The sequence below is a fragment of the Enterococcus mundtii genome (assembly GCF_003957375.1).
In the GTDB taxonomy this organism is placed as follows: Bacteria; Bacillota; Bacilli; order Lactobacillales; family Enterococcaceae; genus Enterococcus_B; species Enterococcus_B spodopteracolus.
This window is the reverse complement of record NZ_CP025473.1, coordinates 1,630,242-1,687,912: the sequence shown is the minus strand read 5'-3', so window position 1 is coordinate 1,687,912 and position 57,671 is coordinate 1,630,242. Positions and strand designations below refer to the sequence as shown.

The following is a 57,671-nucleotide window of genomic DNA, read 5'->3' as shown; positions in this document are numbered from 1 at the left end:
CACCGTCGCTGTTACTGGTATCGGTCAACTTTTCTTTGCCCATCAAGCCAATGGCAGTCAGAGAGTTGTTTCAGGGAAGATGGTCGGCTCTTCGTTGATTGGACAATCCTTTCAACAGGCAGCTTATTTTAATGGAAGAGGGCAAGACGTGACCCAACTTTCACCAACCTCATTGGAGCAAAAGAAATTAGTAGAAAATAAAACAAAATTGGCCCAACAAAACGATCAAACTATGGAGATCCCAATCGATCTAGTCACAAACTCTGCAAGCGGTGTTGATCCGCATATCAGTGTGGCAGCCGCAGAAAGTCAAGTGTCTCGTATCGCTAAAGAGCGGGGAGAAGACGTTACTAAGATTCGTGCTATAATACAGGAAAAAGCACAGAAGGATTGGTTTTCAGATCGAATGTTTGTCAACGTGCTTGAATTGAATCTGTCACTTGATAACATGTAGGTGGCAGAGGGGTTAGGAGAAACAAAGATGGAAAGACAGGATGTTTCAGAAATGTTACACCAGCGTGAAAAAAGCCGAGGACGTCTACGCGTGTATTTTGGTTTCGCGGCGGGAGTCGGCAAGACTTATGCGATGCTGGCGGAAGCACAAGAGCTTAGCTTACTAGGTAAAGACATTGTGGTAGGCTACATCGAACCGCATGATCGCCCGGATACGAATCAATTATTAGAAGGGTTACCACAGATCCCTTTAAAAGAAGTGACGTATAAGGGGCTGACTTTGAGTGAACCTAATATTGATGCCATTATCAAACGTCAGCCAGAAATCGTTTTGATCGATGAATTAGCCCATAGTAATGCGCCAGGATCAAGAAATCGCAAGCGATATCAAGATATTGAAGAATTATTGAACGCGGGAATCAATGTCCATACAACGATCAACGTCCAACATATTGAAAGCTTGAATGATATCGTTGAAGAAGTGACTGGAATCGAAGTAAAAGAAACGGTTCCGGATACGTTTTTCCAACAGGCGACATTGAAGGTGATCGATGTGGAACCAGATGAATTGATCGATCGTTTAGCGCAAGGGAAAATCTATGCTAATGAAAATGCAAAACGCGCCTTGCAGCACTTCTTTATTCCTAAAAAATTGGAGCAGTTACGTGGTCTAGCGATCCAACGGGCTTCGGATCATATCAATCGTGTGATCGGTAAAACAAATGGTGTCCAAAGTAAATTGATCACAATCGTTCAAGATGCTTTCCCTAAAATGGCTGAGAAAAGTATTCGGTGGACTGCTCGGTTAGCGCAAGGCTTGGGGGCAGAATGGATCGTGCTATACATTCGTTCCGATGATCGTTTACAAGGGACGAATGACTTAGCGGAGAAACTTGGCGCAGAAGTCGTGGTGATCGAGGAGGATCATTCATTTGAAACGATCGTCGAGTATGCTAAACTGGTTGGCGCAACCGATTTGATCATCGGTAAAAATTTGGCGAAACCGTGGACGGAGCGATTATTTTCAGAAGAGCTGGATGTTCGACTGCTCAAACGATTGCCAGAAACTGAACTTCACTTGATTCCTTATAAAGAAAAACGTTCAACCCTCCTTTCCCATTCCAAGAAACTAGTGGAAGGGGGAGGAAAAGATTTTGCAATTTCATTGATTTGTGTATTCGTAGCAACGCTTTTGACTGAGGTGATGCAATATCTTCACTTCGGAGATCAAAACTTGATGTTAGTGTACATTTTCTTTATTTTACTCGTTGCTCGTCTGACCTCCGGCTATTTTTGGAGCGCGTTATCTTCAATTTTAAGTGTCTTGGCTTTCAACTGGTTTTTTGTCGAGCCGCTGTATTCCTTGACTGTATACAAACAAGGCTATCCGATTACTTTAGTCATCATGCTGATTGTTGCACTGATGATCAGTAATTTGATGGTTCGTTTGAAAAAACAGGCTGTCCATGCCAGAGAAAAAGAACAACAGATGGAAATTCTGTATGAACTGAACAAGCAGTTTGTTTTAGCAGAAGACCAGCAACAAATCGTTGAATTATCTGCCACTTATTTAGGCAGACTATTGGATCGGGAAGTGATTTTCTTTGATAAACATGCCATCAAGCTAAGTCAATATACACCAAAAGATTCCCTATTTTTACTCGATCATCCAGAAGAAGCAGCAGTGGCTTATTGGACGGCTAAAAATCAAAAAGATTCTGGTTATGGAACGGATACATTAAGTGGTGCAAAAGGTTTTTATTTACCGATTGTCGCAAATGGTAAGACGCTAGCCGTGTTAGGGATTCGTCGCAGTCGCGGGCTTCCGATCGAGGATAGTCAATTGAACTACTTACGGTTAGTGTTGACCCAGCTTGCTGTTATCTTAGAACAAACAGAGCTCAAGAATGAAAAAGAACAAATTGAGTTAGAAAATGAACGTGAAAAAGTTCGCAGTAATTTATTACGTGCGATCTCCCATGATTTGCGTACGCCATTGACTGCGATTTCTGGGATTGCAGAAACACTCTTTCAAACAGATGAAGAGCTGAAACAAGCAACGCGCCAAAAATTGCTGACTGATATCCAGACAGAATCCCAATGGTTGATTCGAATGGTGGAGAATCTGTTGTCGATCACACGGATCAATATGGACACGATGCAAGTGAAAAAAACAACAGAGCCGATTGAGGAAATCATTGAAGCAGTCTATGAACATGTCACAAAAGTTTATCCTGACAAGGAATTATTGGTCCATTTACCGACAGCGGTTTTATTTGTCGAAGTTGACCCTATCTTGATTGAGCAAGCCATGTTCAATCTGGTGGAAAATGCGTTTCGTCATGGAGCAACACAAGGGCAAGTAGAAGTCAGCGTGTTTCAAGAGGGCCAACAGGTCATTTGTGAAGTGAAGAATGAGGGTGAAATCTCATTGAAGCAATATGAAAAAATCCAGATGAATCTATCCAATGAAGAAGAAGTACCAATCGATTCAAAAAATGGGCTTGGCATTGGATTAAGTATTGTAAAAACCATTATCCATGCCCATAATGGGAAATTAGAGATGGCTGTATCAGAAGGGAAAACAGTGGTTCGCATCGATTTGAACAAGAGTGAGGAGGTGGGGTTACATGAGGAAAGTACTATTGATTGAAGATGATCCAACGATCACTGATTTTATGGAGGTCGTGTTGGCAAAAGAACATTATCACGTTACGATTGCCATAACTGGCATGGAAGCTTTGCATGTGTTCCAAGAAGATTCCTTTGACTTGATTTTGCTCGATTTAGGTTTGCCAGATATTGATGGCATCGAATTATTGAAAATCATTCGTAAACGACTGGCTACGCCGTTGATCGTGATCTCTGCGCGAAACAACGAGCATGAAAAAGTCAAAGCGCTTGATCTTGGTGCGGATGATTACGTCACTAAGCCTTTTGGGATGAATGAATTACTTGCTAGGATCAGAACCGCTTTTCGTCATCGTAAACAAGAGGAGTTACCTTCAGTCATCACGAATGGGGAATTGTCTTTGGATACAGAAAGCCAGCTGTTAACCAAAGCAGGAGAACCGATCCATCTCACTAAGAATGAATATCGCATTTTGCTCGTATTATTCCAACACCTTGGGAAGGTCGTTACTTATCGCGTATTAACATCAGAAGTTTGGGGGCCTTATGGAACAGATTCCCAAGTGTTGCGAGTGAATATGTCAAACATTCGGAAAAAAATCGAGAAAAATACCATTCGTCCAGAATATTTGATCACTGAGATCGGCGTTGGCTATCGGTTACGTGATTACCGAAATTCTTAGTAATCGACAAACAAATTGAACATCGAAAAAAACGATCATCACCGAAGAATTTTACCTCTTGGTGATGGTCGTTTTTTGATGTGCTGTTTACCAGCTAGCATACTGAACACTTCTTTTTATTTACAGCACAAGTCAAAATGTGATTTTCACGCTTTTACTTTAGCTCGCCTTTGATATCATCGATCATTTGACGACTAGCGATTGGTCCATTATATAACCAGCTAGAAGTTGGACCAAATTCGAATACTTGCCCCGCTTTGACTGCTTTCAGATTTTGCCAAGTGGGTTCGTTGAACATCGCAGCTTGTTCGTCACTATTGACTAAGATGATATAGTCTGCGTCTAATTCAGCTAATTTTTCTGATGAAACAGCTGACCAATCAGAGGTTGCCTCTTTTGATACTTCTTCTACTAAAGATGGCACACCGAATTGTAGATCTTCATAAACGATGCGACCGCTTGAACGATTCTGGCTGACCATAAAGGCAGAGTTGTTCGTGACCCATAAGACAGCAGCTGTTTTCCCATCGATCTGATCACTCAATTCTTCTCGTGTTTCTTTCGCGTAATCTTGATAATCTTGAATGATTTCCTCTGCTTTATTCTCTTTATTCAATACTTTGCCAATGTCTTGCAACTGTTCTTCCCATGTGACATCGGTACCATTTTTAACAACATAGGTTGGAGCAATTTTATTATATTGCTCGTATTTGCCACCTTCGACAGTGGCTGAAGAAGAAATCAATAATAAATCAGGTTCAAAACTTAACACATTTTCATAGGGTAGATCATAGGAGATAGTTGGGACATCTTTCAGATCATCTTGTAAATAATCTTGGATCGAACCACTGCCGACTGTCCATTGAGCAACCGGGGTTTCACCTAACGCAACAAGATAATCCTCTAAGTAACTGCCGATGATCCGTTTTGGTTGGTTAGGTATTTCAACTGAATGCCCTAATGTATCTGTCAAGGTATGCGTACCGTTATCAGCAGTAGTCGATGATGCGGTTGTCTCTTCGGTTGTGGATGAGCCTGGCGAGCAAGCACTCAGTAATCCCACCAAAAGTAATGCGCTAGAGATTGTGAATAGTTTATTTTTAAGTCTCATGTCTTTCCTCCAAACGTAATTGAGAATGTTTCTCAATTGCTATTATTCCCCAAGAAAAGTGCGCTGTCAACTCTTTTTACTAGCGTATACGACGAAATTTGTGCTTGACGAATTTGTGAAGTACCGTCATAATTGAGAATGATTTTCAATGAGAGGGGAAGTATATGTCTAGATTAAATGCAGTTGAAATTACTACCGGTTACCCCAACAAAACGATAATTGAAAATTTGTCTGTCGCTATACCAGAAGGGAAAATCACCAGTTTGATTGGTCCGAACGGCAGTGGTAAGTCTACATTATTAAAAAGCTTTACCCGCATACTTCCTGTAAAAAATGGCAAAATATTAGTCAACGATCGTGACTTGACGACCTATCATTCGAAAGAACTAGCTCGGAAACTTGCCTTACTAGCCCAAACGAGTGAATACCCATTAGGAATGACAGTCGAAGAAGTCGTTTCTTACGGTAGATATCCCTATCAAAAACTATTCAGTGGCATGGATGATCAAGATCTACAGGCCATTGAATGGGCATTGACAGCGACGGATCTGATCTCGCTAAAAGATCGAGATTTAGCAAGTTTATCCGGAGGTCAAGCCCAACGAGTCTGGATCGCGATGGCGTTAGCTCAAGAAGCAGATATCTTGATCCTTGATGAACCAACAACTTTTTTAGATCCGGCGCATCAACTGGAGATCTTAGATTTGCTGAAAGAAATCAACCGAATGAAAAAAACAACGATTTTGATGTCGATCCATGACATCAATCATGCCTCCCGATTTTCCGATTATTTAATCGCAATGAAAGAAGGTCGATTGATCGTCAATGGGACTCCAGAACAAGTCATCACGAAAGAATGGATGAGAGAGATTTTTGAGATCGAAGCACAAATCGTCCAGTTACCAGAAACAAATAAACCTGTCTTTTTAACATATGATCTCATCAAGAAACCGGAGGGAAAATGATGAGGAAAGGGAAAAAAATAAATATCCTATGGTTGCTTCTGTTATTGGCAATCATTGTCTTCTTTTTTGCTTTGTATAATGGTGCTTCTACAGTTAAAGGCAATGAAGTTTGGCAGGCGTTGTTCCAGTTCGATCCGACTGATCAAGCCCAGCAGATCATTCGTAATATCCGTCTGCCTCGGGTCATCGGAGCATTTATTGTGGGAAGCTGTTTCGCCCTCAGTGGTGCTTTGATGCAAGGGGTAACGCGAAACAACTTGGCAGATTCAGGACTGTTAGGGATCAATGCTGGTGCGTCGTTAGCCATGGCATTTAGCTTTGCTTTTTTACCTAAAGCTTCGCCGTTTTCAATTTTTCTGCTTTCATTACTTGGTTCGTTGATCGTGACGATACTCGTTCTAGGTTTTTTCAGTTTTTCAAAAATAGGACGCAGTACTATGCAGATGATTTTAGCCGGTGTGGCAATCAGTTCTTTTTTTACCGCAATCAGCCAAGCACTGACCCAGTTATTTAATCTACAACAAGATTTGACTTTTTGGTTTGTTGGCGGTGCGGCGAATATTACTTGGCAACAGTTGCTCGTTCTTTCACCTATCTATCTAGTGGCGGTTATTTGCTCTTTTCTATTAGGGAAGTCGATCTCCCTGATCCATTTGAGTGAATCACATGCGGTCGCCTTAGGAGGACATCCACAGCGCACACGGGTATTGGTTTTCATCTTTGTTTCGATCTTAGCAGCGTTAGCTGTTTCTTTAGTTGGGCCCGTCTCTTTTATTGGTTTGATGGTTCCACCTGTTGTTCGTGGCTTTGTAGGTACGGATTATCGGTATGTCTTGCCAGCATCATTTATCGCTGGGGGAATCTTAGTCATGCTAGCAGATTTTGTAGCACGCATGGTCAATCCACCGTTCGAAACACCTTTTGGCTTAGTCATTTCCTTGATTGGGGTTCCTTTTTTATTGGTACAAGTTAGGAGGGAACGCGTGTGAAAAAAATATATTGGGGGATTGGCTTGTTACTATTTTTATGGCTTGTGACTGCCGGAATCAGTTTAATGATTGGTACACCGTTTCTTTATATTGACCAATTGATCGATGTCGCAGTTGGTAGAGGAACACAGGTCCAACAATTGGTTCTGAAAGAATTTCGCTTGCCACGCCTATTGATCAGTTTATTCGCAGGTTCCTGTCTAGGAATTGCTGGCTATCTTTTGCAAGGAGTAACTAGAAACCCATTAGCCGATTCAAGTATTTTAGGCATCAATTCCGGTGCAGGCTTTTTTGTTATGCTATATTTAGGCTTTTTTACTAGCCATGCATCACCTTTCTTGTTGCTTTTTGTTGCTTTTCTAGGCGGCACACTTGCTGCATGTCTAGTCTATTTTGTTGCTTATCAGCGTTCTGGACAAGTAGCGATGAATCGTTTGCTCCTTTCAGGTATCGCTGTGAATGCGGGCTTCTCTGCGGCAATGTTATTAAGTACGATAAAGATATCAAAAGAAAATTATGGTTTTGTAAACGCTTGGTTAGCAGGTTCGATCTGGGGTGCTAGTTGGCCTTACGTCACTGCATTTTTGCCATGGGTACTTATTCTGATCCCTTTAGCGTTTTTCTATAGTCGTAGGATTGGTCTTTTATCCTTTGGGCCAGATCGAGCGCAAAGCTTAGGGGTGAATGTGTCACGAAGTCAGTCGATTTTACTACTGCTTGCTGTTGGTTTAGCCTGTGGCAGTGTGGCTGTGGCAGGCAGCTTGTCCTTTGTGGGTTTACTCGCACCGCATGCTGCCAAAATCATTGTACGTAAAGAAAATCAATGGGCACTCCTATTCAGTGGTTTGTTCGGAGGATTATTTGTCAACATTGCTGATATTCTTGCACGCGTCATTTTGACAGATGGAGAAGTACCTACAGGAATTCTGATTGCTGTCTTGGGTGCGCCGTATTTTCTTTATTTATTATTTTATATTCAAAAGAAACAACTATCTGTATAAAATAAGACCAGAATGTTGGTATAGGGAAACACTGAAGGCAATTTTGTCTTCAGTGTTTTTTAGTACATTGAGAAATACCTTCAACAACCAGATAAGAAATAAAGTAACAAGACCTATCTAATACAATTCTTATCAACCAAAAGGTGATGTATTGTTATAATGGATATGTAAGCGTTCTATACAGCCTATATAAATCGAGGAGGAGATCTATGGTCACATTCAGCAGTAATTCTCAACAAGCCCAACAGTCCACTTCAAGAATCACCAGTGCAACCACCCCTTTAAACCAAGCATCATCGCTTCAAAATGATACACGTACCACGCTAATTGGTAATCAAGACATTCAAAGTAGCATAACATCCGCCAAAAACTCAGCCAATCAAATCGCCTCAGCCATTGCAGGCGCAGCTAGTCAATTGCAAACTGTTGCTCAAGGTTTTTCTACACTAGACACTCAATTAAGTCGAGATCTTTTTAAGGAGAGACACTAATGGATCGAATGACCGATCTACATACAGAAGAAACATGTTTGCTCGTAAAAAGAGAAGAACATGAAAGAAAAATGAAACAACTTGATGCCTGCCGTTCAGATTACCAAGATCATTTAAAAGAAGTGGGGAACTTCTTATTTCTATTACACATATCCTACCAGAAGTCGAATACCTCTACATCTATCGAAACATTCGCCACAGAATTTTCACATCAAAGTAGGCGATTGATGAATGGCTTTGATGAATGCCAACATCACGAAATGATCCACCAACAAAAAATCACGAATAAACTCGAAGAAATTGCTTTTGAGAAAAGAAAAAACATGTCGGAGGAACAAAACCTATGAGTATCGACATGTACCTAAATGACTCATTGACACAAGCTACGAGCGCCCGTCACTTCTGCCAAAAACAAGTCACTGATTACCAAAATCTCCAACAAGCCATCACTCAATTTACTTTACAAACGCCCAATCTCCAAGGGAAAACCTACGACGCTGCGAAAGCCTATTTTTCCCAAGTACTTTACCCACTTGTGCAAGGAGGAATCTTACTCTCCAAAGCGGTTGAAAAAGCAGCAAAACGATTTCCACAACAGTACATAGAACAAGTCGACTCCATTAGCTTGAAACAATCCGAATTAGAAGCACAGATTCGCCAAATGAATCAGTATATCACTCAAGCCGAAGGGATACGGCAGTTGCTTCTTTCACCTCATATGCCAGAAGAACATCAAAGCTTTCAACTCAATCAAAATACGTTATTACTCACGATGTATCATGACTTGAAACATAAACTGGAAGAAAAACTCCAAAAACTCTTAGCCTACAACCAAAGCTCCGCGCTATTTTTTACAGAAATCAAAAGTCTCGAACAAGCAGTCAATCAAGGACTTGCTCAAACAAAAACTGCTTGGAATAGCCAAACGAAGACATTCTCTATACCAAAAGATTTGTCCTGGATAACTACGATCCAAGACAAATGGCAGCAAGCAGAAAACGAGAAAAAAGGCATCGATCCAACTAAAAACAAAGAACTAGAAAAGTACAACGTCTATACCCTCATTATTCACGATAGCGATGGGAATCCACTTGTCTTTTGGAAAATCGAAGACAAGCAATCAGGCTACGGCATCGTGAACCCTGAGTTGTATCAATATGTCACGAAAGTAGGTCACTATTTAGAACCTGAACTGATCCAATTCATGACGTACGATACTTACCAAGAAAAAGTCAATGTGGCTTGGCGCCAAGGTGTTAATTATGAAACTGGTGAAAAACTAGACCCACTCTTAGGCAGTCTCGTCTCTACCTCACAATACGTCAAAGACGGCTACACATGGATCAATGAATCTGAACTCGGTCAAGCCCTGATGATCTTAGCATTTACGTATGCGTCTTACAAAGTCTTGACGACCACTGGTGTGAAACAGGTGGAGAATGATAAGATTGAGGATGTGAGTGGAATTGAATTTAATAGTAAAACTAAATTAGAAGTTCACTTTTCAAAACATGGTTCAGAAATACAACAAGCTTTAAATAAAAATCACTATTCAATAGTTGAGTATTTAAGAGATGCAAATCATGTGATTAAAGAGGGACAATTTGTTCCTGAAATGAACGGATATATCAAACTGGTTGGTGGAGAAGGAAGTGCAAAGTATGCATTTGTAGGATTAGACAGAACAACTGGGAACATAACAACCTTGCACTTAAAATCTGTAAAAGAACTTATAAAAAAAGCACCTAGTTTAGGTTTAAAATAATGGGAGATGTTATAAAATGATTAATATAAGAAAAGTAAACTGGATAGATGAAGACTCAGGAGAAGCTGATATTTTACTTTCAGATGGCTTATATTCCATTGAATGTTTTTGTAGTGATTGTGATGTATCAGAAGGTGATATGTTCACAGATATAATTTATGGATTTAACATCAAACACATTGTTAAAAGTTTAAATGAAGAATATATAATAGATAAAAAAAATGATTACTATCATGTTCAGGGAGAGCTTATAGATTTGAAAAACGAAATTCTTCAAATAGGAGAATTTAAAATAGATTTGTCAGATGGAGATATTCCAAAGGATATAAAACAACATGAATATTTAGAAGCTGATATTGCAAGAATTGATATTTACTAAGAAATCTATTGAACCAATGAAGATATAAATTGAAAAACTTAATAAACATGGTAATTGAAATAAAATCATTCATATACTAGATTTATCTAGTTTGTGAATGATTTTTGTACTTGGGGCTTTGAGTTATACATAGAAAAGCCAATACGTGAGTAAATTTTAAGCATGGATCTAGAATATGCATCCAACTTATACAAAGTATTAACGACCACTGGTGTGAAGCAAGTGGAGAATGGTAAGATTAAAGGGCGGGAAGGAAATAAATTGTTAGAACCTAGTTTATTAGAAGAACTTTCGAAAAGCGATGTATAGTATAACCCCGATCATGTAATTATGATTGGAAAAGATTCTTCAAATAAATTATTTTGGTTTGAAAAAGGAAAAGAAAAAGCAGTATTAAAGCATATTGTCAATGGACATATAGAGGATTTCAATGCTAAAGGTGTTCAAGATATTCCTAGTTTTCTACATGATACATTGAAAATAAAACCAATAAAACAAGGAATCGGACCTAAAAGACCATTTTCGGTTTAAAGTATAGATGGACAAAAATATACTTTGGTATATGAAAGTAATGGTTTTGTAGTTTCTTTTTATCCAAGCATATAACTAAAAAGGAGGAAGTGTATGTATAAACTACTTTCCATAGAAGAATCAGTAGCAACACGAAACTTAGAATTGGAAAGTTTAGATACAGCTACTATTGATGTATGCTTTGATGATTCTGCTGTTACTAGTTTTAAAAATTTTGATTTTATGAAAATCAATGAAGAATATAATTGTAAAATTTATCTTTTTGGTGAACTAGATGATAGTGGTGAAAAATTTCAATATATTAGAGATGTTACAGTTGGGCGAAAAGTTTTATCAGAAGTTATAAACAAAAAAGGAGATTGGTATTATGTGAATAAAATTTCTGCAAGTGAGTCTCTTAGTAAACAAAAAATGTTAAGTTACAAGTACACTAGAAAAGATCTTGTCCAAGTGAATAATATTGTTCATACAGACTTTGAATAGCGATTTTTAAATATTAAATTAGGCGTTGTCATAGAAGAATTAGATTTATTGAAGAGCTGGGCAATAGCAAATCTTCAGGGAGAAGAGAAAGAATACATGACCGCTAGGAATGAGAATTTAGAAGAAGTCATTCCCAAATCTTTCATTAAAAAAAAAGATATATTATATATTTTTATAAAATGAAGAAAGTGAACTAAGAGTTAATAGAAATCGAGTTGCTAAGATTAAACACTTTTAAATACTTGAAAATATTCAATTCATAAATAATGAATTTGAAACTGAATAGCAAACATAGTTAATAAAAAACATTCACGGTATTAGTCAAACTAATTTGTGAATGTTTTTTGTAGAATCTGATGGCAATAACTACATGACGTAGCGGTGGGCTGCCCATGGTTCAATAAATGTAAAACCAGTAAAGCTATAATTGATCGATGTTCTAAGTAAAATAAGATAGAATAAATATAAAAATCTAAAAAGTTAAATTGCTATTTTTATCATTTTCCGCTACCATTTTAACAAAAGGTAGGCAGGTGATTATTTGGGGGACGAAAAGCAGAAAAAAGAACAGCTCCGTCAATTTGGCATTAATGAACTTAAAAAAATTGCTGCAAGTGGCTATAAAAAAGAAAAAGAACAAAAAATCTATAAGCAATTGTTTGCAACCGAGTATTGGAAACAGGCGAAAGTCATCGGTATAACTCTTTCAAATGAAATTGAAATAGATACACGACCGTTGATCGAACAAGCAAGAGCCGAAGGGAAAATCGTTGTGATTCCCAAAACATTGCCAAAACGTCAAATGGCATTTTATGAGTTCTCCGAGAACACAGTATTGGAACGTTCAAGTTTTGGTGTGTTAGAACCTGTTTCAACGCACCCTTATGAGGCAACGATGATCGATTTATTGATCGTTCCAGGAATCATCTTTCATCCAGAGGGGTACAGAATCGGCTTTGGTGGAGGGTATTATGATCGCTATCTGGAAGAGTATCCGCATCAAACGTGCAGCTTGACTTTCAAAGAGATGATTCATAATGATTGGGAACCAGAAGACTTTGATAAGAGAATCCAACATTTATTGAATGACTAAAAAATAAGGGGGTATATATGAAAGTAAAACAGCAGCAACAATTCAAATTAAAATCTTGGCTCGATGGGCCATTTTTAACACGGATTTTTTTAGTGATCCAAACAATCATCTTTTTCGCAATGGAGGTATTACCTGGTAATAGCGTGGCTTTTAAACTAGGCATGTCTGGCCAGCATATTGCCTACCTACATGAATGGTGGCGTTTGATCACACCAATATTTATCCATTTTGGGATGATGCATTTTGTACTGAACTCTGTCGTTTTGTATTTTATGGGTTCACAAATCGAAACGGTATACGGTCATTGGCGCTTTTTCTTGATTTATTTACTTAGTGGTATCATGGGAAATTTGACCAGTTTCGCCTTCAATGAAATGAACGTATTATCTGGTGGGGCAAGTACATCGCTTTTTGGTTTATTTGGTGCGTTATTTGTTCTAGGTATTCATTACAAAAATGATTATGTGGTGAAACAGCTTGTACGCCGTTACATGATATTCATTGTTTTTTCTTTTATATTCGGTATATCAGATACCTCAGTAGATATCTGGGGACATGTTGGTGGCTTGATCGGAGGTTTCCTGATAGGGAATCTATTAGGATTACCAAATCGATCCAATGATTACTCGATCCATCATCGTATTATATCGTCGATCGTTTTTCTCTTTCTTTTTATAATATGTGTTTTAGTGGGTTTAAAAAATTATGGAATACTTGTATAATGTGAAGGAAGTGCTTTAAATGGAAAGCTTATACGACGTACAACAGCTATTCAAGAGATTTGGTATCTTTATTTATGTGGGAGCACGGATTTATGATATTGAATTGATGACGATCGAATTACGTAAGCTTTATGATAATCATTTGATCGATCACGAAACATATATGACTGCGTGGCACATCTTAAAAAGAGAACACCGAATCGAAGAGAGCAGAAAGAAAGGAATTTGATCATGGACAAAAAAATTATTGGGATTGATTTAGGTGGAACAACAGCAAAATTTGCGATCTTGACACCTGACGGAGAAATTCAACAGAAATGGAGTATCGATACCAATATTTTGGATGATGGCAAACACATTATTCCTGAAATCATTGAGTCTATCAACCATCGTTTAAATCTATACCATATGAAAGCGGAAGATTTCATTGGTATCGGCATGGGAACACCAGGAACAGTCGACAGCGAAGCTGGTACAGTGATTGGTGCTTACAATTTAAATTGGCGTGAGCTTCAATTTGTCAAAAAAATGATTGAAGAAGGAACGGGCATCAAATTTGCCATCGATAATGACGCCAATGTCGCAGCACTAGGCGAACGTTGGAAAGGTGCAGGCGAAAATGATCCTGATGTCGTATTCATCACTCTAGGGACAGGTGTTGGTGGCGGTATCGTGGCAGATGGTCATTTACTTCATGGGGTGACTGGAGCCGCTGGAGAAATTGGACACATTACGATCGATCCAAATGGATTCGAATGTACTTGTGGCAAACGTGGCTGTTTAGAAACTGTCTCAAGTGCGACAGGAGTCGTTCGAGTGGCCCGTCATTTGGCAGAAGAATATGCCGGTGATTCACGCTTGAAAGCGATGCTTGATAATGGTGAAGAAGTAACAAGTAAAGATGTTTTTGAATTAGCAGAAGCAGATGATCCATTTGGTTTGATGGTGGTCGATCGTGTCTGTCTATATCTAGGACTAGCTTGCGGGAATTTAGGAAACACGTTGAATCCATCAAGTATTGTCATCGGTGGAGGCGTATCTGCTGCGGGAGAATTTTTACGCAGTCGTGTGGAGAAATATTTCAAAGAATTTACCTTCCCACAAGTAAGAGAATCAACAAAAATCAAATTAGCTGAATTAGGAAATGAAGCAGGCGTCATTGGTGCTGCCTCATTAGCCTTGAAATATGCTGAATAAAGTGGAGGCACGACATGGTTTTATGGATTATTAATATCATTTTATTACTGATCATCTTAGCTATCGTATTTTGGGAAGTTTACTTACGAGTAATGGCTAAACGTTCTGCAACAATGCTTGAAGAAGAAGAATTTCGTGAAGGAATGCGTCGTGCACAAGTCATCGATGTTCGTGAAAAAGATGTCTTTGATGCGGGTCATATTTTAGGCGCTAGAAATATTCCTTATACAGTGCTAAAAAATTCACTTGGTTCGATTCGTAAAGACCAACCGGTTTATATTTATGATCAAAAGAAAAGTTTGAGTATTCGTACAGCTAACCAACTGCGTAAAGCAGGCTACCAAGATATCTATATCTTAAAAGGCGGCTATGATGGTTGGTCAGGTAAAATCAAAAGTAAAAAAATCTAACGAAGAGTCTTGTACTTCTTATGTTACCTTAGTAGCAACAAGAATAAGAGCGGTTATTCGCTCTTTTTTCTTGTTGTTTTTTCTTATTGCAGAAAAATTATGCTATGATGGAATGAGAGGATAGGATAGGACAAAGGTAGTCAGCACCAAGTTTTTTCCTGAATTCGTTTTTTTTATTACGGATGTTATTAGGAAATCAGTTGTTCACAAAACGAAAAACATGAAGAACTTTTGCTCCTCAATGAGTTAGCCAAGTAAATCATTGTAGCGCGTATTGAGTGAATTCAAGAGAAAAGATGCGTGACAACCAAGCAAATACATATAAGTAGGTGGATAGATGAGAATTGCGATCATCGGGGCAGGACCTCGTGGACTTAGCATGTTAGAGCGTTTACTCTATAATCAACAACAAGAAGATATTGAGATCCTCCTTTTTGATCCAAGTGGAATCGGTGGCAAGGTTTGGCGAGTCGATCAGCCAAAAGAAGTACTGATGAATTCATTGGCGTCACAAGTGACGATGTTTACGGATGAGACATTAAGTAGTGGAGGCGTGGTCGCTAACGGAGTGAATCTTTATCGGTGGGCGAAAGAAATTGCTCCTTCTTATCTTAGTAAGACAACGATCAAAGAACAAGAAGCGTTTTTGTGTGAAGCAGCTAATTTATTAGAAAACCAACCAACAAGTCGTCGCTTCTTCGGCGTCTATCTAAAATGGTTTTACGCGCGACTACAAGAACGATTTTCTGATCGTTTCGATTATATACAAGAATTAGTCCTCGAAGCCACCAAGAAAGAGAAACAATTCATTCTACAAACAAAAGACGAAGCCTATGTGGTGGATCAACTGATCCTAGCAACAGGTCATTGGGAACATGAGCAATCGACAGAAGAAAGCCGATTGAGTGAATATGCTGCTGAACATCACTTATTTTACCAAGGGCCTGCTAATCCAGCCGATGTTGATTTATCGATGATCCCTGCCCAAGAACCGGTGTTTATTCGGGGGTTAGGACTTTGTTTTTTTGATTATATCGGTTTGTTGACACAACAACGAGGCGGTCGCTTTGAAGAATTGGCAGGTCGATTGGTTTATCGTCCGTCGGGAGAAGAGCCAGTCGTCTATTGCAGCTCTCGGCGAGGCTTACCTTACTATCCCCACGGACGCAACCAGAAAAAAGTTGGCGAAGTGGCACAACCAGTTATTCTGACGCAAGAACGATTAAATATGTACTATCGTACTAAAAAACTGACTGGGCAGGATTTTTTTGCTAATTTAAAAAAAGATCTCGAATTGTTTTATTACAAAAAAGTGATCGAGGAACAGGGGTTGTCGATTGCTCTCAGCGAATTTCAAGAAGTCTTTCTTGGGGCGACAGAAAAGAAATGGCTGCAAAAATATCCTGAATTATCAAGCCACTTGTGGTCATGGGACTTACTAGATCACTTGACCGACCATACGTTGCCGTATCAACAAATGAGTCGGAGGTATATCGAAGATCAAATCAATGAAGCGTTAAAAGGCAATGTGAGCGGTCCATTGATTGCGACGCTGGATGCATTGAAAGATTGGCGAAATATCGTGCATCAAGTGATGCTATGGGAAGTTTTTTCTGCAAAAGAGTATAAAGAGGTTTTGTGGCAATGGTTCAATACGTTTGATGCGTTTTTTACTATTGGTCCGCCTTTGCGAAGAACCCAGGAATTAGCAGCATTGATCGATGCAGGAATTTTCCATTTGGTGGAACCTCCTTTTACTGTTGTAGGAAAGGACAAGAGATTTCAACTTGAACCAGAAGGGCTTACAAGTAGCTATCTAATTGAGGCACGATTACCCAAAAATGACTTACGAACAACAAGAAATCCAGCCTTGATCAGTCTACGTGATGCCCAGATCCTTCAGCCATTCCAATTGCATGATCCAAGTGGCGATTTCGTTTCTGGTGCGGTAACGATCGAACGAGAAAGTTCACGTGTGATCGATGCCCATGGAGAAGTACAAAACAATTTGTATTGTATCGGCATCCCAACTGAAGGGGTAGAATGGTTAACAGCCTCCGTTCCGAGACCCCATGTCGATTTTTGGAATCTTAGACAAATTGATCGTATCGCACAACTGATTTTAGCAGAAACATCATAAAAAGAACGTCCCTTCAGGAGAGTGGGACATTAGTTCTCTCCCACCACCTAAAACTGAATAAACGGCGGGAACAGAAGTAACCTCTTCGGAAATAAGGCTAAATACTTCTGTCCCGACACTTGTAGGAACGTTCTTTTTGGATAGCATGAGGGAGATAGAGGAAACACAACTGTGCTATTCGTCCGCTTCCATTTCTATCGTAACTTAAAAATGTGAGTTTAAAAAAAAACTCGGTAGAAACAAAAAAACCCAAAAAATTGAAGAACAATTTTGGGTTTTTTGTTTTTGAAGCTGAATGCTTCAATCACTAGCTCTTAACGTGATACACGTTTTCTCATTGCTTTTTTACGATTTTCTTCAATCATTGCTTCTTTTTCGTCGATTGGGTCGATGACTGTTTTCTTCACAGAAGTTACTAAACCAGCCACAGCTGCTACAGTAGCCAAGCTACCTACTAAGATACCTGATACAAATTTTTTCATAATGATTCACCTCGTTTATCTATTTGACACTTCTATTATGAAGCAAAACAAGGAAAAACGCTAGTCTTTCGTTTTTTTATTTGAAACCCTTTACAATAAAATCTTGAAAAAATTTACTAAATGTTTTATTATAAATTTACTAAATAAAATGAAAGAAGGTTTTGTCAAAAAAAGTCCCTGTTTTCTGGTCATCACTTTTGTTAAAATAAATAACGAATATAATTATATGGATAAAGGAGTCTTAACATGACAATTTTAGTATTAGGCGGAGCAGGCTATATTGGTTCCCATGCCGTCGATCAATTAATTGAAAAGGGCTATGATGTAGCAGTCGTGGATAATCTTTTGACGGGCCATCGTCAAGCAGTTCATACTGATGCACGTTTTTATGAAGGAGATATTCGTGACAAAGAATTTTTACGCGGAGTTTTCCAAAAAGAAACGATTGACGGCGTCTTGCACTTTGCAGCGAGTTCGTTAGTCGGTGAATCAGTTGAAAAACCTTTAGTCTACTTCAATAATAACGTTTATGGCATGCAAGTATTATTAGAAGTAATGCACGAGTTTGATGTGAAACGGATTGTCTTTTCTTCAACAGCTGCGACGTACGGTGAGCCAAAAGAATCGCCAATCACAGAGGAGTCACCAACGAATCCGAAAAATCCTTATGGCGAAAGCAAGTTGATGATGGAAAAAATGATGAAGTGGTGTGACGAAGCATATGGGATGCGTTATGTGGCTTTACGCTATTTTAATGTAGCAGGGGCTAAGAATGATGCGTCAATCGGCGAAGATCATACACCTGAAACTCATTTAGTGCCGATCATTTTACAAGTAGCTTTAGGCCAACGAGAGTCATTAGCGATCTATGGGGATGATTATGATACGCCAGACGGAACATGTATCAGAGATTATGTACAAGTGGAAGATCTGATTGCTGCGCATATTTTAGCTTTAGAATATTTAAAAGCCGGAAATGAAAGCAACTTCTTCAACTTAGGAAGTAACAAAGGTTATTCAGTCACAGAGATGCTAGAAGCAGCACGAGAAGTGACAGGCCGTGATATCCCTGCGAAAATCGCACCACGAAGAGCGGGTGATCCAAGTCGTTTAGTAGCTTCAAGTGAAAAAGCGAGCGCCGTTCTTGGCTGGACACCTGAATATACAGATGTGAAAGAAATCATCAAAACTGCTTGGGCATGGCATGAAAGCCATCCTAACGGGTATGAAAAGTAGGTGGAAAAAAATGACGATTAGTCAAACAATTGCAGATTTTGTCACACTAGCAATCGCTACTGGTGGTTGGATGGAAATGGACCGTATCTACTTACAAAATCGTATTTTAGGCCTTATTGGTGAAGAAGCCGGCGACTCGTTTGAAGTACGTCCAGTGCAAGAAGAATCGGTCGATCTATTGAATCGTTTAGTTGAACAAGCAAAAGAAAATGGTTTGGTGACGGATGTAACAGCTGACCGAGAAATGTTTGAGTCACAATTGATGGATTTCTTGACGCCACCACCTTCTGTTGTCAATGCTTTTTTTGCTCAACATTATTCAAAAAGTCCAGAAGAAGCAACCGATTATTTTTATCAGTTGAGCCGCAACAATGACTATATCAAAACGCGAGCCATCGCTAAAAATATCGTGTACACTTATCCGTCTGAATATGGGGACTTGGAAATCACGATCAATCTATCTAAACCTGAAAAAGAGCCAAAACAAATTGCTGCAGAAAGAAAAGCGGTGCAAGTCAATTACCCATCGTGTATGTTATGTATGGAAAATGAAGGGTACAAAGGAAGATTGAATTACCCAGCACGAACCAATCATCGGATCATTCGAATGAACTTAGACGGAGAAAGTTGGGGATTTCAGTATTCGCCTTATGCTTACTACAATGAACACTCAATCATTTTATCAGAAGAACATCGACCAATGCGCATCACAAAAGATACATTCGCTCGTTTGTTGAAGATCACTGAAGTCTTACCACACTATTTCGTCGGTTCAAATGCTGACTTGCCGATCGTTGGTGGATCGATCCTTTCACATGACCATTATCAAGCTGGACGCCATGAATTTCCGATGGCAAAAGCACCGATGGAAAAATTGATCAAGCTAAGTGAATACCCACAAGTGATTGCGGGAATCGTCAAATGGCCAATGTCAGTGATCCGCTTACAGTCGCCCGATAAAGAGCTATTAATAGAAGCAGCGGATTCGGTCTTAAACAAATGGCAGAACTATTCAGATGAATCCGTATCAGTCATCGCCTATTCAGCAGATGGTACGCCACACCACACGATCACGCCGATTGCTCGTCGAAGAGATGATTACTTTGAAATCGACTTAGTATTGCGCGACAACAATGTGTCCGAAGAATATCCTGAAGGGATTTTCCATCCTCATCGTGATATCCAACATATCAAAAAAGAAAACATTGGCTTGATCGAAGTTATGGGGTTAGCTGTGTTGCCGCCACGCTTAAAACCAGAATTGGAAGAAGTGAAGCAATACCTACTGGGTGAAGAAAATCAAGTCGCGGACTACCATCGTGAATGGGCAGAACAGCTAAAACAAGCAAATCCTGATTTGACTGAAGAGGCTGCGACAGTTGTTATCCAAAATGCTGTTGGGCAAGTCTTCGCCAGAGTTTTAGAAGATGCCGGTGTCTTCAAACGGGACGAACAAGGAAGAGCTGCGTTCTTGCGCTTTACTGAAACATTATAAGCATCGGTCACTTACAGGAGGGGAAACGAATGGCCACAATCAAAGATATTGCTCAGTTGGCGGGAGTTTCTCCTGCCACTGTCTCAAGAGTGCTGAATTATGATGAGAAATTGTCAGTAGGAATGGAAACGAAACAAAAAATTTTTGAAGTAGCTGAACACTTGAATTATAAAAAACATCATAAGAATCTAGCCTCTGAAAAACAAACGATCAAATTGATCCAATGGTATGATACACAAGAAGAATTAGAAGATCTTTATTATCTTTCTATACGCTTAGGAATCGAAAAAAAAGCGGAAGAAGCGAATATTCGCCTGATCAAGGAAACATGGGATGCCATCAGTGAGCAATCTGCAGATGGAACGATTGCTTTAGGAAAGTTTGACGAAGAGCAATTGAAAGAATTGAAACGTACGCAAGAGAACCTTTTACTTGTCGATTCAGATGGCACAAGATTTGGCATCGATTCATTAGTCGTTGATTTTGAGTCGAGTCTTCGCTTAGTGATGAATCATTTCTTACAAGAAGAAGTCAAACAACTCGTGATGTTAGCCGGAAAAGAGTACACGAAGCAACACCGAACACCGGTGACTGATCCTAGGACGGCAATTTTTCAAAAAATGATCAGTGAAGAAAAGAACCTCTCAGGAAAGATCATTGAAGCGAATTTTTCAGTGGAGGCAGGATATCAAGCTGTTCATGATTTTTTATTGCAAGAAAAGGAATTACCTGATGCGTTGTTTGCTGCGAATGATGCGTTAGCAATTGGTGCATTGAAGGCAATCAAAGAAGCAGGACTGACTATCCCACAAGATATCTCAGTGATAGGCTTCAACGATATCAGTGTGGCAAAGTATGTCTCACCCCCCTATCTACAGTCAAGGTGTACACCGAATGGATGGGGGAGTTGGCAGTTGAGACATTGAGCCAGTTAATCCATAGTACTGCACCGGTTGCAAGAAAAATCACGATCGCGACAGAACTAATTTTACGAGAATCAACAAAACAAAATACGATCAAATAGACGATTATCAACCTAAGTAAAGGGGTGGGAATTTCAACAGCGGTGAGAGCCAAACTTGATTTTTCCTCCCCTTTTTTACCTCGAAGTATGCTACAATGATAAACGACATTAGAGTAGTAGAAGGGAACGGTCAAATGATTACATTAGGGATCGATACAGCAAATCAAACCTTAGCTGTTGGCGTATTGGAAGACGAAACAGTGTTAGGTCAAATCCAAATCAATAGAAAGAAAAATCATAGTCTGACGTTGATGCCAGCGTTGGATCAATTGATCTCAGATTGCCAACTCACACCAGAACAAATCGATCGAATTGCTGTGTCAAGTGGTCCAGGCTCTTATACAGGATTGAGAATCGGTGTCACAACTGCCAAGACATTAGCATATACTTTAAATAAAGAATTGGTTGGTGTTTCCAGTCTTGCTGTACTTGCAGCAAATTGCGTAGGAATCGAAGGAATCATTGTACCGATGTTTGATGCGAGAAGAAAAAATGTTTATGCTGGTGCCTATCGCTGGCATCATGGAACATTAGAAAACGTTCTAGAGGACAGACATATTGCTTTCGTAGAATTAACCGAAAAATTAAAACAAATGGATGGATCGATCACTTTTGTCGGTAACGATTGCCACAAATTCAACTCAGAAATCGCTGAATCAATACCTGATGCTAAGCGTAACTCCTTGCCACTTTGGGATATTCCTAGTGGAGTTGTCGTCGCGCAATTAGGGGCTTCAAGTAATCCGGTTAACGATATCCAAGCCTTTTTACCACGTTACTTAAAACGAGTGGAAGCAGAAGAAAAATGGTTGGAGACACATACGCCAGGAGAAGAAAGCTATGTTGAAAAAATTTAAAGCCTATCTACGGACCATGCTTCAAGAAAAAGCAGATTATCCAGAGAAAACGGTCACTGTAGGCGAAAAGCAATTTCAAATACGGGAACTGACAGTTGATGATGTCAAGTCGTTGTTAAGTATCGAACGGGAAGTTTATTTGGGGGAATTACCTTGGACAAAAAGTGCGTTCATCTCAGAGCTGACTTCCCCATTCATGACTTTATATTTAGGGATATTCGATCGAGAAGAATTATTCGGCTTTGTTGGATCCAGAGTATTAGGACTCGATTGCCATCTCACAAACATTGCGGTCAGTCCGAGTTACCAACGGCAGCGTGTCGGTACCTATTTAATCAACGAGATCGAGACATTCGCACGGATGAATCAATGCGAGACCATGTCATTAGAAGTACGGATCAGTAATCAGAATGCCCAACGCTTATACAGAAAACTAGGCTTCCAATCGAGAAAAGTAAAAAAAGGGTATTATACAGAAACGAATGAAGATGCCTTAGATATGGTAAAATTATTAAAAGAAGAGTGAAATAAAGTGATTGAAGAAAAAACAGCTTTCAATGATACAAAATTAGCCCAAGCGCTTTGGCAAGTCAGTGACGATGCTTTTTTAAATGGGTCACCTTGGACAAAAGAGCAATTTTTGTCTGATATCCAACAACCACAAACCAATTATTTAGTCATTCATCAAGCAGAGGAAATCATTGGCTTTATTGGATATGCCAAAGTACTTGATGAAGTAGAAGTGACGAATCTTGCAGTTCTGACTGCTGAACAACACAAAGGTGTAGCAAGACAATTATTACAAGAGATGCTGCAACGAGAAAAAGCTAACCAAGCGCATAGTGTTTTTTTAGAAGTACGACAGTCAAATATTGCTGCCCAACACCTTTACGAATCAGAAAAATTCCGCCAAGTAGGTAAACGAAAAGCCTACTATCATGATCCGGTCGAAGATGCGGTCATCATGTGTACAAAGCTAAAAACAGAGGTGATGAAACCATGAATGAAAAACAAACAGAATTGATTTTAGCAATCGAGTCAAGCTGTGATGAAACAAGCGTTGCGGTCGTGAAAGATGGACAAGAAATCTTATCGAATATCGTTGCCTCTCAAATCAACAGCCATAAACGCTTTGGCGGGATCGTACCTGAAGTGGCCAGTCGCCATCATGTAGAGCAAATTACTTTATGTCTTGAAGAAGCGTTGGTGGAAGCAGGCGTGACCGCCGAACAACTTACCGCGGTTGCTGTCACAGAAGGACCAGGTCTTGTGGGGGCATTACTCATCGGTATTTCAGCAGCAAAGGCTTTTGCTTGGGCAAATCATCTGCCATTGATCCCAGTCAATCATATGGCAGGACATATTTACTCCGCCCGCTTCGAAAAAGCGTATGAATTTCCATTGATGGCGTTGTTGGTCAGTGGAGGGCACACGGAGTTAGTTTATATGGAAGAAGATGGCGCTTATGAGATCATCGGTGAAACAAGAGACGATGCCGCTGGAGAAGCCTACGACAAAGTAGGACGTGTTTTAGGATTGAGCTATCCAAGTGGAAAAGAAATCGATGAATTAGCCCATCAAGGGAAAGATGCCTACCACTTTCCTCGGGCAATGCTTCGCGAAGATAACTATGATTTTAGTTTCAGTGGCTTAAAAAGTGCATTTATCAATTTAGTCCACAACGCGGAGCAACGAGGGGAAGAATTAGATCGAGCAGACCTTGCTGCGAGTTTTCAAGCCAGTGTTGTCGAAGTCTTGGTAACAAAAACGATACGTGCTTGCAAAAGTTATCCGGTGAAGCAATTGATCCTTGCAGGCGGTGTTGCTGCTAATCAAGGACTAAGAGAAAGTTTGAGAAAAAATTTAGCCACAGAATTACCTGAATTGGAACTGATCGTACCACCATTACGTCTTTGTGGGGACAATGCGGCAATGATCGGAGCCGCTGCATCTGTCGAATGGCGAAAAGGGCATCTTGCTGATTATCGACTGAATGCAGAACCAGGTTTAGTGTTAGGTGAGCCCTTGGAAAATGTCAGGTAAATCACCTGACATTTAACCTAGATATTCGCAAACAAAAAGATTATATGAATATAATCTATGCTGTGATAAAAATTGCTAGGGAATGGGAATCTTATCCTTTTTTATACACTTAATATCAACATGGCTGATAGGCCCAAAAAAACATAAATTTACTTAGGTTATATAAATTGTGTCAGCTAACTCTATGTGATAGTATAAGAAATGTAGAAAATAAAATGAATAATGTTATTTTCTATAATGTTTTATCTGAAGGCTGAAAGCCTTCACAATAAAATGCAAAGGAGGTCGAATGGATGAAAAAGTTTGTCGGATATTTAGTTGTATTTTTCACTGCATTATTGTTCACTGTTCCTGTAGATGCCGCTGGCGCGATTTCTGCGAATGAGCAACAGATCCTAGACTTGTTAAAAGCACCAGTAAGTATTCAAGGAAAAGAATTCACTGTCCCTGATACTTACATTACACAAGCCGAAAACCATTTGAAACAAAATGATTTAACGGATGCACAAGTAGAAACTGCCGTTACAGGTATTCAAAATGTGCGTAATCTGTTAGGTTCAGTAACAATCGATATGACAGGAATCAACACGCTTGATGATTTGATTCGTGCTTTACCGCGGGATATCATCATGCAAATCCAACAAGAGGTAACGAGAGTTGCTGACGCGTTGGGATTAGTTGTACTAAGTTGGAATGGTAGCGATATCCAAATCGGTGCAAAAAATGCTGATGGAACAACTTCACCAGCTTTTAGCACTAGTTCTCCAATTAAACAAACAGGTGGTAATTATACCGCTAGTGCAATGGCAATTGCTTCATTACTATTAGTCGCAGCAGGTGCGGTTGTAGTAGGAAGAAAGACAAAGGTTGCGTAAAAAGCGCAAGCTGCTTAAGAGACTAGGGGCAATGCTTTTTGTCCCTGTCTTTTTTTTGGCAGCTGGTTATTCTCTAATGTACGTCATAGGAAGACCTGTCATTCATTTTGCCACTTCTTCTTTAAATTTGTTTTTACTTTCAGATGTCCCAACATTCGAAACACAAGAACAAAGCTTTGAAGCTGTAAAAGAAGAAGATGTCGCTAAAGATGAGAACAATGAACTGGCATCTAGCAGTATCGCTTACCCTAGAGGTGGCGAACGCTATGGTGACATCATGGTGGATTCTTTAGATCTGAATGTGCCTTTGTATTTTGGAGATACCGATGAGATATTAAGAAAAGGTGCCGGACAATATATGGGTTCTGTCTACATAGGTGAGACTGGAACGTCACTTGTCGGTGGGCACAATGTTGATGGGTTTGGTAAGCTAAGCGGTATTCAAACAAATGATATCGTGACAGCTAAGACGACCTATGCGAATTACCGCTATCAAGTAAAAGAAATGGTGATTCGTCATAAAGATGATCCGGAAATCAATGAATTGATCAGTCAAAAAGATAAACCAATACTGCTTCTTTATACATGCTATCCTGTTGATAGTTTAGGCATGACGGATGAACGACTTTTTGTTATCTGTGAGTTAGTTGAAGGTCCGTTGATCAATCCTAATAAATAGGAGGAAATCATGAGTACGCAAAAATTCATGCAAAAAGGGTCCCGTTGGCTACTTACATTTATTTGTTCTGTGAGTTTGTTTGCCGGCATGACGTTAGTCGTATTAAGACTAACGTTGTTCAACCAACAGTTTATGGAAAAAGCCATGGAAGAAGCCAATTATTCAGAAACGATCACCTCTGAGATCAATCAAAGAATCAGCGATCTAGGTCGAGGAAGCAATATTCCTGCAGATGTTTTGGCAGACACTGTTCCTCAAGCTTATGTACGATCGAATGTTGAACACTATATTCGCACCATTTATACAGACATTCCTTTTTTGATTGAACGGACAGAGGATGTAGACAAAATCATCCAGAAAAAAATCGAAGACTATGCGAAAGAAAATAATTATGAAATCAATGCAGAAACACAACAATCGATTGATAATCTAAAAAAATCTGCCATCGAAACCTATACTGAATATATTGAGATCCCTTATCTTTTGACTTATGGGAAGCAAGTGATGGGGTACAAAAGAACACTGACCTTATTGATTTTCTTTACAATGACAGTTTCTGCATTATTAGTGATTGCGATCATTGCAATCGACACACGTTTTTTCCATCGTGCATTACGCTATTTAAGTTATGCAGTGGGTGGCGCTGGTCTAATGCTTTTAGCGTTACCTCTTTTTGTGTACCTTTCAAAAATGGTCGAGCGTATCGGCATCAATTCAAAGTCGCTCTATCATTTTTTAACTACGTATCTAAGCAATTTTATTGTAACATTTATCCAATGGGGAATCGTGCTCATTATTTGTAGTTTCATCATCTGGATGTTGAGCGAACTATTAAGAAGACGAAAAGTTAAGAAAAGATATTAACGATAGAAAGTGGAGAAAACATGGAAGAAACGATTAGTCTAGGAGAATTATTTGAGATTTTAAGAAAGCGTTGGTTGCTGATTCTTGCGACCACGCTAGCCGGATTTGCTTTAGCTGCTGGAGTTACGTTCTTTTTGATCACACCAAAATACAGTTCATCAGCTGAGATGATCGTTCAGTCAAAAGCAGAGAATACGAATACGAATCTACAAGATGTCAACGCGAATGTTATGCTGATCAATACCTACAAAGATATGATATTAGGTGATGTTGTCATCAATGATGTTCAACGAGAACTTGAACAAAATTATGGACAAAGTCTTACAAAGGGTGAGTTGAAATCGGCAATCAGTGTCAATCAATCACAAAACTCACAAATGTTCCAAATCGTTGCAACTGTCGATAACCCAGATCATGCGACAGATATCGCCAACGTCACAGCACAAGTATTCCAATCGAAAGCAACGGACGTATTGAATGTCAATAAAGTGACGATCACTTCTGCAGCACAAAGCAATCCTACACCTGTTTCACCAAATAACATGTTGAACGTAGTTATCGGTGGGTTGCTTGGCTTGATGATTGGAGTCGGATTAGCCTTTCTTCTAGAATTGTTAGATAAAACAGTCAAAGATGAACGTTTTGTCACAGAAGAATTAGGATTGCCGATTCTTGGAGACGTCAATGAAATGACGAAGAAAGAACTAGAAAACGGCCGTATGTTTCAACCAGCAGAAGTCGAAACGATTGAAACGACTGAGCAGAGAGAAAGCCGTCGTTCACGAAAACGTGTATAAGGAGAAGTATTTATGAAGAAGAACACTATTTTACCTGTTTCACTCCTCAGCATTACCGATAAAAATGCCATGGTTTCCGAACAATATCGGGCAATTCGTTCAAATATCCAATTTGCTTCTGTCGATCGTGAATTGAAGACGATGGTCGTGACTTCATCTGGACCAGGTGAAGGAAAATCAACAACTGCTGCTAACTTAGCTGTCGTATTCGCAAATAGTGGCAAAAGAGTTTTGCTGGTTGATGCTGATTTGAGAAAACCAAGTGTAGCATTGACTTTTCAATTGCCAAATGTCAATGGATTAAGTAATTTCTTAGGCGATCGTGAAGGAAGACCGGAATCATATTATCATACCAGTTCCGTCGAAAATCTTTGGATCATGACAAGTGGACCGAAGCCACCTAATCCATCCGAACTACTTGATTCGAAACGAATGGAAGAAGTGATCGAACAACTAAAAGCATCATTCGATCTGGTCATTTTTGATTTACCACCCATTGCAACAGTCACTGATGCTCAGATCTTAGCCGCAAAAACAGATGGGACACTTTTAGTCGTCCGAGAACGTAAAACAATGAAACAAGAATTAGTCAAAGCAAAAGAACTGCTAGCCATTGCACAAGCAACGATTTTAGGTGTTGTTTACAACGGTGCGAAGAAGAATGCAGATTTTAATTATTATTACTATTGATGAGGAAGTGAGCAAAATTGATTGATTTACATTGTCATATTTTACCAGGTATAGATGACGGACCAAAAACGGTCAAAGAATCGATTGCCATGGCAGAAGAAGCTGTTCGACAAGGAATCACCCACATTTTATGCACTCCTCATCACAATCAACGTTTCACGAATGAAAAAGCAGATGTATTACTAGCTGTCGAAGACTTGCAAAAAGAACTCGATCGACAGTCCATCCCCCTAACTTTATTTGAAGGACAAGAAGTTCGAATAAAAAGTAATTTGATCGATGAAATTAAAAGTGACAAGATTCTTTTTGCAGATGTCACCGATCGCTATTTGTTAGCTGAGCTACCAACAAACAGCATTCCCGAATACACAGAAAGTTTGTTTTATGAATTACGTCAGATGGGGATCGTACCAATCATTGTCCATCCTGAGCGGAACCGCGGGTTCCAAGAAAGTCCTAATCTATTATTACCCTACTTGAATATGGGCTGTTTGGCGCAGTTGACTGCACCAAGTATTGCAGGTGTGTATGGCAAACAGATCAAGAAGTTAAGTGAAGAACTGGTTCAACATCGGCTTGTCCAGATGATCGCCTCAGATGCCCATAGTCGAAAAGATCGGGATTTTTATATGGAAAAAGCATATAGTATCGTAGAGAAAAAATTTGGATCGACCGTTATCGAAGAAATGGATCAAGTAACAAGAGACATCATCAATGGGGAGCAAGTGCACGCAAAGGATTTTCGACCTATTGTATAAAAGTTTTAGGGGGCGCAAGGGTTGTTTGAACTTACTAGAAAAAGAAAAGTAATCATTTTAGTTTTGGTTGATAGTTTATTATTAGGCGTCTCTATTTTATCAAGCTATTATTTTATGACACCATTTGTTGGTATCGATCAAGATTATTTAGCCGTTAATTTAGGCGTATCACTCATGTTTTACATTGGATATGGTATGTTGTTCAAAACATTCACACGAATCAATCGATATACCAATTTAAATGAGATGGCAGCCATTTTTTCAGCCATTACTTGTACCGTTATTTCATCATTTATCATCCAATATTTGTTTATGCGAAAAATCAGTCTTAGATTACAAGTATTAACTTACATCTTATCCATGTTTCTTATCATCAGCAGTCGTTTATTCTGGCGTATATATATCGAACATAAAACACAGCGTCAAGAATCGCCACTAAACAAACACAGAACACTGATCATCGGAGCTGGCGAAGGCGGACGTATTCTATGTAATAGTATTCTTAGTTCAAAAGCAATCAACGATTTGGAAGTGATTGGCTTTGTGGATGATGATCCGAACAAATATAAAACATATTTGTCTGGGATAAAAGTCGTAGGGAATACCAAGGACTTACCAAGATTGATCGACGAATTGTCGATCGATATGGTAACGATCGCGATACCTTCTTTGCCACGAAAAAGAATTCGTGAAATTTTCCATCTTATCGAATCAAAAGAAGTCAAGATGAATACCATGCCTTCGATTGAAGAAATCGCATCAGGGAAAATCAATGTTTCTCGCCTGAAAGAAATCGACGTGGTCGACTTGTTAGGACGAGAAGAAGTCAAATTAGATCTAGACAAACTAAAATCACACATCTCAGAAAAAGTCATACTTGTTACCGGAGCTGGAGGCTCTATTGGTTCAGAGATTTGTCGTCAAGTACTTGCTTTTTCGCCAAAAAAATTACTCTTATTAGGACATGGTGAAAACTCGATCTATTTGATTCATCGCGAACTATCAGGAGATCCCTCTTATAATAAAACAGAAATCATTCCAATTATTGCAGATATCCAAGACCGTGAAAAGATCTTCCACATCATGAAAGAACATCAGCCAGATATCGTCTATCATGCAGCAGCACATAAACATGTGCCCTTGATGGAATATAACCCAAGAGAAGCAGTAAAAAACAATATCAAAGGAACAAAAAATGTAGCAGAAGCTGCCAAAGAAGCCAATGTCAAGAACTTTGTCATGGTGTCCACCGATAAAGCCAATAACCCACCAAATGTGATGGGAGCCACGAAGCGAATCGCAGAAATGATCGTCACAGGCTTAAATGAAGAAAACAATACCAAGTTTTCGGCCGTAAGATTTGGGAATGTGTTGGGCTCTCGCGGAAGCGTAATCCCTGTTTTTCGAGAACAGATCGCAAAAGGCGGACCCATCACGATCACCGATTTTCGGATGACTCGTTACTTTATGACGATCCCAGAAGCAAGCCGTTTAGTCATCCAATCGGGTGCATTAGCCAAAGGTGGCGAAATCTTTGTCTTAGATATGAGTGAACCAGTCAAAATTTTAGATCTTGCACGAAACATGATCCGCTTGAGTGGTTACACCGAAGAAGAAATCGAAATCGTCGAAACAGGCATCCGACCGGGCGAAAAATTGTATGAAGAACTGTTGTTGGACAAAGAACGAAATGATGAACAGGTGTATGAAAAGATTTTTGTTGGGAATATCAAAGGGTACCCGATCCAAGAAGTCATGGAATTCGTAACAGGTTTATCCGAGGATGACAAACAACTAGCAAAAGAAGTCGTAGCATTTGCAAAGGCTTCGAGTAAATAGTGGGGGAGTATCATGAGAGCAATAATTATTGGTGCAGGAGGATTCGGTAAAGAACTCGCCTTTTTATTAAGTAGACAATCCGTATATGACTTAGTTGGATTTGTTGATGATGCGAAGATGAAAGATGAGAAGATTGTTGGCATACCAGTACTAGGGAAAATAGACATATTAAAAAAAATGAAACTAAAGACTGCTGTATTCATAGGAATTGCTTCTCCGCGTATGAGGGAAAAAATTTTTTTGGAATTGAAAGCTAATAATCATTTGACATTCCCAAATCTGATTGATGCTACTGCTATAGTAGGGTTGAATGTGCGAATAGGCGTAGGGAATATTTTGATGCCTTACACAACTTATACAGCCGATATAACAATAGGTGATTTCAATATGTTCAATATCCATTCAACCATCGGGCATGATTCAAAGATAGGAAACTATAACTCAATCTATCCAAATGTAAATCTGTCTGGTTACACAGTAATGGGGAATCGAAATGAAATTGGTGTCGGAACAAAAGTGATACCAGAGGTATCAATTGGCCAGGGGAATATTATAGGCGCAGGAAGTGTGATTGTTAAAGATATTCAAAACAACACAAAAAGTGTGGGGGTACCTGCAAAAATAATAGAAAGTTGGGACTATGATGAAAAATGAACGGATTCTATTAGCATCACCTCATATGAGTGATGAAGGATATGAACAGGAATATGTAAAAGAAGCATTCGACACCAACTGGGTTGCTCCGCTTGGTGCGAATGTGAATAACTTTGAAAAAGAATTGGCTGAGTATGTTGGAATTGACCATGCGGCTGCATTGACTTCAGGCACAGCCGCCATCCATCTAGCATTAAAAGCAGCTGGTGTAGGGAAAGATGATATTGTGATTTGTCAATCATTAACATTTTCAGCTACTGTAAACCCCATCATCTATCAAGGTGCAAAACCAGTATTTGTAGATAGTGATAATGAAACTTGGAATATGGACCCTGAACAACTTAGACTCGCGTTAGCGAAATATCCTGAAGCAAAAGCAGTCGTTGTCGTTCATTTGTACGGTTTATCTGCAAATTTAGATGAAATCATCAAGATATGTAAAGAATATCAAGTGACATTGATCGAAGATGCAGCAGAGTCACTAGGTACAACATATAAAGGTCAATATACTGGCACATTTGGGGAATATGGTATCTATTCTTTTAATGGAAATAAAATAATCACTACATCTGGTGGAGGAATGGCTGTTTCAAATAATCCAGAACGAATTGAAAAAATTCGATTTTGGTCAACACAATCTCGGGAACAAGCACGTCATTATCAACATAATGAAATAGGCTATAATTATCGTATGAGCAATATTGTAGCAGGGATTGGCAGAGGACAGCTAAAAGTCTTGTCAGACCGAATCAACAAGAAACGATATATTTTTAATTACTATAAACGTGAACTATCTGACATTCCTTCCATTTCCTTCATGCCTGAAAATGAATGGAATCAACCGAATTTTTGGCTAAGTGTAATTTTGCTTTCAGATGTGGATACGAATAAGCTTATGGATGAATTGGATAAAGCAAATATCGAAGCACGTCCTGTCTGGAAACCAATGCATCTACAACCAATTTTTGCAGAATATGATTATGTTGGAAATAACGTTGCTGAAACATTATTTAATACTGGTGTGTGTTTGCCATCAGATACGAAAATGACAGATGAAGATTTGTCTCGAGTCGTGAAAACAATCAAGCGAGTGTTGCAACATGAATAATAAAAACGTATATCAGAAATGGGGAAAAAGAGCATTAGATATATGTTTCTCAGCTCTTGCTCTTGTCGTCTTCTCACCTGTTCTTTTAATCGTAGCGCTTTTAGTAAAAATTAAATTGGGTTCTCCAATCATATTTAAGCAAGATCGACCTGGAAAAGATGAAGTCATTTTTTCCATGTATAAATTTCGTACAATGAGGGATGCAAAAGATGCAAATGGAAATGACTTACCTGATAATGTTCGGTTAACGAAATTTGGACAATTACTACGAGCAACTAGTTTGGATGAACTCCCTGAACTTTGGAATATCTTAAAAGGAGATATGTCGTTTGTGGGTCCAAGACCATTATTAGTTGAATATTTACCATTATATAATGAGGAACAACGGAAACGTCATAGCGTCCGCCCAGGATTAACGGGATTAGCCCAAGTCAAGGGTAGGAATGCGATTAGTTGGGCAGAGAAGTTTGAGCATGATTGCTACTATGTAGAAAACTGTACATTTATGCATGATATTATAATCTTTTTTTTAACAATCAATAAAGTTATTAGACACGAAGGTATTAGCTCAAATTCTAGCGTAACGATAGAGAAGTTTGAAGGGAATGATACAAACTGAAAATCTTATATGTAACGACAATATCCAATACTTTAAATGCATTTCTTATCCCACATATTGAAATGTTAATTAATGAAGGGCATGAAGTAAGCGTTGCTTGTTCAATCGAGCAACCTCTAAAGCCTTTTTTTCAAGATTATGATATTGAAGTTTATCAAATCCCGTTTAGTAGAAGTCCATTTTCAAAATATAATTTATCTGCATACCAAAGTCTTAAGAGTATTGTTAATGAAAAAGATTTTGACATCGTTCACACCCATACACCTATAGCATCTATGATTACTCGATTAGCATGCAAAAAATTGAAAACTAAAGTATTTTATACTGCTCATGGCTTTCATTTTTATAAAGGTGCAAGTACAATAAACTGGCTTTTTTACTATCCAATTGAAAAATATTTGTCTAGATATACAGATACGCTGATTACTATAAATCAAGAGGATTTTCAACGTGCATCAGATCATTTTTTTGCTAAGAACGTCTATTTAGTAAATGGTGTAGGGTTACCTCTTGAAGCATGTAATAAACCTATTGATCGAGTGAAAAAAAGAGAAGAATTGGGGATTGATGGAGAAGCGAAAGTTATTTTATCTGTAGGAGAACTTAATGATAATAAAAATCATAAAATTGTAATTGAGGCATTGAGAGATTTCAAAAATGAAAATTTCAAATATTTGATTTGCGGAATTGGCCCGCTAAAAAATGATTTGATCCGTCAAATAAACGAAGCTGGTCTATCAAAAAAAATTGAGTTACTAGGATATAGGAATGACGTTATTGAAATAATGAAAATTAGCGATTTATTTGTATTTCCTTCAAAAAGAGAAGGGCTTCCTGTTTCAGTTATGGAAGCAATGGCTAATGGAGTACCAGTTGTGGCTTCTGATATCCGAGGAAATCGAGATTTAATAGAAAATAAAATTAATGGTGAGTTGTTCCATTACTTTGAATTAAATGAACTAAAGGGAAAGCTATATGTTTTTTTTGAAAAAAAGATGTTGATCGAGGAGTACAGAGAGAAGAGTCTTGATAAAGTTGCAAATTATTCTATTACGAGAGTGTTAAATCAAATGAAACATATATATAACAGAGTAACATAATAAAATTTTAATAAAAAATTAGCAGAACAATAGGTTTATGAAAGAAAGGAGAAGGCTGTGGAGATAAATTTTATAATACTAATAAGCTTGTTCACTTTATCTGCCTTTTTGCTTCAAATAGCTGTATATCAACAAAAATATACAAAGCTAGTTTTTTTTCTATTTTCAATCTCTATACCAATTACTTTGTCATCATTTAGAAATAGTGGTACTGATATAAATGTTTATAGATCCATATTTCATTCGATGGAGGGTTATAGTTTTTCAGAAATATTATATACTCGTGGTTATTTTGAAATTGGAGATTCTATATTTATATATATAGCTAACTTTTTTAATTCATTTAATATATATATATTGTTATATGGTTTATTCACTACATTATTTATTAGTCATACTATTATAAAAGTATCTCGCAGAGATTTAGTAGGTATAACTTTTTTTCTATATCTTTGTTTATATTTTCCGATTAGTTTAAACACTATGCGTCAAAGTTTAGCTGTAGCTATTATTGTTTTTTCATATAAATATGTAATGAAAAGGGATTTTCTGAAATTCTTTATGCTAACTATTTTAGCTTGTCAGTTTCATATTAGTAGTATAGTAATACTTCCAATTTATTTTGTAATAAATAAAGATAAAAATATCAGATGGAAAGTAGTGTTACTTATTGCTGGCATAACTCTAATTAGCATGATTAATTACCAATCGATTTTTTTAGGAATCAGCCATATTTTAAATAATGATCGTTATGAACAATACGCTTTGTCCACTTTAAATGCAAATAATAATTTGTTTTACTTTAATTTTTTCTTGCTATTATTTTTCTTATTAAATTTAAATATAATAAAAAAATTAAATAAAATTTATTTGTTTTATTTTTCCTTAATAATACTAGGAGTCATACTAGGACTAAGCGGTTTCATATCTCCATTCATTAAAAGAATCGCTATCTTTTTTGATATAGTTCAAATTTTTTTAATCCCTCAAGTTGGTATACTGGCATTTTCAAAGGACAATAGATATATAGCAATTTTTATTTTATACATTTTTTCGATTGTATACTTTATTTTGTTCTATGTGGTATTAAGATTTTCTGGTTTTTTTCCTTTTTATATAGGAGTATAGCGACAAAATATAGTTCAATAATAGTGAAGGAGGATATCTATGATAAGCGTAATAGTACCAACATTTAATGCAGAAAAATCTATTAAAAGAGCAGTAAAATCGATTTTAAATCAAACTTATCAGAATTTTGAAATCATAATTTGTGATGATTGTTCAACAGACGGTACATGGGAAATATTAAAGGAACTGGAAGAAACAGATTCAAGAATTCAAATTTATCAAAATGAAAAAAATTTTAAAAGTGCCTATACGCGTAATAAAGCAATAAATAAATCTTCTGGAAAGTATATCATGCAACTAGATGATGATGACTATTGTCATGAGGAAAGAATGGAAAAGCAAGTTCTATTTTTAGATAATCATCCTGAATATGATTTTGTTGGAAGTAATGCTTATCTTTGGGATCAAGATGGTATATATGGTGAGTTGATAATAAAAGATAAACCTGAAATTAATGACTTGCTAAAAACTAGTCCATTTATTAATCCATCAGTCATGTTTAGAAAGGAAGCCCTAGAGAGTGTTCAAGGCTATAGGGTTTCTAAAGAAACTGTGAGAGGTCAGGACTATGACTTATACTTGCGATTGTATGTAAATGGACTTAGGGGATTCAATATACAAGAAAAGCTTGTTTATTATTATCAAGATAAGAATTACTATAATAAGATTTCTTGGGAAAATAGAATTGGTGAATTCAAATTTAGATATAGAAATTTTAAAAAACTCAAGCTATCACCAACACAATATATTTATATTATCAAACCTTTAGTTGCATTAATCGTACCAAGAAAAATCTTATCATTGAAACAATCAAGGAGGAATAGAGCTTGAATATCTCAGTATTCGGTTTAGGTTATGTTGGCCTAGCAAATGCACTACTTCTAAGCCAAAGCGTTGAAGTCAAAGCATATGATATTGTTAAAGATAAAATAGACCAGTTGAATCAAAGAATTTCTCCTATAGAGGATAAAGAAATTAGTGAATTTTTAATAAAGGATAATCTAAAAATTAATTTTATCAAAGACTTTGAAGAAGCTGTGATTTTCGGTGACTACTTAATTATTGCAACCCCAACAGATTACGATGAAAAAAAGAATTATTTTAACACTTCATCAGTTGAAAAAGTCATCGAACAAGCTTTAGCAATTCGAACGGATGCTACTTTTATAATCAAATCAACTGTTCCAGTAGGGTACACAGAAGAGTTAAAGAAAAAGTATGGAACGGAGCGGATAATATTCTCACCAGAATTTCTGCGTGAGGGTAAAGCCCTATACGATAACCTTCACCCATCAAGAATCGTGATTGGCGAAAACTCAGTTAGGGGACAAGAAATTGCTAATCTTTTTAAGAAAAATGCTCATGATAATGATGTCCCGATACTATTGACGAATTCAACAGAAGCGGAAGCAATCAAATTGTTCTCAAATACCTACTTAGCTTTAAGAGTTGCTTATTTCAATGAACTTGATACGTATGCTGAATCGAATGGTTTAGACAGTAAGCAAATTATCGAAGGTGTCGGACTAGATCCTAGAATTGGTTCACATTATAATAACCCATCATTTGGCTATGGAGGGTATTGTTTACCAAAGGATACTAAGCAATTACGTGCAAATTATAGTGGTGTCCCAAGTAATTTGATTGGTGCAATCGTTGATGCAAATGCGACGAGAAAAGATTTTATCACTGAACAAATTTTAGCTAGAAGTCCCAAAGTTGTAGGGATTTATCGCTTGACTATGAAAGCTGCTTCAGATAATTTTCGTTATTCTTCAATTCAAGGAGTAATGAAAAGACTGAAGGCGAGAGGTATTTCTGTTATTGTTTATGAACCTACTGTAGATGAGAAGGAATTTTCAGGGTTTCCGGTGATACCTGAACTAGCAGATTTTAAAAATCTAAGTGATGTAATCATCTCCAATCGATTTGATGAAGAATTGAATGACGTTGAAGAAAAAGTTTATACTAGAGATATTTTTAGAAGGGATTGATTGAGTGAAAAACATAGCTCGTAATTTCATTTATCAATCCATCTTCCAGATAATGAAAATAGTTATTCCAATTATAACCATACCTATAGTTTCTATGGCGTTAGGTCCTGCTGGAATAGGGATCTTCAACTATACCAATTCAATTGCACAATATTTTGTACTAGTTGCTAGCGTAGGTGTGGCTATGTATGGGAACAGAGAAATCGCACTTGCGTATAATCGACAAGAGGACATTTCTAAATTATTTTGGGAAATTGTTGTATTTAAAGCGATATTGACATTAGCAGTATTTTTTATCTACATTGCTGTTGTCAGTTTCTTACCTAACAGTAATTATTTTTATTTTCAAAGTTTAACCATTTTAGCAGTGCTTTTTGATATATCATGGTTCTTTATGGGAATTGAAGATTTTAAGTTAACTAGTGTATCAAGTTTATTCGTTCAAATAATTACTTTTGTGTTGATACTGCTTTTTATTAAAGATTCAAATGATGTAGGTATCTATATTTTGATCCAAACAGCTGGTATATTTGTTTCACAAGTGTTAGTTTGGTTCTTTATCAAACCTTATATAACATTTCAAAAAATAAATCTAAAAAAAAGTTTTAGTCACATCAAAGGCTCTTTTGAATTCTTTATACCCCAAGTAGCGATTACCTTATATACGAATTTAAATAAGACCTTATTAGGATTATTCATAGGGGCTTCAGCAGTTGGATTTTATACAAACTCACTCACATTAAATACAGTCTTTATAACAATCATCACTACACTTGATATTGTTTTACTTCCACATATGAGTGGTTTGTTTGCTAAAAAAAATGTTGAGCGAATTGTAGAGCTGATGGATAAAACGATTGATTTACAGTTGTTTTTTAGTTTACCGATTATGTTTGGGATGTTAACTGTATATGATAAGCTTGTTCCATGGTTTTTTGGGGAAAAGTTCTTATTTATTAATAATGTTATCCCGTTTTTTACTCCTTTAATAGTAATTATTCCGCTAGGTATGGCTGTTTCAAGACAGTACCTTATTCCTATAGGTAAAGTTAGAGAATATAATAAATCTGTGATTATTGGTGCAGGTATAAACATTATCAGTAATCTAATCTTACTACCAACTGTTGGTTTTTTTGGAGTTGTCATTTCTAATTTATTGGCTGAATTCTTTGTTACTGCAGTAAGAGTGCGTTCGTTTCTCAAATCTACTAACTTTTCTTTTAATTTTCGGCGAATAAGTATTTATTTTATTTCAGCACTTGCAATGATGATGATTACCAGAATATTGACTAATTCTATGCAAGCAAGTTTAATCACTAATATCGTCCAAGGTTTGATTGCTATTACCCTGTATTTTATCTTTACAGTAGTAATGAGAACAAATCCTATTGTTTCATTTATTCAAGAGAGAAGAAGTAAGTGAATGATTTACTTACTTCTTTTTTATTTATCAAAAAATGAGCCAAAGGTAGTGGATATCTTCCAATACCTTTGGCTCATTTATTAATATTTATAGCAGAGGATGGCAAAGAATCACTCCCGCCATCCCGGCGTCACTGCCTCCTTACAAAACGTGAACCGCTTCTTGTCATAATTCACCAAGCCGGAATCTTTCAGCTGTTTGATCACCTGTCCGGCGGTTTCACGAGTGGTCCCGCTATTGACTGCTAGTTCTTTCAACGTGATGGGATAGGGGATCGATATATGACCGTCTTCTGTAGGGATTCCTAATTCTTCTTTTAAAACAAATAAGTTTTGTTTCACTCGGTCAAATGCACTGGAGGTCAAGCCGATTTGGATGCGTAGTTCGTGCATCTGAACAACTTTTCCTAACTTCTGGATCATGTAAATCAATTGATTGGGGTTGTTTTTGACGATTTTTTCATAACAAGCTACAGGAAAATAAAAAGTCTCGATATCTGTCATGGCTTGTGCTGTATACGTATAAGGTTCTTCTTCAAAAATACCAGACATTGGAAAGAGATTATTGGCTGTGACATAATCATAGTAGTAATAAGTAGCACTTTCGTCATAACGCTCTAAACGGATCAATCCTTCTGTTAAGACATAGAAACGTTGCCGCTCATCTCCTTCATCAAAAAGCACTTGTCCTTTCTTATATGAACGTAGGACAGTCTGCTCTTTGATTTCTTCAAATTCCTCATCAGTAAAGTGTTCAAAATCAGGTTGATATCTGAGTTTAGAAAAATGATAATCAATTTTATTTACACGCATGAACATCCCTGCTTCCTATAATTCTCTCCTTCTATTGTGACTTCTTTTATTTCTTTTGTAAAGCCATAATACATTCCGAGAAAAGCTATATTTTGTAAAATATTAATTGCGTTTGTTATTATGTAGGATTTATACAGAACAGATGAATATAATTTGATGACTGATTATAAAAGTGTATAAAAAACAAATAATATACATAAAGTAAACGCTAACAACCTTAATTTAAATGGGATTTAAAAATATACAGAAAAATTTTTTTAATGAATAAAAATTTTTTTAAGAGAGTTTTCAGTATAAAAAAAAGAGAAATTATTAATAAAAGATGCAAAAATGTGTAATTATTTAATTATGCTTTAATAATGAGAGATTCTTCTCTTTTTAAATGCGAGAAAAGCATGAAAGTGATTACAAAAGCAGTTTATTCTAAGTATGTAATCAAAACGAAGGAGGCAACACAACATGGATAAACCGATTCACGTTTTCTCTGAGATAGGAAAGTTAAAGACAGTATTATTAAAACGACCTGGTCAAGAAGTGGAAAATCTAACGCCTGATATTATGGATCGTTTGTTGTTCGACGACATTCCGTATCTACCGATTGCACAAGCTGAGCATGATGAATTTGCACAAGTGCTCCAAAGTGAAGGCGCTGAAACATTATATTTAGAAAAATTAGCGGCTGAAGCAATCGATGCAGGTAATGTCAAAGAGGAATTTTTAAATAAAATGTTAGATGAATCTTTTATTGCATCTAATGCTGTTAGAGATGGTCTTCATGAGTTCCTTCTATCAATGGAAACTCAAGATATGGTAGATAAGATCATGGCGGGTGTCCGTACAAAAGATATCGATGTGAAATCACGTAGTTTATACGATTTATCATCTGATGACGACTATCCTTTCTACATGGATCCAATGCCAAACCTATACTTTACAAGGGACCCTTCCGCATCAATGGGGAATGGGATGACAATCAATAAAATGGCATTTGAAGCACGTCGTCGTGAGTCAATGTTCACAGAATACATTTTGAACCACCACCCACGTTTTGCAAATAAAGGGGTTGACGTATGGTTGGATCGCGAAAATCCAGATCATATCGAAGGTGGGGATGAATTGATCCTTAGTGACACAGTTGTCGCTGTTGGTATCTCACAACGAACAAATGCAAAAGCAATCGAGCGTTTAGCACGTCACTTATTTGCGAAAAATGCAGGATTTGAAAAAGTCTTGGCAATCAAGATCCCGAATAATCGTGCTATGATGCATTTAGATACAGTATTTACTATGGTTGATCATGATAAATTCACAATCCATCCAGCGATCCAAAGTAAAGAAGGAAAAATGGACGTCTTTACAATTGAACAAGCTGGCGATGATATCAAAATTTCTCATTCAGATGATTTACAAGAGTCATTGAAATCAGTTTTAGGGTTAGATGATCTTGTATTGATCCCAACAGGTAATGGCGATGCGATCGTTGCACCTCGTGAACAATGGAATGATGGCTCAAACACATTAGCGATTGCTCCAGGGGTTGTAGTTACTTACAATCGTAACTATGTATCAAACGAATTATTGAGAAGCTACGGCATCAAAGTCTTGGAAATCACATCAAGTGAATTGTCACGCGGTCGTGGTGGCCCTCGTTGCATGAGCCAACCATTAGTTCGTGAAGATTTAAAATAGTTTATTCCTGATGGCAGTCACTGTCAGCTGCCATCGGATTTCCTCTTAATACCAAGTGCTTTATGTACTATCAAATAGAATACAATTTTAAAGGAGAATGTTCATATGAAAGAATCAGTATTTCAAGGAAGAAGTTTATTAGCAGAAAAAGATTTTACAAAGGAAGAGTTACAATATTTGATCGACTTTTCTCAACACTTGAAAGATTTGAAAAAACGTGGCATCCCACATCATTACTTAGAAGGAAAAAACATTGCATTACTATTTGAAAAAACATCAACACGTACACGTGCAGCATTTACAACTGCAGCAATCGATCTTGGTGCGCATCCAGAGTATTTAGGTGCAAATGACATCCAATTAGGTAAAAAAGAATCGACTGAAGATACAGCGAAAGTATTAGGTAGTATGTTTGACGGCATCGAGTTCCGTGGTTTCAGCCAAAAAATGGTGGAGGAGTTAGCTGAATTCTCAGGCGTACCTGTATGGAATGGTTTAACTGATGAATGGCATCCAACTCAAATGATCGCTGACTTCTTAACGATCCAAGAAAACTTCGGTAAAGTAGAAGGCATCACAGTTGCTTATTGTGGCGATGGACGTAACAACATGGCTAACTCATTGTTAGTAACAGGTGCGATCTTAGGAACAAACATGCGTATCGTTGCACCAAAAGAATTACAACCTGAAGAAGAAATCGTGAAAATGGCTGAAGAGTTTGCAGCGAAATCAGGTGCACAATTAATGATTACTGACGATGTTGCTAAAGGGGTAGACGGAGTAGACGTTCTTTATTCAGACGTTTGGGTATCAATGGGTGAAGAGGATAAATTCGAAGAACGTATCAAATTATTGAAACCTTACCAAATCAATATGGATATGATCGAAAAAACAAACAACACAGATCGTTTGATCTTCTTACACTGCTTACCAGCATTCCATGATACGAAGACAGTTTACGGTGAACAAATGAAAGAACGCTTTGGTATCACTGAAATGGAAGTAACAGACGAAGTATTCCGCAGTAAATATGCACGTCAATTTGAGCAAGCAGAAAATCGTATGCACTCAATCAAAGCAATCATGGCAGCAACACTAGGAAACTTATTCATTCCTCGTGTGTAACAACTAACAAGTAAGTAATCAAAACGAGTCAGCGTGGGGATCGTTCGAGAGGAACGCTGGCTTGTTTTGTCATCGTTAAAATTCAGAATGTTCTGAAAGAAAGGGAGATAAACATGGCAAATAGAAAAGTAGTCGTTGCATTGGGCGGAAACGCAATTTTATCAACAGATGCAAGTGCAAAAGCGCAACAAGACGCGTTGATGGAAACAGCAAAATACTTAGTGAAATTCATTGAACAAGGAGATGAACTAATCATCTCACACGGGAACGGGCCACAAGTTGGGAACTTGTTGATCCAACAGCAAGCAGCTGATTCCGAAAAAACGCCTGCTATGCCATTAGATACTTGTGTGGCAATGACGGAAGGTTCCATTGGCTACTGGTTACAAAATGCGATGGGCGAAGTGTTGAAGGAAAAAGGAATCGATAAAGATGTCGTTTCTTTAGTGACACAAGTCATCGTTGATGAAAATGATCCATCGTTCAAAAATCCAAGCAAACCAGTTGGACCGTTCTATACAGAAGAAGAAGCGAACGATCAGATGAAAGCAGACTCTTCCGTTACATTCAAAGAAGATGCTGGTCGTGGCTGGCGTAAGGTTGTTGCTTCGCCAAAACCAATCTCAATCAAAGAAGCTCGTGTGATCCAAACATTAGTCGAACAAGGCGTGATCACGATTTCTGTAGGTGGCGGTGGTATTCCAGTAGTGGAAACTGCGACTGGTCTTGACGGAAAAGAAGCTGTTATCGATAAAGATTTTGCTTCTGAAAAATTAGCAGAGATCATTGGTGCAGATCTATTGATCGTGTTGACTGGTGTCGATAATGTCTACGTAAATTATCAAAAACCAGATCAAAAGAAATTAGAAACAGTTGGTGTTTCAGAAATGAGACAGTATATTGCTGAAAACCAATTTGCTCCAGGAAGCATGTTGCCAAAAGTGGAAGCAGCGATTGCCTTTGTTGAGGCTCGTCCTACTGGGAAAGCAATTATTACTTCCTTAGAAAATATTGAAAATCTATTAGCTTCAGAAGAAGGAACAATCATTGTTGCTGATGAAGCGTAAGAAACTTTTTATCGTTTTACCATGACCATGTGTATAAAATGTCCAGTTGGTTTTTAATCTCCTTTAGACCTCCTGGACATTTTAGCTTATTGTTGAAGGTCAGCTTTTCGAACACCGTTTATTTATGAAGAAAACTCTAGCCAGGAGATGGGATATCTGCTATAATTCAAATCAAGTTAAATAAGAGCAACGTTTGCTGAACAAGAGAGTAATTGGTGTCATTTCGTTCAAAGCGAGTCTGGGTAGAGTGGAAGCCGGACGAACAAATCCCAATGAAGCGCACTTGGAGAACTCTGTCTTTGACAGACGGTCGTCTACCGATATCAGATTGAGCAGGTCCTTTTTTAGGACAATTGGAGTGGTACCGCGGGAATTCTCGTCTCTAGTAAATTCATGGAAAAGATGGATTTGCTAGAGATTTTTTTGTTTTACAGCAAACAATATGTAGGAGGAAAATAAATGAATAACAAAGATGTTGTTGCAAAAGCACTATATGAAGTCGTACAAGATGATTTGACGTTGGAGCAAGTCGCACAATTACTTGAAAATCCAAAATCAGCGGATCATGGAGATGTCGCATTTCCCACGTTCTCTTTAGCAAAGATCTTCCGCAAAGCACCACAACAGATCGCAGCGGATCTTGCTGAGAAAATCGATGCAACAAATTTTGAAAAAATCGAAGTCGTCGGACCATACTTGAACTTCTTTATGAACAAAGAGATCATCAGTAAGCAAGTGTTAGCTACAGTAGTAAAAGAAAAAGAACACTATGGGGATAGCACGATCGGTAACCAAGGAAGCGTGCCGATCGATATGTCTTCACCAAATATTGCAAAACCAATTTCAATGGGTCACTTACGTTCGACAGTAATCGGAAACTCAATTGGCTTTATTATGGAAAAATTAGGTTACCAACCAGTACGTATCAACCATTTAGGAGACTGGGGCACACAATTTGGAAAACTGATCGTTGCCTACAAAAAATGGGGATCTGCTGAATCTGTTAAAGCTGAACCAATCAATGAATTATTGCGTCTATATGTCCAATTCCACGAAGAAGCTGAAACACAACCTGAATTGAATGATGAAGCTCGTTCTTGGTTCAAGCGTCTAGAAGAAGGCGACGAAGAAGCGATGGAGTTATGGCAATGGTTCCGTGACGAATCAATGAAAGAATTCAACAAGATCTATGACTTGTTAGAAGTTCGTTTTGATTCATTGAACGGGGAAGCTTTCTATAATGACAAGATGGATGAAATCGTCGAATTACTAGAAGAAAAACATCTCTTACAAGAAGACAAAGGTGCAGAAATCGTTGACTTATCTGCTTATGATCTAAATCCTGCCTTGATCAAAAAATCAGATGGTGCGACACTTTATATTACGCGTGATTTGGCAGCTGCACTATACCGTAAACGTACGTATGATTTTAGTCAATCACTATACGTAGTTGGTAATGAACAAAGTTATCACTTTAAACAATTGAAAGCTGTCTTGAAAGAACTAGGTTTTGACTGGGCAGATGATATGCACCATATCCCGTTTGGTTTGATCACACAAGGTGGTAAAAAACTATCGACACGTAAAGGAAAGATCGTTTTACTAGAAGAAGTATTGAATGAAGCAATCGACTCAGCGAAACAACAAATCAGTGAAAAGAATCCTGATTTGGAAAACAAAGATGTCATCGCAAAACAAGTCGGTGTGGGTGCTGTTATTTTCCACGATTTAAAAAATGATCGTTTAAATACGTTTGACTTCAATTTAGAAGAAGTGGTTCGTTTTGAAGGAGAGACAGGTCCTTATGTCCAATATACTCATGCTCGGGCGATGAGTTTATTAGACAAAGCAGGTTTTGTTCCTTCTGAAGATCAAGCTTATGCGTTGAATGACGAAAATAGTTGGGAAGTCGTGAAGCTTGTACAGAAATATCCTGAAACAGTGCTTCAAGCTGGTGAAAAATATGAGCCATCGATCATTGCAAAACATGCGATCAAATTGGCACAAGCGTTCAACAAGTACTATGCACATACAAAAATCTTAGCGGATGATGACCAAAAAGATGCGCGCTTAGCGTTAGTTTATGCTGTCACTGTTTTACTAAAAGAAGACTTACGTCTATTAGGATTACATGCACCAGATAAAATGTAAAAAGTTTCATTGTTCAAAGATTTTCTGAAGAGAAATCTAAATGTTATGTTTCAGTCAATAATCCATGACATATTTTACAATTAAATTGATTTTTATCTAGAAGAGTTTATTTAAGAAACGAGCCAAGTCGGGATTTGAAAAAATCCCGGCTTTTTTGACGTATTTTTGGTAAGGCATACAGTTTCATAGTTGTTTTATGTTGAAATGAAACTGGCAAAACCTGCCTGATTAAAAGTTAACTAATCTTTAAATGATTTTTTAGCGCTTGTTGTGTGTCTCAATGATATTTGTATGTATTCTACCAGTGGAAGACATTCCTATTGTTGTTTCTATGAGGTAATTGAGTACGAGGTATACCGGAACTTTCATAGCAACGAAAGATTAAGTCGACTTGAGAGAGGTTCAAGGTTCTTCTCTAGTATTGATTCAAATAAAAAAGATGCTGGCAAATTTCACCAACATCAAAAAATATAGATACAATTACTATTTGTTATGGTATTTAAAAAATTGTAGCTGTAGTGGGATGATGCAAGAAGTTTTCAACTAACTGCGCATCTTCATCATCTTTCGAAATAATGATCGTTGTATCAAAGCCAGCAATCGTACTAACGATATGAGGCGGTTTGATTTCATCTAAGACAGCAGCGAACAATGGTGCGTTGTCTGGTAAGGTGTGGACGATAGTCAAAAAATGAACTCGTTCCACTTTTAACACGATATCTTCAATCATCTGGATCAAACGTTTTTCATCTTCGCTTTTTGATTCAGCTGTCTCCTTTTCTTTGAACAGGACAAAATGGGAAACACCATTTTCATCAGGCGCCTTGACGATTTTTAAGTCACGTATATCTCTTGAAATCGTCGCTTGAGTCGCAGATACACCCATTTCAGTCAGCTTAGCTAACATTTCATCTTGTGTACGGATCGTATTATCTTCAATGATTTGTTTAATCAACAAGTGTCGCTCAGTTTTTCGCATTTTAGTTCTCCTTTAACGAAACTTTTCACAAGTATCATAACAAAAAAACGTTGAATTGCCCATCTTTATTTTCCAGTTACCTGTTTATTTTTTCACGAATTCCTTATAAAAAAACAAAGAAATAAAATAAAAAAATGAGAGGGAGAAAAAGAAGACACAAAAAATTAAGTAAGTTGATTTTTTTTTCTTGAATTTTATGCCCAATTCAGTTAAACTATTGAATGTTGAGCAGAAAAAGATCACTTTGGTGTATCTTGCGTCACTACTCAATAAATCCACATTCTTGTTGGATCGTTGGTCGGTGCTTGTAAAAGTTGGCTAGCGAGTTGGAAGACAAGAAGAGGGAAAATAAAAACCAAATCGGAGGAAACAAACATGGCAGTAATTTCAATGAAACAATTACTAGAAGCCGGTGTACACTTTGGTCACCAAACGCGTCGCTGGAACCCAAAAATGAAGAAATACATCTTCACAGAAAGAAACGGAATCTACATTATTGACTTGCAAAAAACAGTTAAATTAGTAGATGCAGCTTACGATTACATGAAGAGCGTAGCAGAAGAAGGCGGCGTTGCTTTATTCGTAGGTACAAAAAAACAAGCACAAGAAGCAATCAAAGATGAAGCTACTCGTGCTGGACAATACTTTGTAAACCACCGTTGGTTAGGTGGAACATTGACAAACTGGGATACGATCCAAAAACGTATCGCTCGTTTGAAACAAATCAATGCAATGGAAGAAGATGGAACTTTTGCAGTTCTACCTAAAAAAGAAGTTGCTGGTTTGAACAAACAACGTGAACGTCTTGAAAAATTCTTAGGTGGTATCGCTGATATGCCAAGAATCCCAGATGTAATGTACATCGTTGACCCACGTAAAGAACGCATTGCCGTTCAAGAAGCACACAAATTGAATATCCCAATCGTAGCAATGGTTGATACAAACTGTGATCCAGATGAGATCGACGTAGTTATCCCATCAAACGACGACGCAATCCGTGCCGTTAAATTGATTACTTCAAAAATGGCTGATGCTTTCATCGAAGGAAATCAAGGGGAAGATCAAGTAGTTGAAGAAGATTTTTCAGCAGAAAACACAGCGACTTCAATCGAAGAAATCGTTGATGTTGTTGAAGGCGACAACTCTTCAGCAGAATAATTTTTAAATGATGGAGCTGTTTCAAAGGCTAGGCGACAAGCCTCACTCTCCTTTGAAACAGCTTTTTTTAAAGAAAAAGCATACAACTAGGAGGAAGAAAAAATGGCAGACGTTACAGCTAAAATGGTAAAAGAACTACGCGACATGACTGGCGTAGGAATGATGGACGCGAAAAAAGCATTGGTTGAAGTTGAAGGTGACATCGAAAAAGCAGTAGATCTTTTACGTGAAAAAGGAATGGCTAAAGCTGCGAAGAAAAACGATCGTATCGCCGCTGAAGGTCTTGCTTCAGTTGCAGTGAAAGGTAATACTGCAGCAATCGTTGAAGTCAACTCAGAAACAGACTTCGTTTCTAAAAACGAAATGTTCCAAGACTTAGTAAAAGAAATCGCTGAACTAGTTGCTGAAAACAAACCAGCTGACATGGACGCAGCAATGAAAATCAAAACATCAAAAGGAACAGTTGAATCTGACTTGATCGAAGCAACACAAGTTATCGGTGAAAAAATCAGCTTCCGTCGTTTTGAAGTAATCGAAAAAGAGGACAACGCTGCATTTGGCGGTTACCTACACATGGGTGGACGTATTGCTGTATTAGCTGTTTTAGAAGGTACGACTGACGAAGCAGTAGCTAGAGACGTAGCGATGCACGTAGCAGCGATCAACCCTCGTTATGTAAACGAAACACAAATTCCTGAAGCTGAATTAGATCACGAACGTACAGTCTTGACTGAACAAGCATTGAACGAAGGCAAACCAGCGAACATCGTTGAAAAAATGGTTGAAGGACGCTTAAACAAATTTAAAGCTGAAATCGCATTGGTTGACCAACCATTCGTTAAAGATCCTGATATGACTGTTGAAAAATTTGTTGCTTCTAAAGGCGCAACTGTGAAATCATTTGTCCGCTTTGAAGTCGGCGAAGGTATCGAAAAACGCGAAGATAACTTTGTAGAAGAAGTAATGAACCAAGTGAAAAAATAATCCGGTTTATAGACTTGATCAATGGGACGATGTTTGGTGCAAAGAAAATGAAGATCATTCTCCGTTTTCTTTGTGCCCCATCGATTCCATCGCTTATTTGAATGAAATGAGGAGCAGCGACATTCGTCACAGCTCTTTTTTTTAGGGCAAGAGATATCAGGAGCATAGGTATTTTCGTGCCTAAACTATCTGGATATGGTAGAATGTCAATAGAAAATATTGGAGGAATGAACATGGTCACACCAAAATATCAGCGTGTCGTCTTAAAATTAAGTGGAGAGGCTTTAGCTGGAGATGAAGGGTTTGGAATCAAACCACCAGTTATCAAAGAAATCATCCAAGAAATCAAAGAAGTCCACGAGTTAGGCGTAGAGATGGCAATTGTTGTCGGCGGTGGAAATATCTGGCGCGGTCAAATTGGCGCACAAATGGGGATGGAACGTGCACAAGCGGATTACATGGGCATGTTAGCAACTGTGATGAATGCTTTAGCATTACAAGATACATTAGAAAATGTTGGTGTTCCTACACGCGTACAAACCTCAATTGAAATGCGACAAATCGCAGAACCATACATCCGTCGTAAAGCAGAGCGTCATTTAGAGAAAGGGCGCATCGTTATTTTTGCCGGAGGTACTGGAAACCCTTATTTTTCTACAGATACAACTGCGGCATTACGTGCAGCTGAAATTGGCGCTGATGTTATTTTAATGGCTAAGAACAATGTTGACGGTGTTTATTCTGCCGATCCAAAAATCGATTCAACAGCAGTGAAATTCGATGAATTGACACACATGGAAGTCATTGCAAAAGGATTACAAGTAATGGATTCAACTGCTAGTTCATTGAGTATGGACAATGATATCCCGTTACTTGTGTTCAATCTTAATGAACATGGAAACATTCGCCGAGCAATCTTAGGTGAAAATATCGGAACAACCGTAAGGGGGAAATAAACAATGGCAGATGCAATTATGACAGAAGCAAAAGACAAGATGCAAAAAGCAGCACAAAATCTACAACGTGAACTTGGACAGATCCGTGCCGGCCGTGCGAATGCGAGCTTATTAGATCGTATTACTGTTAATTATTATGGCGCACCAACACCATTGAACCAACTAGCATCGATCCAGATCCCAGAAGCAAGAGTATTGATGATCACACCATTCGATAAAAGTGTGCTTCAAGACATCGAAAAATCGATCATGGCAAGCGACATCGGTATCAGCCCAACAAATGACGGAAATGTGATTCGTTTAGTCATTCCTCAGTTAACAGAAGAACGTCGGAAAGAATTAGCGAAAGACGTGAAAAAAGAAGCTGAAAATGCAAAAATCGCTGTCCGTAACATTCGTCGCGATGCAATCGATGAGTACAAGAAACAACAAAAAAATGGCGATATTACAGAAGATGATTTGCGTGACTTAGAAAAAGAAGTGCAAACTCTAACAGATGACAGTATCAAAGAAGTAGATCGTATCGCTGCAGACAAAGAAAAAGAATTGCTTGAAGTATAAGAATCAATAAAGACAGGTGGACAGTGTGAAGTGCTGTCTCCTGTTTTTTACTTTTTTGACTAAGAAAAACTAAAAAATCCTTTGAATTTGCGTAAAAAAAGGGCTATACCATAGGAAATAACGATAGATATTGCTATAATGGTAAAGATAGTTGTAATTTTTTAGTATGGGAGGAAAAAGAATGTTACGTTTTTTTCCGCAAAAAAACAAATATATTCAAGAAAAAAGTGAGTACCATTTTGATGCGCAGAGAGATATCCCGAAACATATCGCAATCATCATGGATGGGAATGGTCGTTGGGCACAAAATCGTCGTCTTCCGCGAGTGGCTGGCCACAAAGAAGGCATGGAAACCGTTAAGAAAGTCACTAAAAAAGCTTCTCGACTTGGGGTAAAGGTGTTAACGCTCTATGCGTTTTCGACCGAAAATTGGAAACGTCCAAAAGAGGAAGTCAATTTTTTGATGCAATTACCTGTAGACTTTTTTGATACGTTCGTCCCTGAGTTGATTGCTGAAAATGTCAAGGTACAAGTGATGGGCTATGAAGAACTCTTGCCGGAACATACGCAAGATGCAGTACGCCGTGCCATTGAACAAACCAAAGAAAATACGGGAATGATCTTAAACTTCGCCCTGAATTATGGTAGTCGGGCAGAAATCATCTCTGCAGTCAAAGCAATCAGTGAACAAGTAAAAGAAAATGATCTTTCTACGGAAGACATTGACGAGGACATGATCGCGGATCATTTGATGACCGGTTTCTTACCTCCCGAACTTCGCGATCCAGGTTTAGTCATACGGACAAGTGGCGAAGAACGGATCAGTAATTTCTTATTGTGGCAGATTGCTTATAGTGAATTATATTTTTCAAAAGCCTTATGGCCAGATTTTGACGGCGCCCATTTAGAGGAAGCAATCGCTTCTTATCAACATCGAGACCGTCGTTTTGGTGGCGTAAAAAGTGTAGATAAAGGAGAACAATCATGAAGCAACGTGTGATCACTGCGGTCGTAGCATTGGCATTATTTATTCCGATCATTTGGATCGGAGGAATTGGTCTTGAGCTAGTAGCGGCTTTATTAGCAGTAGTTGGTGTCTGTGAACTTTTTCGTATGAAAGGATTGACACTATTAAGTTTTGAAGGAGTTCTTTCTGCCATCGGTGCAGTTTTTCTTGTCCTGCCGAAAGAGCGCTGGTTTTTCTTTTTACCTGAACAAACAAATGAATTTATGTTGTTTTATTTGACTGTGATGATCCTATTGGGTGCCGCTGTCTTCTCAAAAAATATGTATACGATCGATGAAGCTGGTTTTCCAGTTGTTACCAGTTTATATGTCGGTTTTGGTTTTCAAAACTTTGTTAGTGCGCGTACAGAAGGAATCAACGTATTGCTTTTTGGCTTATTCATCGTTTGGGCAACCGATATTGGCGCATATCTAGTTGGTAGACGTTTTGGTAAGCGTAAGCTATGGCCAGATATCTCACCCAACAAAACGATTGAAGGTGCATTAGGGGGGATCGGTAGTGCAGTAGTTGTTGCATTATTGTACTTCTTATTGTATCCACCACAAGAATTGTTTGGTCATGGACTACTAGTCATGTTACTCCTAACGATCATTCTTTCGATTGTTGGACAATTCGGGGATCTAGTTGAGTCTGCGATCAAACGTCACTACGAAGTCAAAGATTCAGGGAATATTTTACCAGGACATGGAGGAATATTGGATCGATTCGATAGTCTGTTATTCGTCTTTCCTGTCATGTATTTATTTGGATTGATATAAATCAAAATTCTGTAGAGAAGCTTCCTAAGCGGTCAGTCATTTACTAGTCAAGAAGACAAGATCATGAAGGGATTCTTTACAGAATTTTTATTTTTTCACATTATAATCGGTGCTTGGTGAAGTTTGGATAATATGGTAAAATTAAGTAGTTTTATTTTAACTGAATAAAAAATAATGATTAATGTAAAGGAGAATAGGATGAGAACAATTATCACGTTCATTATCGTTTTTGGCATCTTAGTGATCGTACATGAATTTGGCCACTTCTTCTTTGCGAAACGATCAGGAATCCTAGTTCGTGAGTTTGCGATTGGCATGGGACCTAAAATCTACGGTCATCAAGCAAAAGACGGCACGACTTATACATTGCGTTTGTTACCAATCGGTGGCTATGTGAGAATGGCTGGGAATGGGGACGACGAAACGGAAATGGCCCCAGGAATGCCGTTATCACTCTTGATGGATTCAGATCATGTCGTAAAGAAAATCAATTTAAGCAAAAAAATCCAATTGACCAATGCGATCCCAATGGAATTGATCCGTTATGATCTTGATGAAGCACTCACGATCACAGGTTATGTGAATGGTGATGAAACGCAAGAAGTAACGTATGCAGTGAATCATGATGCTTCGATCATCGAGGCGGATGGGACTGAATTGAGGATCGCACCGAGAGATGTACAGTTCCAATCAGCCAAATTATGGCAACGAATGTTGACTAACTTTGCGGGTCCAATGAATAATTTTATTCTAGCGATTCTATTATTCATCATATTAGCATTCATGCAAGGCGGGGTGACAGTCACAAATACCAACCAAATCGGTGTTGTTACGCCAGACGGAGCTGCGGCTGCAGCCGGACTGAAAGAAAATGATGAAATTCTTTCAGTAGAGGGAAAAACAATCCAAACATGGAATGATCTGACAGCGATCATTACTGAAAATCCAGATAAACCACTTGATTTTGAAGTTGAACGAAATGGACAGGTTTCTTCTGTTGAAGTGACACCGAAAGCAATTGAGTCGAATGGTGAAAAAATTGGTCAACTTGGGATACAAGCGCCAATGAAAACTGGCTTCTTCGATAAGATCATCGGTGGAACACAACGTGCATTTAGTAGCTCTTTGGAAATATTCAAAGCATTAGGTTCATTATTTACCGGCTTTAGCTTGGACAAATTAGGTGGACCGGTGATGATGTTCCAATTGTCTTCTGAGGCAGCGAATCAAGGAATCATGACAGTCATTGGTTTGATGGCAATCTTATCCATGAATTTAGGGATCGTCAATTTATTGCCAATCCCAGCATTAGATGGTGGAAAACTAGTCTTGAATATTTTTGAAGGTGTCCGTGGTAAACCACTTAGTCAGGAAAAAGAAGGCATTTTGACGCTTGTTGGTTTTGGCTTCCTGATGCTATTGATGGTATTAGTAACATGGAATGACATTCAACGATTCTTTTTCTAGAAAAAGTAGGGTATAATGACATGCGTTAGATTATTTGAGGAATAAAGGAGTTTAGATAATGAGACAATCAAAAATGTTGATTCCAACATTAAGAGAGGTTCCAAATGATGCGGAAGTATTAAGTCATCAAATCTTACTACGTGCCGGTTACATTCGTCAGGTTTCGGCTGGAATCTATTCTTATTTACCACTTGCAAATCGTGTATTAGAAAAATTAAAAACGATCATGCGCGAAGAATTTGAAAAAATCGGCGCAGTAGAAATGTTGATGCCAGCGATTTTACCTGCTGAGCTATGGCAAGAATCTGGTCGTTATGAAACATACGGGCCCAACTTATATCGCTTGAATGATCGCAACGATCGTCAGATGATCTTAGGACCAACACATGAAGAAACATTTACAGAATTGATCCGTGATGAAGTCAATTCATACAAAAAATTACCTTTGAATCTTTATCAGATCCAAGCGAAATACCGTGATGAAAAACGTCCTCGTTTTGGACTATTGCGTGGACGCGAATTTATCATGAAAGATGCTTATTCTTTCCATGCCTCTCAAGAGAGTTTGGATGAAACATACAAAGATTATGAAAAAGCTTATACAGAGATCTTTAAGCGTTGTGGTCTAGAGTTCCGTGCAATCATCGGTGACGGTGGCGCGATGGGCGGAAAAGACTCAAAAGAATTTATGGCAATCTCAGAAATTGGTGAAGACACGATTTGTTATTCAACAGAAAGTGACTATGCAGCAAATTTGGAGATGGCGACGAGCTACTATGTGCCAAAAAAATCCCATGAAACACAATTGGAAATGGAAAAGAAAGAAACCCCAGATGTGAAAACCATCGAAGAGGTTGCAGCTTTCTTTGACGTTCAACCACAAAAAATTATTAAATCTGTACTCTTCACAGCAGATGAGCAACCTGTTCTAGTTTTAGTTCGTGGCGATCATGAAGTCAATGATGTGAAATTGAAAAACTTCTTAGGTGCAGATTTCTTAGAAGAAGCAACAGAAGAAGAAGCGAAAAACTATTTAGGCGCTGATTTTGGATCAGTTGGACCAATCGGTGTAGCTGAAGAGGTCAAAGTCTATGCGGATCGTCATGTTCAAGATCTGGCAAACGCTATTGCGGGAGCGAATGAAACTGGCTACCATTATATCAATGTCAATCCAGAACGTGATTTCAATGTTCTAGCATATGAAGACTTACGCTTCGTCCAAGAAGGCGATCCTTCGCCAGATAATAATGGCGTATTAGCCTTCACTCGAGGGATCGAGATCGGGCATATCTTCAAACTAGGTACACGTTACAGTGAATCAATGGGAGCTACTGTTCTTGATGAAAATGGTCGTGAAAAACACGTGATCATGGGTTGCTATGGTATCGGTGTGAGCCGTCTACTTTCCGCGATCGTTGAACAAAATGCAGACGAAAACGGTATTCACTGGCCAAAAGGCATTGCACCATTTGATTTGCATGTCGTACAAATGAACTTAAAAGATGAGTTCCAAACGAACTTGACGAATGAAGTGGAAAAAGCAATGAACGAAGCTGGTTATCAAGTACTTGTTGATGATCGCAATGAGCGTGCCGGTGTTAAGTTTGCTGATTCTGATTTGATCGGATGTCCAATCCGTATCACCGTCGGTAAAAAAGCAGTAGATGGCATCGTCGAAGTGAAAATCAAAAAAACAGGTGAAATGGTCGAAGTTCGTAAAGAAGAACTTGTAAATACATTACCGATTTTATTGAATCAAGGCGAATAAGTAAGAGTGGAAAAGTCGTATCAGTCTTTTAGGAGACGGAAGCGACTTTTTCATTTCCTTTTCCTCAGTTAATGAACGGTGTCCAAGAAGCAACACTTCAATAATAAGCCAAAAAAATCAAAATGAAAAAGCCATTTTTCGATTTTCTTGTCTTATTCCTCAGTGCTGATCGCTTTTTTCACAACCTGATAAACGGTTTTCGAAAAGCTAACCTTCAACATTAAGCTGGAAAATTAAAAAATATGAAAAGCTATTTTCTGATTTTCCAGCTTACTGCTCAGGTCAGAGCGCTTTTCTTACAACCTTAATGAAAATTTCCCTAAAAAGGGTTATACTAGATAGTATTGAAAAGTAAGGGTCGGAAATGGAATAATTTCTGGTCTTGACAGAAAGGGCGTATATTTTTGTCAGAAAAACGAGAGTTATTTGAGAAATTATTGGAGCAGATCCAATTAGAAGAAACAGAAAAAGCACATCCGCTTATTTCTGCTGGGGAAATGGAACAGGTGGTGGTCCATCGTAAATCTCGTCTGTGGGAGTTTACGTTACGTTTTCCAGCTATTTTGCCTGTGATGCTTTATCGCTCGCTGGTGCAGCATGTTATACTTGCGTTCAAAGAAATTGCTGAGGTGAAAATCACAGTCCAAGCAGCGGATCAAACATTCGATGAACAACTCTTACAAGATTATTGGTCGCAAGCACTGGAAAGTCAGCAATGCGATACACCTTTAGTACAAAAGGTATTAAAGACGCAAGTACCAACGATCAAAGAGCATAAGGTGATTTTGCCTGTTGATGGTGAGGGAGCGATCGGCTATCTTAAACAACAATATCTGCCATTAGTAGAACAGTTATTTGTTAGTTACGGTTTTCCTAAGTTTCGAATCGAACCAGAAGTTGATGAGCAACAAGCAGAAAGAGTCCTAAAGCTTTTTGAAGAAAGACGACAAGAACAGGCTGAGGCGTTCATGAAACAAGCGGCTGAAAGTTTGATTGTTCATGAACAAAAGAAAAAAGAGCGCAAAGAGCAATTACCAGCGCTTGACGGGCCAATCCAACTAGGAAGAAATATCCCGAATGATGAGCCTATCACACCGATGATCAATATCTTGGAAGAGGAACGCCGGGTAACGATCGAAGGCTACGTGTTCGATAAAGAAGTACGTGAGCTTCGTTCAAAACGTAAGATTTTGACATTGAAGATCACAGATTACACCTCTTCATTTATCGTCAAAAAGTTTTCAAATAATGAAAAAGATGAACAAATCTTTGAAGCAATCAGTACGGGTAGTTGGTTGAAAGTTCGTGGGAGTGTCCAAGAAGACACGTTTGTTCGTGACCTAGTGATGAATGCCCAAGACATTTTAGAAGTTAAACATGCACCACGTAAAGATTATTCTCCTGAAGAGGAAAAGCGTGTCGAATTACATCTTCATAGTAATATGAGTACTATGGATGCAACGAACAATATTTCAGATCTTGTGGCACAAGCAGGTAAGTGGGGACATAAAGCAATTGCAATCACTGACCATGGCGGTGCACAAGCATTTCCAGAGGCACATAGTGCAGGGAAAAAAGCTGGTGTGAAGATCTTGTATGGTGTCGAAGCGAATGTGGTCGATGATGGGGTGCCGATTGCGTATAATGACGCCCATGATTCATTGAGTGAATCCACTTATGTCGTGTTTGACGTGGAGACAACAGGTTTGTCTGCTGTTTATGATACGATCATCGAGTTAGCTGCTGTTAAAATGTACAAAGGAAATGTCATCGAAAGTTTTGATGAATTTATCGATCCTGGACATCCCTTATCACGAACAACCATTGATTTGACAGGGATCACGGATGAAATGGTTCGCGGTTCAAAATCTGAGGAGGAAGTTTTACGCTTATTCTTGGAATTCTCAAAAGATGCGATCCTAGTTGCCCATAATGCGGCATTCGATATGGGATTTTTGAATACAAGTTATGCCAAATACAACATCCCTGAAGCAGCCAATCCAGTTATAGATACCTTAGAATTAGCTCGTTATTTATATCCACAATTCAAACGGTTTGGTTTAGGTGTACTATCCAAAAAATTCGGTGTTAGCTTGGAACAACATCACCGCGCGATTTATGACGCGGAAGCAACCGGACATCTGGCTTGGATATTTATCAAAGAAGCGATGGAAAACCACGAAATGTATTATCACGATCAGTTGAATGCCCATGTAGGTGAAGGTGATTCTTACAAACGGGCGCGACCTTTCCATGTCACATTACTAGCTAAAAACCAAGCTGGATTAAAAGACCTGTTCAAATTGATCTCGATGTCAAACGTCGATTATTTTGAACGCGTGCCACGAATCCCCCGATCACAGCTAAAAAAATTCCGACAAGATTTGTTAGTTGGCTCTGCCTGTGACAAGGGTGAGATTTTTGAAGCCATGATGCAAAAAGGGGTAGAAGAAGCACGTA

The 57,671-nt window shown here is 38.1% G+C and carries 57 protein-coding genes and 1 pseudogene (2 of these 58 cut by a window edge); 54 read left to right on the top strand and 4 right to left on the bottom strand.

The window, feature by feature from the left end:
- The 3 genes in view from CYK55_RS08260 to CYK55_RS08250 are tightly spaced (at most 27 nt apart) and all read left to right on the top strand, a layout consistent with a single transcriptional unit that may run on beyond the window.
- Positions 1 to 454, top strand: the 3' portion of a protein-coding gene (locus CYK55_RS08260) for a potassium-transporting ATPase subunit C (RefSeq protein ID WP_034687681.1). It extends 68 nt beyond the left edge of the window; only the last 454 of its 522 coding nucleotides appear in the window; the start codon falls outside the window, past its left edge; its stop codon occupies positions 452 to 454.
- Positions 455 to 481: 27 nt separating this feature from the next.
- Positions 482 to 3,106, top strand: coding sequence for a sensor histidine kinase (locus CYK55_RS08255; protein ID WP_126134176.1), 2,625 nt, complete (start codon positions 482 to 484; stop codon positions 3,104 to 3,106).
- On the top strand, positions 3,084 to 3,767 hold the full coding sequence (locus CYK55_RS08250) for a response regulator transcription factor (protein ID WP_034687679.1): 684 nt from the start codon (positions 3,084 to 3,086) through the stop codon (positions 3,765 to 3,767). Before CYK55_RS08255 ends, CYK55_RS08250 begins: the two co-directional genes overlap by 23 nt.
- Before the next feature lie 154 nt (positions 3,768 to 3,921).
- On the opposite strand, the gene CYK55_RS08245 is transcribed toward CYK55_RS08250, so the two are convergent.
- On the bottom strand, positions 3,922 to 4,878 hold the full coding sequence (locus tag CYK55_RS08245) for an iron-hydroxamate ABC transporter substrate-binding protein (RefSeq protein ID WP_126134175.1): 957 nt from the start codon (positions 4,876 to 4,878) through the stop codon (positions 3,922 to 3,924).
- A gap of 164 nt (positions 4,879 to 5,042) precedes the next feature.
- Between CYK55_RS08245 and CYK55_RS08240 the strand changes: the two genes are divergently transcribed.
- From CYK55_RS08240 to CYK55_RS08170, 16 genes are all read left to right on the top strand, one after another.
- Positions 5,043 to 5,843, top strand: a complete 801-nt coding sequence (locus CYK55_RS08240; RefSeq protein WP_034687675.1) for an ABC transporter ATP-binding protein — start codon at positions 5,043 to 5,045, stop codon at positions 5,841 to 5,843.
- A complete protein-coding gene (locus CYK55_RS08235) occupies positions 5,843 to 6,832 on the top strand; it encodes a FecCD family ABC transporter permease (protein WP_034687673.1) in 990 nt (329 codons plus the stop codon). The genes CYK55_RS08240 and CYK55_RS08235 overlap by 1 nt, the downstream gene beginning before the upstream one ends.
- Positions 6,829 to 7,833, top strand: a complete 1,005-nt coding sequence (locus CYK55_RS08230) for a FecCD family ABC transporter permease (RefSeq protein WP_126134174.1) — start codon at positions 6,829 to 6,831, stop codon at positions 7,831 to 7,833. Before CYK55_RS08235 ends, CYK55_RS08230 begins: the two co-directional genes overlap by 4 nt.
- Positions 7,834 to 8,042: 209 nt before the next feature.
- A complete protein-coding gene (locus CYK55_RS08225) occupies positions 8,043 to 8,324 on the top strand; it encodes a TIGR04197 family type VII secretion effector (RefSeq protein ID WP_034687669.1) in 282 nt (93 codons plus the stop codon).
- Positions 8,324 to 8,671 carry a DUF3958 family protein gene (locus CYK55_RS08220; RefSeq protein ID WP_126134173.1) on the top strand — a complete coding sequence of 116 codons (348 nt, stop codon included), beginning with the start codon at positions 8,324 to 8,326 and terminating at the stop codon, positions 8,669 to 8,671. Before CYK55_RS08225 ends, CYK55_RS08220 begins: the two co-directional genes overlap by 1 nt.
- Positions 8,668 to 10,089, top strand: coding sequence for an LXG domain-containing protein (locus CYK55_RS08215; RefSeq protein WP_241234761.1), 1,422 nt, complete (start codon positions 8,668 to 8,670; stop codon positions 10,087 to 10,089). The genes CYK55_RS08220 and CYK55_RS08215 overlap by 4 nt, the downstream gene beginning before the upstream one ends.
- Before the next feature lie 16 nt (positions 10,090 to 10,105).
- Positions 10,106 to 10,468 (top strand): hypothetical protein, encoded by a 363-nt coding sequence (locus CYK55_RS08210; protein WP_034687665.1) that lies wholly within the window; start codon positions 10,106 to 10,108, stop codon positions 10,466 to 10,468.
- A gap of 162 nt (positions 10,469 to 10,630) precedes the next feature.
- Positions 10,631 to 10,777, top strand: a complete 147-nt coding sequence (locus tag CYK55_RS13490; protein ID WP_157072117.1) for a hypothetical protein — start codon at positions 10,631 to 10,633, stop codon at positions 10,775 to 10,777.
- 21 nt (positions 10,778 to 10,798) lie between these two features.
- The gene (locus CYK55_RS08205) at positions 10,799 to 10,999 is read left to right on the top strand and encodes a hypothetical protein (protein WP_126134172.1); all 201 of its coding nucleotides are present in this window, start codon (positions 10,799 to 10,801) and stop codon (positions 10,997 to 10,999) included.
- A gap of 93 nt (positions 11,000 to 11,092) precedes the next feature.
- A complete protein-coding gene (locus CYK55_RS08200; protein WP_034687663.1) occupies positions 11,093 to 11,482 on the top strand; it encodes a hypothetical protein in 390 nt (129 codons plus the stop codon).
- 541 nt (positions 11,483 to 12,023) lie between these two features.
- A complete protein-coding gene (locus CYK55_RS08195) occupies positions 12,024 to 12,575 on the top strand; it encodes a 5-formyltetrahydrofolate cyclo-ligase (protein ID WP_034687661.1) in 552 nt (183 codons plus the stop codon).
- Between the two features lie 17 nt (positions 12,576 to 12,592).
- Entirely contained in the window at positions 12,593 to 13,297 is a 705-nt protein-coding gene (locus CYK55_RS08190; protein ID WP_034687659.1) for a rhomboid family intramembrane serine protease, read from the top strand.
- Between the two features lie 19 nt (positions 13,298 to 13,316).
- A complete protein-coding gene (locus CYK55_RS08185) occupies positions 13,317 to 13,526 on the top strand; it encodes a YqgQ family protein (protein WP_010735144.1) in 210 nt (69 codons plus the stop codon).
- Between the two features lie 2 nt (positions 13,527 to 13,528).
- On the top strand, positions 13,529 to 14,494 hold the full coding sequence (locus CYK55_RS08180; RefSeq protein ID WP_034687658.1) for an ROK family glucokinase: 966 nt from the start codon (positions 13,529 to 13,531) through the stop codon (positions 14,492 to 14,494).
- 14 nt (positions 14,495 to 14,508) lie between these two features.
- Complete coding sequence (locus CYK55_RS08175; RefSeq protein WP_010735146.1) at positions 14,509 to 14,904, top strand: rhodanese-like domain-containing protein; 396 nt, start codon at positions 14,509 to 14,511, stop codon at positions 14,902 to 14,904.
- Positions 14,905 to 15,241: 337 nt separating this feature from the next.
- Entirely contained in the window at positions 15,242 to 17,044 is a 1,803-nt protein-coding gene (locus CYK55_RS08170; protein WP_126134171.1) for an FAD/NAD(P)-binding protein, read from the top strand.
- 314 nt (positions 17,045 to 17,358) lie between these two features.
- Here the strand turns inward: CYK55_RS08170 and CYK55_RS08165 are convergent, their stop codons facing one another.
- Entirely contained in the window at positions 17,359 to 17,526 is a 168-nt protein-coding gene (locus CYK55_RS08165; protein ID WP_010735150.1) for a DUF3042 family protein, read from the bottom strand.
- Positions 17,527 to 17,772: 246 nt separating this feature from the next.
- Between CYK55_RS08165 and galE the strand changes: the two genes are divergently transcribed.
- The 22 genes and pseudogenes from galE (at position 17,773) to CYK55_RS08055 (ending at position 38,709) form a co-directional block, all read left to right on the top strand.
- Positions 17,773 to 18,762, top strand: a complete 990-nt coding sequence (galE, locus tag CYK55_RS08160) for a UDP-glucose 4-epimerase GalE (protein ID WP_034687655.1) — start codon at positions 17,773 to 17,775, stop codon at positions 18,760 to 18,762.
- A 10-nt stretch (positions 18,763 to 18,772) separates the two neighbouring features.
- Entirely contained in the window at positions 18,773 to 20,257 is a 1,485-nt protein-coding gene (gene galT / locus CYK55_RS08155; RefSeq protein ID WP_126134170.1) for a UDP-glucose--hexose-1-phosphate uridylyltransferase, read from the top strand.
- 29 nt (positions 20,258 to 20,286) lie between these two features.
- Positions 20,287 to 21,281, top strand: a pseudogene (locus tag CYK55_RS08150) (LacI family DNA-binding transcriptional regulator).
- Between the two features lie 134 nt (positions 21,282 to 21,415).
- The gene (gene tsaB, locus CYK55_RS08145) at positions 21,416 to 22,138 is read left to right on the top strand and encodes a tRNA (adenosine(37)-N6)-threonylcarbamoyltransferase complex dimerization subunit type 1 TsaB (protein ID WP_034687649.1); all 723 of its coding nucleotides are present in this window, start codon (positions 21,416 to 21,418) and stop codon (positions 22,136 to 22,138) included.
- On the top strand, positions 22,122 to 22,664 hold the full coding sequence (gene rimI, locus CYK55_RS08140; protein WP_126134169.1) for a ribosomal protein S18-alanine N-acetyltransferase: 543 nt from the start codon (positions 22,122 to 22,124) through the stop codon (positions 22,662 to 22,664). Before tsaB ends, rimI (CYK55_RS08140) begins: the two co-directional genes overlap by 17 nt.
- A 6-nt stretch (positions 22,665 to 22,670) precedes the next feature.
- Complete coding sequence (gene rimI / locus CYK55_RS08135; RefSeq protein WP_126134168.1) at positions 22,671 to 23,141, top strand: ribosomal protein S18-alanine N-acetyltransferase; 471 nt, start codon at positions 22,671 to 22,673, stop codon at positions 23,139 to 23,141.
- The gene (tsaD, locus tag CYK55_RS08130) at positions 23,138 to 24,181 is read left to right on the top strand and encodes a tRNA (adenosine(37)-N6)-threonylcarbamoyltransferase complex transferase subunit TsaD (protein WP_034687644.1); all 1,044 of its coding nucleotides are present in this window, start codon (positions 23,138 to 23,140) and stop codon (positions 24,179 to 24,181) included. Before rimI (CYK55_RS08135) ends, tsaD begins: the two co-directional genes overlap by 4 nt.
- Positions 24,182 to 24,474: 293 nt before the next feature.
- Entirely contained in the window at positions 24,475 to 25,056 is a 582-nt protein-coding gene (locus CYK55_RS08125; RefSeq protein ID WP_034687643.1) for a hypothetical protein, read from the top strand.
- Between the two features lie 31 nt (positions 25,057 to 25,087).
- Complete coding sequence (locus CYK55_RS08120; RefSeq protein WP_023519871.1) at positions 25,088 to 25,735, top strand: class D sortase; 648 nt, start codon at positions 25,088 to 25,090, stop codon at positions 25,733 to 25,735.
- 9 nt (positions 25,736 to 25,744) lie between these two features.
- Entirely contained in the window at positions 25,745 to 26,599 is an 855-nt protein-coding gene (locus CYK55_RS08115) for a hypothetical protein (RefSeq protein WP_126134167.1), read from the top strand.
- Between the two features lie 20 nt (positions 26,600 to 26,619).
- Complete coding sequence (locus CYK55_RS08110) at positions 26,620 to 27,396, top strand: YveK family protein (protein WP_034687640.1); 777 nt, start codon at positions 26,620 to 26,622, stop codon at positions 27,394 to 27,396.
- Positions 27,397 to 27,408: 12 nt separating this feature from the next.
- A complete protein-coding gene (locus tag CYK55_RS08105; protein WP_126134166.1) occupies positions 27,409 to 28,086 on the top strand; it encodes a CpsD/CapB family tyrosine-protein kinase in 678 nt (225 codons plus the stop codon).
- Between the two features lie 17 nt (positions 28,087 to 28,103).
- The gene (locus CYK55_RS08100; RefSeq protein WP_034687636.1) at positions 28,104 to 28,844 is read left to right on the top strand and encodes a tyrosine-protein phosphatase; all 741 of its coding nucleotides are present in this window, start codon (positions 28,104 to 28,106) and stop codon (positions 28,842 to 28,844) included.
- Positions 28,845 to 28,865: 21 nt separating this feature from the next.
- Positions 28,866 to 30,683 carry a polysaccharide biosynthesis protein gene (locus CYK55_RS08095; protein WP_034687634.1) on the top strand — a complete coding sequence of 606 codons (1,818 nt, stop codon included), beginning with the start codon at positions 28,866 to 28,868 and terminating at the stop codon, positions 30,681 to 30,683.
- 12 nt (positions 30,684 to 30,695) lie between these two features.
- Positions 30,696 to 31,337: an acetyltransferase gene (locus tag CYK55_RS08090; RefSeq protein ID WP_126134165.1), complete on the top strand. Its 642-nt coding sequence runs from the start codon at positions 30,696 to 30,698 to the stop codon at positions 31,335 to 31,337.
- The gene (locus tag CYK55_RS08085) at positions 31,327 to 32,445 is read left to right on the top strand and encodes a DegT/DnrJ/EryC1/StrS family aminotransferase (protein ID WP_126134431.1); all 1,119 of its coding nucleotides are present in this window, start codon (positions 31,327 to 31,329) and stop codon (positions 32,443 to 32,445) included. Before CYK55_RS08090 ends, CYK55_RS08085 begins: the two co-directional genes overlap by 11 nt.
- Entirely contained in the window at positions 32,438 to 33,064 is a 627-nt protein-coding gene (locus CYK55_RS08080; protein ID WP_126134164.1) for a sugar transferase, read from the top strand. The genes CYK55_RS08085 and CYK55_RS08080 overlap by 8 nt, the downstream gene beginning before the upstream one ends.
- Positions 33,061 to 34,164, top strand: a complete 1,104-nt coding sequence (locus tag CYK55_RS08075; protein ID WP_126134163.1) for a glycosyltransferase family 4 protein — start codon at positions 33,061 to 33,063, stop codon at positions 34,162 to 34,164. The genes CYK55_RS08080 and CYK55_RS08075 overlap by 4 nt, the downstream gene beginning before the upstream one ends.
- Before the next feature lie 57 nt (positions 34,165 to 34,221).
- Positions 34,222 to 35,292, top strand: a complete 1,071-nt coding sequence (locus CYK55_RS08070) for an EpsG family protein (protein WP_126134162.1) — start codon at positions 34,222 to 34,224, stop codon at positions 35,290 to 35,292.
- Between the two features lie 39 nt (positions 35,293 to 35,331).
- The gene (locus tag CYK55_RS08065; RefSeq protein WP_126134161.1) at positions 35,332 to 36,123 is read left to right on the top strand and encodes a glycosyltransferase family 2 protein; all 792 of its coding nucleotides are present in this window, start codon (positions 35,332 to 35,334) and stop codon (positions 36,121 to 36,123) included.
- The gene (locus tag CYK55_RS08060; protein WP_034687620.1) at positions 36,120 to 37,286 is read left to right on the top strand and encodes a nucleotide sugar dehydrogenase; all 1,167 of its coding nucleotides are present in this window, start codon (positions 36,120 to 36,122) and stop codon (positions 37,284 to 37,286) included. The genes CYK55_RS08065 and CYK55_RS08060 overlap by 4 nt, the downstream gene beginning before the upstream one ends.
- Positions 37,287 to 37,290: 4 nt before the next feature.
- Positions 37,291 to 38,709 carry an oligosaccharide flippase family protein gene (locus tag CYK55_RS08055; RefSeq protein WP_126134160.1) on the top strand — a complete coding sequence of 473 codons (1,419 nt, stop codon included), beginning with the start codon at positions 37,291 to 37,293 and terminating at the stop codon, positions 38,707 to 38,709.
- Between the two features lie 110 nt (positions 38,710 to 38,819).
- On the opposite strand, the gene CYK55_RS08050 is transcribed toward CYK55_RS08055, so the two are convergent.
- On the bottom strand, positions 38,820 to 39,521 hold the full coding sequence (locus tag CYK55_RS08050; RefSeq protein WP_023519859.1) for a Crp/Fnr family transcriptional regulator: 702 nt from the start codon (positions 39,519 to 39,521) through the stop codon (positions 38,820 to 38,822).
- A gap of 459 nt (positions 39,522 to 39,980) precedes the next feature.
- Between CYK55_RS08050 and arcA the strand changes: the two genes are divergently transcribed.
- The 4 genes from arcA to argS all read left to right on the top strand — a co-directional run bounded on the left by arcA (position 39,981) and on the right by argS (position 45,553).
- Entirely contained in the window at positions 39,981 to 41,210 is a 1,230-nt protein-coding gene (gene arcA / locus CYK55_RS08045; protein WP_062805084.1) for an arginine deiminase, read from the top strand.
- 105 nt (positions 41,211 to 41,315) lie between these two features.
- On the top strand, positions 41,316 to 42,335 hold the full coding sequence (argF, locus tag CYK55_RS08040; RefSeq protein ID WP_126134159.1) for an ornithine carbamoyltransferase: 1,020 nt from the start codon (positions 41,316 to 41,318) through the stop codon (positions 42,333 to 42,335).
- A 113-nt stretch (positions 42,336 to 42,448) separates the two neighbouring features.
- The gene (arcC, locus tag CYK55_RS08035) at positions 42,449 to 43,402 is read left to right on the top strand and encodes a carbamate kinase (RefSeq protein ID WP_034687615.1); all 954 of its coding nucleotides are present in this window, start codon (positions 42,449 to 42,451) and stop codon (positions 43,400 to 43,402) included.
- 459 nt (positions 43,403 to 43,861) lie between these two features.
- Positions 43,862 to 45,553, top strand: a complete 1,692-nt coding sequence (argS, locus tag CYK55_RS08030; protein ID WP_034687613.1) for an arginine--tRNA ligase — start codon at positions 43,862 to 43,864, stop codon at positions 45,551 to 45,553.
- Between the two features lie 499 nt (positions 45,554 to 46,052).
- On the opposite strand, the gene CYK55_RS08025 is transcribed toward argS, so the two are convergent.
- A complete protein-coding gene (locus CYK55_RS08025; RefSeq protein ID WP_034687612.1) occupies positions 46,053 to 46,532 on the bottom strand; it encodes an arginine repressor in 480 nt (159 codons plus the stop codon).
- Between the two features lie 375 nt (positions 46,533 to 46,907).
- Here CYK55_RS08025 and rpsB point away from each other — a divergent pair, with 375 nt between their 5' ends.
- The 9 genes from rpsB to CYK55_RS07980 form a co-directional block, all read left to right on the top strand.
- Complete coding sequence (rpsB, locus tag CYK55_RS08020; protein ID WP_010735184.1) at positions 46,908 to 47,690, top strand: 30S ribosomal protein S2; 783 nt, start codon at positions 46,908 to 46,910, stop codon at positions 47,688 to 47,690.
- Between the two features lie 102 nt (positions 47,691 to 47,792).
- Positions 47,793 to 48,674 (top strand): translation elongation factor Ts, encoded by an 882-nt coding sequence (tsf, locus tag CYK55_RS08015; protein WP_126134158.1) that lies wholly within the window; start codon positions 47,793 to 47,795, stop codon positions 48,672 to 48,674.
- Positions 48,675 to 48,907: 233 nt separating this feature from the next.
- A complete protein-coding gene (gene pyrH / locus CYK55_RS08010) occupies positions 48,908 to 49,630 on the top strand; it encodes a UMP kinase (RefSeq protein WP_010735186.1) in 723 nt (240 codons plus the stop codon).
- A 3-nt stretch (positions 49,631 to 49,633) separates the two neighbouring features.
- Complete coding sequence (gene frr / locus CYK55_RS08005) at positions 49,634 to 50,191, top strand: ribosome recycling factor (protein WP_023519849.1); 558 nt, start codon at positions 49,634 to 49,636, stop codon at positions 50,189 to 50,191.
- Positions 50,192 to 50,372: 181 nt separating this feature from the next.
- Positions 50,373 to 51,179 (top strand): isoprenyl transferase, encoded by an 807-nt coding sequence (locus CYK55_RS08000; protein WP_065095888.1) that lies wholly within the window; start codon positions 50,373 to 50,375, stop codon positions 51,177 to 51,179.
- Positions 51,176 to 51,976: a phosphatidate cytidylyltransferase gene (locus CYK55_RS07995; RefSeq protein WP_126134157.1), complete on the top strand. Its 801-nt coding sequence runs from the start codon at positions 51,176 to 51,178 to the stop codon at positions 51,974 to 51,976. Before CYK55_RS08000 ends, CYK55_RS07995 begins: the two co-directional genes overlap by 4 nt.
- A gap of 198 nt (positions 51,977 to 52,174) precedes the next feature.
- Positions 52,175 to 53,443, top strand: coding sequence for an RIP metalloprotease RseP (gene rseP / locus CYK55_RS07990; protein WP_126134156.1), 1,269 nt, complete (start codon positions 52,175 to 52,177; stop codon positions 53,441 to 53,443).
- A gap of 58 nt (positions 53,444 to 53,501) precedes the next feature.
- On the top strand, positions 53,502 to 55,211 hold the full coding sequence (locus CYK55_RS07985; protein ID WP_010735191.1) for a proline--tRNA ligase: 1,710 nt from the start codon (positions 53,502 to 53,504) through the stop codon (positions 55,209 to 55,211).
- 404 nt (positions 55,212 to 55,615) lie between these two features.
- On the top strand, positions 55,616 to 57,671 hold the 5' end (the start) of the coding sequence (locus CYK55_RS07980; protein WP_126134155.1) for a PolC-type DNA polymerase III. The gene runs 2,297 nt beyond the window's last position; the window shows 2,056 of its 4,353 coding nt (coding positions 1-2,056); the start codon lies at positions 55,616 to 55,618; the stop codon falls past the right edge of the window.

Bases quoted from the DNA above. Each gene is read 5' to 3' on its own strand.
- CYK55_RS08180 (WP_034687658.1), top strand. From the start codon at position 13,529: ATGGACAAAAAAATTATTGGGATTGATTTAGGTGGAACAACAGCAAAA.
- CYK55_RS08250 (WP_034687679.1), top strand. From the start codon at position 3,084: ATGAGGAAAGTACTATTGATTGAAGATGATCCAACGATCACTGATTTT.
- CYK55_RS08115 (WP_126134167.1), top strand. From the start codon at position 25,745: ATGAGTACGCAAAAATTCATGCAAAAAGGGTCCCGTTGGCTACTTACA.
- CYK55_RS08175 (WP_010735146.1), top strand. From the start codon at position 14,509: ATGGTTTTATGGATTATTAATATCATTTTATTACTGATCATCTTAGCT.
- arcC (WP_034687615.1), top strand. From the start codon at position 42,449: ATGGCAAATAGAAAAGTAGTCGTTGCATTGGGCGGAAACGCAATTTTA.
- CYK55_RS08105 (WP_126134166.1), top strand. From the start codon at position 27,409: ATGAAGAAGAACACTATTTTACCTGTTTCACTCCTCAGCATTACCGAT.
- rpsB (WP_010735184.1), top strand. From the start codon at position 46,908: ATGGCAGTAATTTCAATGAAACAATTACTAGAAGCCGGTGTACACTTT.
- CYK55_RS08125 (WP_034687643.1), top strand. From the start codon at position 24,475: ATGAAAAAGTTTGTCGGATATTTAGTTGTATTTTTCACTGCATTATTG.
- CYK55_RS13490 (WP_157072117.1), top strand. From the start codon at position 10,631: ATGGATCTAGAATATGCATCCAACTTATACAAAGTATTAACGACCACT.
- CYK55_RS08225 (WP_034687669.1), top strand. From the start codon at position 8,043: ATGGTCACATTCAGCAGTAATTCTCAACAAGCCCAACAGTCCACTTCA.
- pyrH (WP_010735186.1), top strand. From the start codon at position 48,908: ATGGTCACACCAAAATATCAGCGTGTCGTCTTAAAATTAAGTGGAGAG.
- CYK55_RS08190 (WP_034687659.1), top strand. From the start codon at position 12,593: ATGAAAGTAAAACAGCAGCAACAATTCAAATTAAAATCTTGGCTCGAT.
- CYK55_RS07995 (WP_126134157.1), top strand. From the start codon at position 51,176: ATGAAGCAACGTGTGATCACTGCGGTCGTAGCATTGGCATTATTTATT.
- CYK55_RS08090 (WP_126134165.1), top strand. From the start codon at position 30,696: ATGAGAGCAATAATTATTGGTGCAGGAGGATTCGGTAAAGAACTCGCC.
- CYK55_RS08000 (WP_065095888.1), top strand. From the start codon at position 50,373: ATGTTACGTTTTTTTCCGCAAAAAAACAAATATATTCAAGAAAAAAGT.
- argS (WP_034687613.1), top strand. From the start codon at position 43,862: ATGAATAACAAAGATGTTGTTGCAAAAGCACTATATGAAGTCGTACAA.
- CYK55_RS08110 (WP_034687640.1), top strand. From the start codon at position 26,620: ATGGAAGAAACGATTAGTCTAGGAGAATTATTTGAGATTTTAAGAAAG.
- rimI (WP_126134169.1), top strand. From the start codon at position 22,122: ATGTTGAAAAAATTTAAAGCCTATCTACGGACCATGCTTCAAGAAAAA.
- CYK55_RS08240 (WP_034687675.1), top strand. From the start codon at position 5,043: ATGTCTAGATTAAATGCAGTTGAAATTACTACCGGTTACCCCAACAAA.
- CYK55_RS08120 (WP_023519871.1), top strand. From the start codon at position 25,088: ATGCTTTTTGTCCCTGTCTTTTTTTTGGCAGCTGGTTATTCTCTAATG.
- frr (WP_023519849.1), top strand. From the start codon at position 49,634: ATGGCAGATGCAATTATGACAGAAGCAAAAGACAAGATGCAAAAAGCA.
- CYK55_RS08065 (WP_126134161.1), top strand. From the start codon at position 35,332: ATGATAAGCGTAATAGTACCAACATTTAATGCAGAAAAATCTATTAAA.
- CYK55_RS08215 (WP_241234761.1), top strand. From the start codon at position 8,668: ATGAGTATCGACATGTACCTAAATGACTCATTGACACAAGCTACGAGC.
- tsf (WP_126134158.1), top strand. From the start codon at position 47,793: ATGGCAGACGTTACAGCTAAAATGGTAAAAGAACTACGCGACATGACT.
- CYK55_RS08255 (WP_126134176.1), top strand. From the start codon at position 482: ATGGAAAGACAGGATGTTTCAGAAATGTTACACCAGCGTGAAAAAAGC.
- galT (WP_126134170.1), top strand. From the start codon at position 18,773: ATGACGATTAGTCAAACAATTGCAGATTTTGTCACACTAGCAATCGCT.
- tsaD (WP_034687644.1), top strand. From the start codon at position 23,138: ATGAATGAAAAACAAACAGAATTGATTTTAGCAATCGAGTCAAGCTGT.
- CYK55_RS08080 (WP_126134164.1), top strand. From the start codon at position 32,438: ATGAATAATAAAAACGTATATCAGAAATGGGGAAAAAGAGCATTAGAT.
- CYK55_RS08245 (WP_126134175.1), bottom strand. From the start codon at position 4,878: ATGAGACTTAAAAATAAACTATTCACAATCTCTAGCGCATTACTTTTG.
- CYK55_RS08210 (WP_034687665.1), top strand. From the start codon at position 10,106: ATGATTAATATAAGAAAAGTAAACTGGATAGATGAAGACTCAGGAGAA.
- CYK55_RS08205 (WP_126134172.1), top strand. From the start codon at position 10,799: ATGATTGGAAAAGATTCTTCAAATAAATTATTTTGGTTTGAAAAAGGA.
- CYK55_RS08235 (WP_034687673.1), top strand. From the start codon at position 5,843: ATGAGGAAAGGGAAAAAAATAAATATCCTATGGTTGCTTCTGTTATTG.
- CYK55_RS08220 (WP_126134173.1), top strand. From the start codon at position 8,324: ATGGATCGAATGACCGATCTACATACAGAAGAAACATGTTTGCTCGTA.
- CYK55_RS08170 (WP_126134171.1), top strand. From the start codon at position 15,242: ATGAGAATTGCGATCATCGGGGCAGGACCTCGTGGACTTAGCATGTTA.
- CYK55_RS08185 (WP_010735144.1), top strand. From the start codon at position 13,317: ATGGAAAGCTTATACGACGTACAACAGCTATTCAAGAGATTTGGTATC.
- CYK55_RS08025 (WP_034687612.1), bottom strand. From the start codon at position 46,532: ATGCGAAAAACTGAGCGACACTTGTTGATTAAACAAATCATTGAAGAT.
- CYK55_RS08050 (WP_023519859.1), bottom strand. From the start codon at position 39,521: ATGCGTGTAAATAAAATTGATTATCATTTTTCTAAACTCAGATATCAA.
- CYK55_RS07985 (WP_010735191.1), top strand. From the start codon at position 53,502: ATGAGACAATCAAAAATGTTGATTCCAACATTAAGAGAGGTTCCAAAT.
- argF (WP_126134159.1), top strand. From the start codon at position 41,316: ATGAAAGAATCAGTATTTCAAGGAAGAAGTTTATTAGCAGAAAAAGAT.
- galE (WP_034687655.1), top strand. From the start codon at position 17,773: ATGACAATTTTAGTATTAGGCGGAGCAGGCTATATTGGTTCCCATGCC.
- CYK55_RS08200 (WP_034687663.1), top strand. From the start codon at position 11,093: ATGTATAAACTACTTTCCATAGAAGAATCAGTAGCAACACGAAACTTA.
- CYK55_RS08085 (WP_126134431.1), top strand. From the start codon at position 31,327: ATGAAAAATGAACGGATTCTATTAGCATCACCTCATATGAGTGATGAA.
- CYK55_RS08165 (WP_010735150.1), bottom strand. From the start codon at position 17,526: ATGAAAAAATTTGTATCAGGTATCTTAGTAGGTAGCTTGGCTACTGTA.
- tsaB (WP_034687649.1), top strand. From the start codon at position 21,416: ATGATTACATTAGGGATCGATACAGCAAATCAAACCTTAGCTGTTGGC.
- rseP (WP_126134156.1), top strand. From the start codon at position 52,175: ATGAGAACAATTATCACGTTCATTATCGTTTTTGGCATCTTAGTGATC.
- arcA (WP_062805084.1), top strand. From the start codon at position 39,981: ATGGATAAACCGATTCACGTTTTCTCTGAGATAGGAAAGTTAAAGACA.